The following is a 57671-nucleotide window of genomic DNA, read 5'->3' on the forward strand; positions in this document are numbered from 1 at the left end:
CGCTATTCTATCTGGTTACCTATGCTTAAAGCTTGTTTAACTAAAAAAGGGTAGCTTACAACGGCTTTAGTAAGCACGCTCTCCCTAGCGCGACTCTGGCAAATCTACTTTTTTAGTAAATACACGCTATGCTAAGAGTATTTCAATGCTAGTTTGAATCTAGTTAATTGAAGTTTGGGCGGTGATATAAAATTGCCATTAAGATACTAGAAGGCGCCAACTGGTTAAGTTCGTTGATGTGGAGTGATGATGTGGCTAAAATCAAAAGCAACATGGATAACAAGAAACTTATTTATCAAGATAGTAGGTTTAAGTGGTGATGTACTACCCCAAGAGATTACTAACGCATGTTAGACGAGCAGGGTCTCGCGCTTTTTAAGCTACTCTTGTGAGTATCTAGCAACCAGTGAAGGCGCGTTTTCTAAAGGCATTTAAGAGGGAGGTAGCCCCCACCAGCTTAGGGGGCACGAGTCTTAACCCTGTCGCAACACATGGTAGATACTATCGCACACCTTTATACCCGGTCTCTCTGTGCTGTAATTCTATAGTGGGTTTAATCCCTCTTGATTCTAAGCTATCTACTAGCTTGACTAACTCTGTATCTAACTGGGTTTTGTCTTTACTAATAATGGCCGCTCTTAGATAATCCCCTGTGGCACTTATATCCTCCTGCTTGCGCGCAATTTTACTTTCAATGCTAGATTCACTCTTAAGAATTTGGCCTAACTCTAAGGAATTATTAGCACTCTTAAGATTTTCTAAAAACTCTTTAAACTCCCCCTCTTGAGCTTTAGCGGTGTTGTAAAGTTCTGTGGCTGATCAGAAAGATGACTTAATAAGACAGGTGCAAGTTTTAGAACTTTATTGTTCTAAGCTAGGCTTTGACTACGAGGTCTTTGCTGACTTTAAAGCTGGAATGAATTACTAAGTCAAATATCTTTTTTTCATTATAAATTTGATCTAGAGAGGTCAGGTTAAACGCTTGGTGCTTACCCATAAGGATAGATTGTTGCGCTTTGGAGCTGAGTTGGGTTTTAGCATTTGTGAGGCTAAAGAAGTTGAAGTTATTCTGATTAATAAAGGCGACGAAAATGTGCGTTTTGAGGAGGAATTAGTTAAAGATGTCTTAGAGATTATTACGGTTTTCTCAGCGCGTCTATATGGCTCTAGGTCTAAAAAGAATAAAAAGCTATTAGAACAAATGCAAGCAGTGGTAGAGAACAATGTTTCAGATAACCCATAAAGTCCAACTGAGCCCTAATAATAAGGCTAAAACTTACTTTAAAAAAGCTTACGGGTGTGCACGACTTGCATACAATTGGGGGCTTGCTAGGTGGAAAGAAAACTATCAGAATGGAATTACAACTAACCATCTTGCTCTTAAAAAAGAGTTTAATGCTATCAAAAAAGAGCAGTTTCCTTTTGTTTATGAGGTTAGCAAATATGCCACACAACAGCCCTTTATGCATCTTGGTCTAGCTTTTACTAAATTCTTTAGAGACTTAAAACAAGGGAAACTAAGTTACCCGCGTTTCAAAAAGAAAAGAGAATTTCAGGGCAAGTTTTATATCGGAGGTGATCAGATTAAAATCATTCAGGGCTATAAGCGCGATTACCTAAAAATCCCCAATTTATCCAAGATTAAGATGTGTGAGAAATTACGCTTTAAGGGAAAAATTAGCGGGGTAACTATTTCAATAAAAGGCTCTAAATTCTTTGTTTCTATTGCAATGGAGATCACCAAAAACGAGTTTGTCCACACCCATAAGCCTTTAAAAAATTTTAAAACTATAGGCATAGATACCGGTATTAAATCTTTTGTGAGTTTATCTAATGGTTTGCAGATTAAAGCCCCCAAGCCCTTAACTAAGCTCACAAGGAGGCTAACAAGACTTCAACTTTCTAAGAAGCAACACCCGAAAGCCAAAGGTGATAAACTTAAGAAGTCTAGAAAATTTCTAAAAGCCTCTTTAAGGCTAAACAAACTACACCAGCGTATTTCTAATATTCGTTTAGATTTTCTACACAAATTGACCAGTGTCTTAGTGTCTCATTTTGATCCTTTTTGTCTTGAGAGTTTAAGAGTGAATAATATGCTTAAAAACCATAAATTAGCTAAGTCTTTAGCAGATGTGGGTATTTCTGCGTTTAACACCTTGCTAGAGTAAAGGGCTAAGTATTTTGGCAAAGAGATTAAAAGAGCTGATCCTTTCTATCCAAGCTCTAAGACTTGTTCTAATTGTGGGCATTTAAAAACAGATCTAAGCTTGAGTGATCGCATGTATTCTTGCTCTCATTGTGGCTTAGTTCTTGATAGAGATTACAATGCTAGTTTGAATCTAGTTAAACATTTAGTAGGTAAAGCTCTTACCGAATTTACGCCTGTGGACATGACGGCTCTATTAGCTGATTTGAAAACAAACCAGTTAGTAACTAGCATGGTAGAAACAGGAATACAACAAAAATCCCATGCTCTTAGTCTATAGATTTATAGAATTTTATGGGATTTTATAGGTTTGTAGGAGCGGTAAGTTCTGGTCTCCCTTTAAGTCTTCTAAAGACTTTCTGACTAATACGGATTTTTCAGAGTATGATTATCTTGGCTTTTTGCAACTAAAGCGTCTAACTCCTTATCTTTTAGCGTTTGCCTAACCCCCTGCTCCCTTAGCACATGGTAGATACTATCGCACACCTTTATACCCGGTCTCTCTGTGCTGTAATTCTATAGTGGGTTTAATCCCTCTTGATTCTAAGCTATCTACTAGCTTGACTAACTCTGTATCTAACTGGGTTTTGTCTTTACTAATAATGGCCGCTCTTAGATAATCCCCTGTGGCACTTATATCCTCCTGCTTGCGCGCAATTTTACTTTCAATGCTAGATTCACTCTTAAGAATTTGGCCTAACTCTAAGGAATTATTAGCACTCTTAAGATTTTCTAAAAACTCTTTAAACTCCCCCTCTTGAGCTTTAGCGGTGTTGTAAAGTTCTGTGGCTTTTGCTTTAAAATCTTGACTTTTAAGGGGGGGAGTGGTAATTTCTTTGGTGGCGGTAGGCAGTTTAGGACTGTAACCGCCTTTGTAGTCTATAAAGTTACGATCGCTGTAAAAGTCAAATATCTTTTTTTCATTATTCAACTCATCTACAACAACCCTTAGCGTTGTCCCGTTTTCTGCTTGTGATGTGTAAGCATATCTTTAAAAGTTCATCTGCACTTAGCCCACCCGTTTTCTCAGTGCCAAAGTGCTTAATAATGATTTTTCTAGCTCCTGTCTTTCTGCTACCTGTTTCTAATCTATAAAGGTCTTTTAAATCTTTGCCAACAATAGTTGTACTAGGAATTTCGCCTTTAAAAACTTTTAAGATTTCTTGTTGTTCTGGGTTTAGCTTTGTAGTATCAATTTTGGCTAATTCTTGATAGGCGTTGTCTGCTTTGGTCTGTACTTCATCTTGTACTTTTACAGGCACTTCACTTTGTAGAGCTCTCCCCTCCACACTCTGCCCCGCCTCTTGTGCTTCATTCCGTAAACCTTTAGTATTTACAGGTGTTTCAGCTACTCCCCCACTGCTAACACTCCCCCCACCCTCCACACTCTTAGGTAAATTCTGTTCAATCTCTCTAATTAGGGCTCTAGTAGCGTTGCTAAATTCAGCTCTACTTGCGATTTTGTTAAGATTTTGTTTAAAGGCCTCTATGCTGTGGCTCTTATTTAATGCGGCTTTAATGTGATATCTGAGTGCTGCACCACTTACTTTATCATTGAGTGCTTTAGCAAAGGGGATATAGGGCAGAGTTCTAACAATAAAGCCAAAGGCGGCTTTAGTAACTTGGAATTGTGCAGCCCCGCCTACACTAGTAGCAATACTACTTCCAATAGTTCCCCCCGTAGTGGGCTTAAGCGCTTTAGCAATAGCGCTATCTTGATTAAATAATCTATGAAAGCCCTTAGCAATTTCTATAAAGTCTTTAGCGCCTTGAGTTTTAAAACTACTCTCTTTAAGTTCCTCTAGCGCATTCATAAACTTAAAGCTATCTAGCACGCTAATATCTTGGGCATCAACAAGGGATTTTTTAAAAAGTCTATCAAGCATATTAAGTTCTAAGACTTCTCTATTAGAGTTACTTAAACCTTTGCTAATGGCACTGAGATTATCTAGCTTATCACCCTGCCCTTTAGTAAACTTAATAAGGCTATCAAGGGCTTTTTCTGTGCTATTGTGCGCATCTCTTAGCCCTAATTTCTTAACATCTTTTAGGGTCTGTTTCATAGTCGCATAATCATTTAGCGCGGTGTTGTAGAGTTCTTTGTATTGATCTACTTTATTTTTAGGGAGTTGTTCAAATAAGTTATCAATGCCTGCTTTAATGTCTCTTCTTAAAAACCCTTCTAAAGCTCTATTGATATAATCTTTAAAGTTAGGGTCTTTAGTATTCTTGTGATAAGCATTAAGGAGCTTAAGAGAGCTATTGAGTTGTCTAAAGTTCACCCCTGCAGGGTTATAAATGTTTTTCTCAATCACATTTAAAAAGCCTTTAGCCTCTTGATCTAAACCTTGATCTTTTAACTCGGCTTTAAACTGGTTAAAACTTAATCCATTGGCTTTATTCTCTGGGTTTAGTGTGGTCTTAATATCGTTTGTTAGCACCGCTGGGATTGTTTTGTCTATAGCGTCGTTATAACTTTCCTTAGTGCCTTTTTCTAGATCATCAAAGATTGCCTTTATATCGCCCTTATTTAGCTGGAGATTTTCAAGCTGTTCTTTTAGGTTTGCTGTAGTCTTGTTTAGAATACTTTTAAGGGTGTTATGGGCTTGTACACTGCTATTTGCCGCTTCCGTTAAGAAGGCTAAAAGGTTACCACTTTGATCGGCTCTAATGGCTCTAATGTTTGAAAAATTAATCAATTAATCAAGATAAATTAGGGAGTTTAAGGAAATAATAAGTCCTTCAAATAATGGCTTGATAGGGGCTTGTGGAGGAATAGGGGATGATAGTGGAGATTTCTTACTTTTACAATGCTACCACGAGAATGTATTTAGGTTTTTTATAGACTAGAGTGTTGAGCACCAACAGTGCTTTTTAACCAATTTGTAGCATTCCCCGCACTCTTACCCATTCACTCCTCATCTCCTGCATTTGTTTTATCTATTAATTTAGCCTTCATGCCAACTGCTGTTGATCCACGCGGTAAATCAAAGAGCACCACTGCATTAGCCCCAATCTTAACATCATCTCCAATCACCACTGCCCCCAAAACCTTAGCCCCTGCCCCCACCACCACACGATTACCTAAAGTTGGGTGGCGTTTACCCTTATGTTTACCTGTACCTCCCAAAGTTACGCCATGATAAATCGTAACATCATTGCCAATTTGTGTGGTTTCGCCAATCACCACACCCATGCCATGATCAATAAAAAGTCCGCGCCCAATTTGTGCTCCCGGGTGGATCTCTATCCCGGTTAAAAAGCGCGCTAACTGAGAAAGTGCACGGGCTAAAAAGTAAAATCGGCGTTTATGAAGGGCATGGGCTAGGCGATGGGCTAAAAGCGCATGCACGCCCGGATAAAGCAATAAAACCTCCCACTTATTCCGAGCGGCTGGGTCTTGTTGTAAAGCGCGCTCTAAACTATAGCGCAGATCCAGCATCATAAAGTCCAGTTGAAAGGTACTTCTCTCCTCCATCAGGTGCTAGGGCAAGTACAGATTTACCCTTGCCAAGTTGGCGCGCTACTTGCATCCCTGCAAAGATAGCCGCCCCTGAGGAGATTCCTACTAAAATCCCCTCTTTTTCTCCAAAAAGTCTAGCTGTATGTGCTGCATCGCGCTCATCTACAGCAATCACTCCGTCTACTACCGCTTTATCATAATTAGCCGGTACAAATCCCACACCAATCCCCTGTATTTTATGAGGACTATGTTTACCCCCACTTAAAATAGGCGATTGTGCGGGTTCTACTGCAATAATTTGGGCAGTGTGGTTTTTCTCTTTAAATTTACGCCCCACCCCTGCAATAGTGCCTCCTGTTCCTACACCAAAGACAACCGCATCTACTTTAGGCAAATCTTTTAAAATTTCTTCTGCGGTGGTGTTGTAGTGTTTTTGAGGGTTAGCCGGATTTTCAAATTGCTGCGGGATAAAATAGCCCTCTTGTTTTCCTATTTCTAAAGCCTTATCAATTGCCCCTTTAGTGCCTTGTGATCCGGGTGTTAAAATCAACTCAGCGCCATAAGCCCTAATGAGCTCACGGCGTTCTACACTCATGGTATCTGGCATCACAATCATCACTTTATAGCCCTTAAGTAAGCCCATTAAAGCCAGAGCAATGCCTGTATTACCACTGGTAGGTTCAATAATGCTCATTCCCTTTTTAAGCCGCCCATCTTTTTCTGCTTGCTCAATCATTCCCAAAGCCGCGCGATCTTTTACACTACCCCCCGGATTAAACTTTTCTAACTTAATAAAAAGATCAGCCGCGCCCGCTTCTAAGAGGTGGTTAGTTTTTAAAATGGGCGTATTACCGATAAGTTCTAAAGCGTTTTGATAAACCATAAAAAATCCTTAAATGGTGGGTAGCGTTTTTAAAAACTCTAGCGCACCCGGATCGCGGTGATCAAAAAAGGCGCTTTGTTGCTGATCGATCTGCGCGATGGTCTGCATATCCTCAGAGGGGAGGCTGAAATCAAAAATCTGGCTATTTTCCACCATGCGCACTTTTTTATCTGTTTTAAATAAAACCACAATTTCTCTTTGCACTAGCCAGCGCAAGATCACCTGAGCGATGCTTTTATTATGCTTGTTTGCGATCTCTTGTAAAGTAGAGTTGTTAAAAATGTTGTTGCGGCCTTCTGCAAAAGGTCCCCAAGCCTGTGGCTGGACTTTATATTTTTGCATGGTTTCTTGGGCCTTAATTTGCTGGTGGAAGGGGTTGATCTCAATTTGATTAATGGCAGGGACTACTTGGGTGAAACTAACTAAATCTGCAAGGCGATCGGGGTAAAAATTACTCACCCCAATGCATTTAAGTTTGCCCTCTTTATAAAGATCTTCTAAAGCGCGGTAAGTCCCATAATAGTCGTTAAAGGGTTGGTGAATCAACACTAAATCCAAATAATCTAATTGCATTCTTCTTAAAGAGCACTCTATAGATGCTTTAGCTTTTTTCTCCCCAGCATTGTTAAACCAAACTTTAGTCGTGATAAAAAGCTCTTCACGGGGCACACTGGTTTTTTTAATCGCAGAGCCAACCCCACCCTCGTTTTGATACATCTGTGCGGTGTCAATTAAGCGATACCCGCATTCAATGGCTTCTAAAACCGCCTTTTCACAGGCATCATCTGGGATTTGAAACACCCCAAAACCTAAAATAGGGATTTTCACTCCATTATTTAAAGTTACAAACTCCACTTAATCTCCTTGCTTAAAGAATAAAAGGCGCTTACCTAATAGCACAAAAAAGTTAACTCCGTTCCAAAAATAAATCTTTCTCACTAATACTCTCCCCCTCGCTTAAAATAGCTGCCCTCTCTACTACTGAGAGCAACTCGCGGATATTGCCATGCCAAGTGTAATTAAGCAAACACTCTTGCGCGCTTTTAGAAAAATGTTTTTGCCCTAAATTATAAACCTGTAATACTTCTTTAAGTTTCCACTCGGCTAGGGGTAAAATCTCCTCTTTGCGCTCTTTAAGTGGGGGGATATTTAGCGGAATGGTTTGTAAGCGGAAAAATAAATCCTCGCGAAATTCTTTAGCCGCGATCTTTTCTTGGATATTGGTATTCGTGGCTGCAATAAAGCGCAAATCAACCTTAATAGTTTTATTACTCCCAAGCCGCATCAGCTCTTTTTCTTGAATCACCCGTAAAAGTTTGCTCTGTAGTTTTAAAGGCATTTCGCTAATTTCATCTAAAAACACACTCCCCTTATGTGCCATTTCAAATAAACCGGGCTTTGTCGCTGTGGCATCTGTAAATGCCCCCTTTTCATAGCCAAAAAGCTCGGATTCTAAGAGGTGTTCAGGGATAGCAGCCATATTAATAGCCATAAAAGGCTCTTTAGCGCGTTTAGAATGGGTGTGGATAAAGCGGGCAAAAACTTCCTTACCCACCCCGCTAGGGCCTTGTAAAAACACGCTGGCATCTGTAACTGCTGCTTTTAAAGCCTGTTTTTGCACGGCCTCTAGGGCTTGAGAGGAAGCGATGAAAAATTCTTTAGAAGGCTTTTGTTTGGGTTTATTTTTATGAAACTCTAGTACTCTTTTACTGCGATAAATAGATTCTAAGAGTAGTTCTGGTTTAAAAGGCTTTTGGAAAAAATCTTTCACCCCCAAACGGATAGACTCAATGGCTTTATTAAGGGTAGCATTGCCTGTAATCACAATGGCCTCATAACGCCCCTCTAAATGGCGCAAAAATTCTAATCCGTCCATTTGGGGCATGTTAATATCTGTAATGATGAGCTCAAAACTCTCATCTAAAGCCTTCAGCGCCTCCTTAGGTCCTTTAAAAGCCACCACCTCCAAATCCTCTTGATCGCTAAAAAAGAGCTCTAAACTCTTGCGCATGTTAATATCATCCTCTACGATGGCAATTTTCATGCTATCTCCTTAAATAAACTTCAAGTACCAACAAAGCCCCTTCTAAATGCATATTAACAGGCGCTATAATGCGCAAAGTGGTGTTATTTTGGTTTTGAAAATGGATGTTAAATCCGCTACTTTGTACTTGTACCTCTCCTTTATACAGACAATCCACCACCTGATCTTGGTAAGTTTGTAGCAAAATATCTAGTAAAAAGGGCTTTTGTTTGGAGGAGAGTGTAGGCTCTTTAATAGGAATTTCACAGTTAAAACTCTTTTTACTTGCATGTTCTTTTAAAGCCCGGCTAAAACCAAAGCTTGCACGGGTAGCAATTCCATTTTGCACCTGCATGGCATAAGAAATCATAAATTCCTCGGCTTGCAAAAGCCCTACCAAGGCCAATAAAAAAGCCTTATGTGGGCGACACAAAAAACACCCTTAGTCTTTCCATATCCTACAAACTCCAAGTGGCTAGCACAAAACCCACAATTTTATGGTGGCGTTTTCCAATGGCTGGTTTATCCCATTTCTTCTCTGCCTCTACAAAGTTTTTTATTTCTTGTTGCTGGGATAGTGAAGAATTTTGATAACTCTCCAGTTTTTCAGAAAAAGCCTTATTGCCAATAGAAGCATTGTGCGATCCACCAATGAGTAAGAGATTGCCAATGCAGTTAAGATAACACCTTTGATAAAAATCATCATCGTAAGCACAATACCCGCTTTTAAGCCGTTCGTCATTTTCCTTTTGGGGAGTGATATGCTCAATTTGGAGGTTTTTTAAATCCTTAAGTTCAGAGGCATAGCCTTTAAACCGGGTGTGTTGCCCTTGCAAGTGGTTTTCATAGCGCGCCAAAATCATGGTTACAACCTTGCGATAACGATCCTCCCAGCGTTCAGGGGTAAGCGCATTTTCCATATTCGCATCTCTCCAATAATCGTTTTTGCAGATATATTCAACTTCCTGTGTTAAAAAATCTGCACTGGTGAAGTTTTGCAAGATCCATTGTAGTCTAGTGCGCAAATCCGCGCGGGTGTTAATTAGCTTATGCCTAAAGGCGATGACCTCCAAAGCTTTAAAGACTTGCTCTAAAAGAGTTTGTTTTTCTGGGGCATTTCTAAAAATGCGGTAAGCCTTAAAGATAAAGGGATACACATGGACTACATCTAGCTCCAAGAGAGAATCTTTATAAGGACTCTCTATTTGGCAAAACTCTTTAGAATCTGCAAAAGCGTTTTTAAGCTCTTGGGTATAGTTTTCAATCCAAGTTAGTTTATCTTCTTGGGTTGGATTTGGGTTATTGGGTGGGTTGTGTAGCTCGCGTTTGTAGTTAGCATTATCGTCATTTTCATTGTAGTTATAGCCTAGTTTGAAATACGAGATATTAAAGAATCGCAAAATAGTATCTTCATCCCAAACCTTAATGTCATTGATCATGCTGTAGATGCTTTCAAAAATGCTAGCAAGCTCTTTTAGTCGCTTTTCTGCGCTCTGTTGATCTTGACTATAGGTGTAGATTTGGTAGGCCAAATAGCTTTTGAGCCGCTCCATGTGTGTTAAAGTCTTGCCCCGGTTGTTTTGTAACTCAAATATCAAGACAGAATCTTTTTTGTTTTTAAATTCCGTGCGCAATACAATGGCGTTTTTGACTTTGTTGAGCAGATTCAAAATATGCTGGGTCTCATGTCTTTTGAGGCGGCCAGTAAAGAATTTTTTAGCTTCCTTGATACGCTCTTGCGAAGGGGTGCTAGGGTTTTCATCCTTTAACTTGTCATCTGTAATGATCATCTCTTTGAAATAGGAATTATCATACTCCACTACTTGGAGTTTAGGATCACGGCGATCAATGAGAAAATCTTCTACCAAATATCTCAAAAAATCTTCGTCACTTTCATCTTGGTCTAATTTTTCCCCTTTTTTGACTTTCTCTGCCAAGACATTGTGCAGGGCACGGATAAAAATAAGAATCGTAGTGATGCATTGTTGTCCATCAATGATATCAATGTGTTTTTGATCTTCTAGCGATTCTAAAAGTACATTTCCAAAGTAGTATTTATTACCCCCACGAGTTACCTCCTCTAAGTCTGCCAAGAATTGATCCCACTGCTCTTTTTCCCACGAATAGGCGCGTTGGTAAAGGGGAATGGTGTAGCAGTGTTTAAAAAATTGCTCTACAGACTGGGTTTGGGATTGCATCAACACTCCTTGTATTAGGATCAGAAAAGAAATACTAACATGATTTCCTAGCCTTTACTCCACTTCATTCTCTTTAGGGCAGGTATTAGCATACACCACCCCATCGCCCTCCACGCTTACAAGCTTAACCCCGCTTGCATGGCGTCCTGTTTCGCGGATACTCTCCATTGGCATGCGAATCATCTTTCCATTTTTAGTCAAAAGCATTAAATCCTGCCCCTCATCTACATGCACAATGGCTACTAAATTCCCCGTTTTAGGCGTGAGTTTAGCCCCAATCACCCCTAAACCTCCCCTATTTTGCAAGCGATAAGCCCCTATTAAAGTTTGTTTGCCCATGCCCTTAGAGCTAATGGTTAAAAGTTTATGCTGATCGCTAAGTGCTATGCTAGCCCCAATGACAAAATCCCCCTCTTTTAAGCGCATACCAATCACCCCCATAGCTGTCCGCCCCATATCTCTCACTCCACTAGCCTTAAAGCGAATACACATCCCCTTAGCTGTGGCCATGAATAATTCTTGATTTTCATGTTCAAGTATCTGTGCGGTTACAAGTGCATCGCCTTCTTTTAGCTCAATAGATCGCACCCCTATGCGTACCCGTCCAAAGGCGCTAAGCTGTGTGCGCTTGATCATGCCCTTTTTAGTAAAGAAAACTAAAAATTTATCCGGGCTAAAATCCGGGGTGGAGAGAATCGCACAGATTTTTTCTCCCGGCTCTATATCAATGAGATTAACTAAGGCCTTACCTATAGCATTACGCCCCATTTCAGGGATTTTATAGACTTTAAGCCAATAGAGTTGCCCTTTATCTGTGATAAAAAGAATGATGTCATGGGTGTTGGCGCTAAAGAAAAACTCTATAAAATCATCTTCATGGGTGTTTCCTGAGATTTTGCCCTTGCCCCCGCGTTTTTGTTGTTCATAGATTTTTAAGGGCATGCGTTTAGCATAGCCTCTATGGCTTAGTGTAACCACCATATCCTCACGGGCGATTAAATCCTCATCGCTTAGCGCTTCATAATCCTCTTCAATCTGGGTTTTACGCGCTGTACTAAATTTTTCTTTGATCTCTAATAATTCCTCTTTGATGAGGTGATTGAGTTTGTCGGCATGCTCTAAAATGGCCTGTAATTCTTGAATGATCGCCTGAAGTTCAGCATGCTCTTTAGAGATTTTTTCTTGCTCTAATCCGGTTAATCTTTGCAAGCGCATTTCTAAAATGGCCTTGCTTTGTTCTTGACTTAGTTGGTGGGCTTGAATTAATGCCTCTTGAGCGCTATGTGTATCGCTACTTTTTTTAATCAGATCAATCACCGCTTCGCTATTTTTCAGCGCAACTAATAACCCCTCTAAAATGTGGATACGGGCTTTGGCTTTTTCTAGTTCGTAAATTGTGCGGCGAATCACAATAGTTTTACGGTGCATTAAAAAGAGTTTAAGCAACTCAAGCAAATTAAAGATACGGGGCTCTTTGTTGTGGATAGCCAGTAAAATAATGCTAAAAGTGCTTTCCATGCCACTAGACTTATACAACTGGTTAAGTACAATCTGGGCGTTGGCTTCTCTTTTTAGATCAATAACAACTCTAATCCCTTCTCGATCGGATTCATCGCGTACTTCAGAAATCCCCTCTACAATTTTATCGCGCGCTAGTTCGCTAATCTGTTCTACAAGTTTAGCTTTATTAGTCTGGTAGGGGACTTCCTCAATGATAATACTCTCCCGCCCCTCTATTCTTTCCAAACGGGTTTTAGCCCGCACGCGGATACGCCCCCGCCCACTGCTATAAGCCTCCAAAATGCCCTGTTTGCCATGAATAATGCCACCTGTTGGAAAATCTGGACCGGGTACTAAATCTAAAATATCGCTCAAGCTAGCTTGCGGGTTTTCTAGCACAAAAATAAGAGCCTCTATAATTTCATCTAGGCGATGAGGGGGGATAGAGGTAGCCATGCCCACAGCAATTCCGCTTGAGCCATTGATGAGCAAATTAGGCAAACGGCTAGGCAGGACATCGGGTTCTTTTAGGGTGTTGTCATAATTGTCGTTAAAATCTACTGTATCTTTATCAATGTCTCTTAAAAGTTCCTCACTTGGAGTTGCCATGCGTGCCTCTGTATAGCGCATCGCCGCGGCATTATCCCCATCAATAGAGCCAAAATTACCTTGCCCATCTACTAAAGGCAGACGCATAGAAAAATCTTGTGCCATGCGCACTAAGGCCTCATAGACTGCACTATCGCCATGGGGGTGGTATTTACCAATGACATCGCCTACAATGCGCGCACTTTTTTTATAAGGCACGCGTGCCCCCAAGCCTAACTCGTGCATAGCATAAAGGATACGCCGGTGTACTGGTTTTAACCCATCGCGTGCATCTGGCAGAGCACGCCCTACAATGACGCTCATGGAGTAATCTAAATAGCTGGCTTTTAACGATTCTTCAATGACAATTTCTTTAACTTCCATAGCAACCTCTCTAAAAAATAAAATACCCCACCCAAACCCCCACCAAAAATAGCAAACACACAAATTGCGCTGCTGAACCCATGTCTTTAGCCTTTTTGGCTAGTGGGTGTTTTTGCGTACCTGTAAAATCCACCGCGTTTTCAATCGCGCTATTAAGAAGTTCTACAATTACAGAGAGTACTCCGGGCAAAATTAAGAGTACAAACTGGATAAAAGAATGCGCGCAAAAAAAAGCCCCTACTAGGCTAATTGCACATAAAAACACCACTTGCCTAAAAGCAGGCTCTTCGCTAAAGGCAGCCTTTAATCCATCTTTGGAGTATAGCCATGCCAGCAATAGGCGCTTCATGGCAACACTTTAATAGAAAAATGCGGGAGATAATCTAATAAATTTTTGCCATGGATAAAATCTAGCAAAGGTATAAAAGGAGCGTTTTTATTCACTAATTCAAAGCTTACATGATCGCGTTTGTTTTGTGCAAAGGCTAATAGCTGATTAGAAAGTTCTTGTGCTGCTTGTGCTTCACCTTGTAGGCCTGCTACTAATAGCCCTACTAGCACAGTGCCTTTAAAAGAGCGCACAATTTCCTCTAGGGCTTTATTGTAGACTTGTGCGTCAAAATGAGAGGCGTGTATATCCCCTGTTTTTTGTAAAAGAGGGTAGAGAATGGAGCGAAAATCTTTAGAATAGGTTTTAACCCCTAATTTTTCAATGAGGATTTTTACATTTTGTGTTTGGGCTTGAGAACCTAAAAGATTTTTAAGATTTAAGGGTTTATCCCCGTCCTTTAAACGGGCATCTAGCAGTAGATGATAAGAAATTTGTTGCCCTTTTAAATGGCAGGTGTTGTGTTCTACAAGCGTGTCTTGTAGGCTTAAATCTAATAAACAACCCGCACTTGTTGGCATCCATGTTTTAGTAGCATAGAGTTTGGGAATATCTAATTTAAATTGCAAGGCATTTGTTTTAACCTCAGCTAGGGTTAGAGAAATTGCCCCTGTTTGGCCATGAATACCCGCACTCTCACAGACAATATTTTTAAAACCCTTGCAAGTAAAGGGCATCGCGTGTATATGCTTGGCTAGATTGTTTAAACTTTCCTCTAATTTATGTTTAATATCACTGCTTAATTTTAAACCCACTCCAAATAGCAAAACCGCTAACAACCCCCCCACCCCTAATAAAATAACGACGATCTTTTTAGACATTTAAAAAGCAATATCCAATTCAATACTACCGATGTTGTGGTTTCTGCTCTGATCTCTAAAAGTTTTACTTAGATCGATCGCACTAAAGCAAAAACGCATGCCTTTATACAGCAAAGCCACTCCCACTTGGGCGTTATAGAGAAAATAGGGTAACTGTGTGATGCCTCTGGTTTGTGCATCATTACCTTGTACAAACACATCTAAGGGCTGGAATTGTCCCATAGCCCCCACAAAGACATAAAAAGCCAAGCGGTTACTATAAGGCTCGCCTCCGGGAAAACCGCTATGGATTTCATTAGGGCCAAAATCAGCCTCTAAGTTATAGCCCATGCGCAAAGTAGCCCCTAAGTTAAAATTAGTCAAGGCATTACCCAAACTAAAACTAGCTGCGGGTAACATATCAATGCTAAAATAACGGCTTTTATAAAAATCAAGTTTTTGAATCCAAGTGTAGTTAAACTCAAAGATAAATTCGTTTTTAATTTGGGTATTCCAGCCCAAAAACTTAGGATCATGCCCCCAAGTGTGGATAAGATTTTGCGTAGGTCCAGCTAAAGAGGCAGGACCAACCATGCCAATAGAAAAACTGGTGTGTTCTAAAGCATGCGCACTTCTTTGGAAAATACCAAAATTGAGCCGTAACCAGCCCCCATAGAGGTGATCGCCCTTGACTATATTTGTTAATAGGCGGTGGGCGAGAGTGGGGGTGTACATGTCTTGGGTGAGGTAAATATTAAAGCGAGTCATGCGATTTTTTTTGCCCTGCAGACTTACAAAGCGCGCCCAAGACATGGCAGATTTGCGCTTAAAATAGCTATATTCTTTACTCACCCAGCCAATACGCGTACCTGCTGTGTAATAACGATCAATGTAGGGGTTGATATAACCATCATCTTCAGTTACTAACTGGATATATTGCTTATGATAGGGGGTTAGATCTATAGCCCTAAGAGAGCAAAGCAACATACAAAAAAGAGGGGCGTGTGATTTCATCGCTGGCATTATAGCCAAAAAATCAAAGCACGGGCTTAGATAGGGGATTTGATTTAGATAAAAACCCCTATTAAGTTAGCAAATTTGCGTTCTAATCAAAAAAGTAGGCTAAAAAAATGGCTACAAGAGAGTTTTTTAGGCAAAAGCCTTAAAATTGCAACTCCGCGTTAAAATAATCTTTTTCTTTAGAAAAAATGTACAAACCCTAGCACAAAATCTTTAAAATTGCTACAATTGTCGGTTTCAATCTTTAAAAGGTTTTAAATGTTTCAACCTCTCTTAGATGCCTACCTTGATTCAATGTGGCTACCACAAACAGAATCAACCCCCCCCCCCCCCTTAATTTGGCTATCTGCTATCCTTGGAGTGAGAATCAACTTACAGGGTTTAAAGAAAGTTTTTTTTATTATATTTTAAACTCTGCCTACGATATTAATCTTTCTAGGACTCCGCCTTGTGATATTGTTTTTGAGACTATCTTGCACAAGCAAGAGTCTTTAAATTTCCCTCAAAAGCGTATCGGCTTTACAGGGGAAAACATGCGGATTAACTTTGATATTTATGATTTTGGCATGGGTTTTGATGATCTAACCTTTGGTGAGAGGTATTTGCGTGTACCTTTGTATTATTTGCAATTGTACTCCCTTGCTCACATTGCAATAAATTTTGATTCTCCTTTTGATTCTCCTTTTGTACGACTACCCCATGAAGAGAATATCCCCTCTAGCTGTTCTTTTAAAGACTTATACCCCACCCTAGATGCACTTATTAGAGAGCAAACAGATCCGCTTAAAAGAGCATTTGCTAGTTTTGTGGCTTCTAACCCTAATGCACCTATGCGCAATGCTTGTTATCAGGAGCTTAATACCTATGCTCCTGTTGCTTCTGGAGGAAGGGTTTTTAATACTTTAGATAAGCCAATAAGTAATAAGGCAGAGTTTTTAAGCCAATATAAATTCAATCTTTGTTTTGAAAACTCTAAAGGTTTTGGCTACACCACAGAAAAAATTATAGACGCTTATTTTGCCCATACTATTCCTATTTATTGGGGCAATCCTGCAGTTGCCAAAGATTTTAACCCCAAAAGTTTTATCAATGTGCATGATTTTAAAGATTTTACAGAAGCTTTAGATTTTATCCGCTATCTTGACACCCACGACAACGCCTATTTAGACATGCTACATGCCCACCCGCTTAATAGTGTAAATGGTAAGCCCCAATTCTACCAAGATTTAAGCTTTGCTAAAATTCTAGCTTTTTTACAAAGGGCAATAGATTGTAAGGAGGTTTATCACACACAACCGCCTCCTCTTCCTTTTCACTGGAAAGTTAAAGTTATTAATAAATTAAAACGCATGCTAGCTCTTTTTTTAAAAGGTTAGAGGCTAAATAGTGGCTATTTTACACCTACCACTACAAGAGAGCAAAGCGATGGGCATTCTAAAATATCCACCTTAAAAACGCTAGGATTTTGCCGATAAATTATAGGGTGATATAGTCCATCTCCATAGGCCGTTGGTGCTGTAAAATAAAGGTTTTAGATTTTTCTACCCCCTCAGAAGTACCAATCATCAAAAGCTTAGATTCACTAGCAATAATAACCTCGCCATCAGGCATTGGGATATAGCGCCCATCTTTTTGGATAATCCCGATGATAAAAACCTTTGTGATCTCTCTAAAATGTGCTTCTTTGAGTTTGCGCTGTACTAACCAGCTTTCTTTAGGCACAATCACCTCTTCTAAATCTAAAAGTGTGTCTTTTTTATAAATGAATTTTTCTAAGATATTTTCCATATCAGGGCGGATTGCCATTGCGCTTACCCTTTGTGCCATTAACTTTGTCGGCGAGACCACACTATCAGCCCCTAATTTTTTTAGCTTTTCTAAACCTTCATCGCTATGTGCGCTGGCAATGATGTAGTAAGGCTTGCGCTTTAATTCTTCTTCAAAGAGTCTGACACTCACAATTAAGGCAATATTAACAGGTAAAATATCTGAGAAAGCCACAACCCCTTTAGCGCTACTTAAATGGGTTTTAAGCATGGCTAAATTAGTGTGCGGGTCGCCAGCAATGTAGTATGGATATTTATACTTAATGGCCTCTTCTTCAAAATTAGGTTTGTTATCCACCACCACAAAGGGAACTTGTGCGCTTCTAAATTGCTTGCTTAGTTCAATTGTGTATTCGTTGTGATAGCAAATAACATAGTGGTTTTTTAATCGTGCAATTTTATAAATCATTCTTTTTTCCCTAATAAGTCGGGCTAATACGCCCTTATTGATTACATTAATGAGCACCGCTACACTAAAGGTTACCACCCCCGTCCCACAAAACATAATAATTGAGGTAAAAAAGACGCTAACAGTGCCAAAATGGCTTTCATTAAGCGCCCCAAACCCTGTAGAGGTAAAAGTATAGGTGGTCTGGAAAAAGGCCTGAATGAGGCTGTAATCCTCTAGGGCTAAATAACCTAAAGTTCCCACCAGTATAAAGCACTGGATGAGTACTAAAGGGAGGCGGAAAACCTCAAATTGTTCGTAAATCTCAGCGTTAAGATTGTAATCGGCCTTAACTTTCTTCTTTTTAACAGAGGAGAGAAATGCCTTAAGCTTTTGTAGCACCCTCTACTCTAGCGACTCTTGCGCATAGTCCTTAAAGTAGAAGTTGCAACCTTAATCCTTTGCTTAGTACCATCTTCTAGGGTAATATGAATGGTGTGCAAATTAGGTAATAAGCGCCTTTTTGTCTTGTTATTCGCATGGCTTACGCGGTTACCCACCATAGGACCTTTATGGCTTAAATCACATCTTCTTGCCATTTATTCTCCTTAATCTGAAAATAAACGGCGATTATACCCTTTTTGTCTTAAACTAGTGCGTGGGTGCTTTTTTAGACGCCATATCCCCTTCTGGAACACCTTTGGGTTTGGGCGTATTTGTACTCATAACCGGTAGGTTAGGATAGATAATAGTGGGTTTTTTACCGGTAAGTGATCCAAAGAAAGTGGCGATCTTTTCTGCTTCTACATCACTAATTGTAACGCCAAGTTGAATCTTACCCATAGCTTTAATCGCGTCTTTAATATCCCAGTATCGCCCATTGTGAAAATAAGGCATGGTTTCTAAGATATTGCGCAAAGTAGGGACTTTTACCATGCCATTTTTATCGCCTTTAAAATCTCCAATATTAGCAAACTTATAAGGCGCAACCACTTGGAAGGGTTGCATCGTGCCCCCTAAATTAATCCCATTATGACACCCTATACAACCCTTATCTATAAAGATTTTCAAGCCCTCTTTTTCTTGATGGCTTAAGGCTTTAACATTGCCCCGTAAAAAGTCATCATAACGGCTAGGGGTGTTTAAAGTCGCTTCAAACATGGCAATTGTGCGTACAATCAAATTAAGATCAATTTTGACATGGTTGCCATAGGCGCGTCTAAAGGCCTTGACATAACCGGGTATAGAATTAATCTTAGCTTCTACAACTTTAGGATCAGCATTCATTTCTACTGGGTTAGCAATAGGGCCTTTAGCTTGTTGATCTAAATGAGCAACACGCCCATCCCAAAACTGCACGGAGTTAAAAACAGAGTTATACACGGTGGGCGAGTTTAAAAAATGAGGGTTAGGTCTCCAGCCCTCACCTACAGCTCTTGAGACATTATCCACGCCTGCTAAACCTAAATTATGACAAGTGTTACAAGAAACAAGATAAGAGGTGGAGATTCTAGGGTCTAAGTAAAGCTTTTTGCCTAGTTCAATTTGTCCCTTAGTCAAAACAGGCCCTTTATAGCTTGGATCTAATTCTCTTACTTTTTGTGTCAAATATTTATTGAGATCTTTACCCATTGGCATAGGTACTAAATTAGCTTCTAGGGCTTTTTTAATCAAATCTAGATCATTATTCTTTTGGGCATGGGCATGCACCACACCGCTTAAAGCCAAAGCAACACACACAGAACGCAGACCAAAAAAGTTTTTCATAACAATCCTTGAGTTTTTGATAAGAAGTATTCTAGTTTAAGCCGTGTTAATCTAGCTTTAATGATCTATAAAAGCTTACATTGTTTTGGTAAGATTAACAAGATACAGGATAGGAGTTAAAGGACTACAATGAGAAAGTGGATACTTTTAGGTTTATGTTTTCTAAGCTGTTTTTTAAGCACGCTACAGGCCACACAATATTTTTTTAGAGATTTTCATGCGAAGAATTTGGAGTATGCAATCCATCTGAAAAGAAAACTTAAAAAAGAAATCCAAGCTTGCGCGCAACTGAATACCTTGCCGCACCTCGAAACGGAGTTAGATCAGCAAATTAAAAGTTTCTTTAGAGACATTGAACGGGCTTCTGAGAGCTCACAGGGCTCTAGGACAGCATATAGAGAGGGGCATATGAGAGCAACAGAGGTTGAGGCATTACATGAAAGTGGAGGAGGTGACTATGAAAGTAACTAAGAAACATATACCCAAGAGCAACGAGGAGCTTAAGGCGTTACTTGAGGATACAAGCATGCATTTAGGAGGGATTGATATTAGCGCCATTACAGATTTAAGCCAAGTGTTTGCAGGAAGCACGCGCGAAAACTTTGAGGGGCTAGAGACTTGGGATGTATCGCATGTAATAAACATGTATGGTATATTTGCAAACGCCACTTGTTTAAATCATGACATTTCTAATTGGAATGTGTCTAGGGTGGAGGATATGAGTGATATGTTTGCTGGTTGTGATAATCTCACCGCCTACCCTAGGTGGTACCGGGCGTGGGGGTGATAAGATTTCAAGCAAGCGATAAAAATCTCAAAGAAGCCGTAAAAAAAAGGGCAGCTCTGGCTTGTTTTCTCTTAGGTTTTCTTTATGAAAGTGGTAGGGGTGTTGTACAAGACTACAAAAAGGCAAAGGAATGCTACCAAAAAGCTATTAAAACGGGAAATGAAGAGGTAAAAAATCTTGCTTAGGATCGTCTTGACAGATTATAAAAGCATATCTACAGGGGGCGGAATAATCCGCCACCATATAGCCTAGTCTTGGTTATTGTTGCGGCTATTGTTATTTTGGTTATTGCTATTGTTGTTGCGGTTGCTATTTCGTTGGTTATTATTTTGGCTGTTGCAACAACCGCCATTGTTTTGATTCATATTCATAGCATTCTCCTTCCATAAATTTAGAAATCCTTAGGATTTCCGGGCGCATAGTAGCATAAATTGCTATGCCTAGAGTAAATGAATTTGTACCCACTCTTGTAAGCGGGTTTTAGCTTGGCTATGGTTTTTTAAAAACTCTTGGTGCGCGTCTTTTTGTGTGTAGTTTGTGGTACAAAAAATACCTAAGCTAGGGATAGCATAAGATCGCGCAACACTTAAAACGCTAAAAAATTCCATGTTTTCTAGGGCAATACCGGCAGCATGCATGTGCTTTGAAAAAATAGGATTAGTGTGGATATAATTGCTTGAATTAACCACCACGCTAGGCAAATCCCATGTATCAAACTCCCATTCTTGGACTTCTAGGTAATTTTCTAGCGGGGTGTAGCTATCTTGGAGGGTAAAACTTTGCTCAATCTGAGTAGAGCGCGTGCTTTTATACAAACTAAGTAAAGGAATATTTAAATCATAAGATCCGGCTGTACCAATAAAAATTAAAAGATTAGGTTTTTCAAGCAAGCAAAGACGACTTAAATTTAAAGCACTCTCTATCAAACCAATCCCAATACTTTTTGCAAAATCAAAACTCTCATCTCTACCGGCACACACAAACAAAACATCTCCTTTATACAAAACTCCATGCTAGCACTTTTAAGTTAGCCTATGTTACAATGGGGCAGAAATTTTAGAGCGAAAGAATGGCGATCTTAGGCCAGCATTTTTTACACGATGCCCATTATCTGGGGCAGATCTTACAATCCATCCCCTATGAGCATTTTAAGGATTGGATACAGCTAGTAGAAATAGGGGTTGGCTTGGGAGATCTGACGACCCGGCTATTAAATAAGTTAGAGTCGCCTAAAAGCTTGTTAGCCTACGAAGTGGATCCCGGTTTGGCCCAAAGGTTATACCATAAACTAGGGCCTTTGTCTGAGCGTTTGGAGCTAGTTGTTGGGGATGTGATGCAGTATAAGGGGATTAATGGAGCAGATAGGCAAGTGTGCATACAAACAGCAGATAGAGACATTAGGCTTAGCGTCTCTGAAACCGGTTTTTTATGCCAAAAGCCTTATTTTCTGGTCTCTAATTTACCCTATTACATTGCCACACCCATTATTACAAGAGCCCTTAGAGATGCCTTATGTATCGGTATGGCAGTTATGGTGCAATTAGAAGTAGCGGATAAATTTTGTGCTCCTGTGCATAGTAGCAATTATGGGGCTTTAAGCGTGCTAGCAGATAGTCTATGTTGGCAACGCCATTTACTCTTTAAAGTTAACAAAGAGGCTTTTAATCCCCCGCCTAAGGTTCAATCAGCTTTCATGCGTTTACTTAAAAAACCCTTAGTAGAAAGAGAAACAAAGGGGTGGGATTTAAAAAGTTTGGAGCATTTGCTTAAAATCTGTTTTAAAGCTAACCGCAAAACTTTATACAACAATCAAAGGGGAGCTATCCAATAGAGCGTATCCAAGCTTTCTACACAGCACACAATTTAGAATCTGCATTGCGCCCTCACCAGCTAGATCCAGCCCACTACGCTAGTCTACTTGCTTTTCTCCACAATCCAACACAATAGGAAATGATATGGACAATCCGTTTAACGATTCAAACAATCCGCCTCAAGATACAGGCTCAGAAAACACTTCTCAACCCAAAAAAACAAATCCTCCAAAGCCTGCGCGCTTTAATCGTATCAGACAAGGCAGAGGTGAGTTTCACAATAAAAATTTACAAGCACACCTGCATTCAGAACAGGTTGGGGTAAAGAATATCACAAAAGCCAATGAGCGGGGTAATTTGGGCTTTCATAAAGAACTCAAACAAGGCGTAGAGACTAACCATAAAATCCACATTAACCATCTCAACCCGCATTATAAACTAGATTTAAGTGTTAAAGCACGGGTAAAAATCACCCCCTTAGGAGGGCTAGGCGAAATTGGTGGGAATATGATGGTGATTGAAACCCTTAATCAAGCCATTATCATAGATGTGGGTATGAGTTTTCCAAGCGAGGACATGCATGGAGTGGATATTTTAATCCCTGATTTTAGCTATCTACACAGCATTAAAGAAAAGATCGTAGGTGTGATCATCACCCACGCCCATGAAGATCATATTGGGGCTGTACCTTATTTGTTTAAAGAATTACAATTCCCTCTCTATGGTACACCGCTTAGTTTGGGCATGATTGGTAATAAATTTGATGAACATGGCCTTAAAAAGTTTAAAAACTATTTTAAAATTGTGCAAAAACGCCAACCTATCCAAATTGGCGAATTTACCATTGAATGGATTCACATCACCCACTCCATTATTGATGCAAGTGCACTAGCTATTCAAACCAAAGTAGGCACAATTATTCACACAGGCGATTTTAAAATTGATCACACACCCGTTGATAATATCCCAACCGATCTTTACCGCCTAGCCTATTATGGTGAACAGGGGGTTATGTTGCTTTTAAGTGATAGTACTAATTCTTATAAAACAGGAATCACCCCTCAGAAAGTAGCATTGGTCCGGTATTTGATAATCTTTTTAAAAACGCAACTGGAAGAGTGATCATGAGTACCTTTTCCTCTAATATCCACCGGGTTTATCAAGCGATTCAATATGCGATTAACTACGGGCGCAAGGTAGCCGTGATTGGGCGCTCTATGGAGAAAAACTTAGATATTGCCCGCGAACTAGGCTATATCCACCTGCCCTCTAAAGCTTTTATAGAAGCCCATGAAGTTGAAAAACACCCCGATCATGAAGTCTTTATTGTTACCACCGGCTCACAGGGTGAAACCATGAGCGCGCTTTATCGCATGGCTACTGATGAGCACCGCCACATTAGCATTAAACCTAGCGATCTTATTATTCTTTCAGCTAAAGCCATTCCGGGCAATGAAGCTAGTGTTTCTAGTATTTTAAATTTACTCATGAAAAAAGAAGCCCAAGTGGTTTATCAATCTTTTGATATTCATGTTAGCGGGCATGCCGCCCAAGAGGAGCAAAAACTCATGCTAAGACTTATTAAACCTAAATTTTTCTTGCCTATCCATGGGGAATATAACCATGTAGCCCGCCATAAAGAAACAGCTATTGCCTGTGGCATTCCTGAGAAAAATATCTATCTTATGGAAGATGGCGATCAAGTGGAGGTTAACCCTAACTTTATGCGCAAAACTAAAAGTGTGAAGAGTGGAAAAAGTTATGTGGATAACACGAATAATATTAGCATTGAGGAAAGAATTGTACAAGATCGCCAAGAAATTGCCAGTGCAGGGCTTTTAAGCGCGGTGTTATTTATCTCTAAAGCAGGAGAGCTTATGCCCACCTCTCAGATCACCACTTTAGGGATTGTCAATTTTAAAGAGGAGCGCTCTTTATTAGAGGAATTGCAAGGTTCTTTGAGTTTGCACATTAAAGCTTTGCGTTTTGATGTGATTTCTAATACTAAGCATTTAGAGGATAATGTACGCAATTTTCTAAGAAAAGCTCTTTTTAAGCACACTAAAAAATATCCGGCCATTGTCAGCCATGTGTTTTTAAACCCATGAGAGTTTGGATACTAGGGCTATTAATAGCGATGTTACAAGGGAGTGCTCAGGAGAAAGGCATGGACCATACAATTTATTTAGCCGGGGGGTGTTTTTGGGGATTAGAGGCTTATATGGAGCGCATTTATGGAGTCAAAAAAGCCATAGTGGGTTATGCCAATGGTAAAAGCGATCAAACAAACTACCATGAATTACACAACACAGATCACGCTGAAACCGTGAAAGTAGAATTTGATCCACACCAAATTAGCCTAGATAAACTCTTGCTTTATTATTTTAAAGTCATTGATCCAACCAGTTTAAACCAACAGGGCAACGATCGTGGCCGCCAATACCGCACGGGTATTTACTATGTAGACTCCAAAGATGAGCCCATTATTGCTAAAGCCTTAGCACGCTTACAGACTCATTACAAACAAAAAGTACAGGTTGAACTTGAGCCTTTAAAAAATTTTGTTGTCGCTGAGGAGTACCATCAAGATTATCTTAAGAAAAATCCGGGAGGGTATTGCCATATTGATTTAAAAAAGGCCGATGAGGTGATCATTGATGCTAAAGATTATCACAAACTTAGCGATGCAGAACTCAAGGCAAAACTAACTGATTTACAATACCAAGTTACCCAAAAAGGACAAACTGAAGCCGCCTTTCACAATGCCTATTTTGATCAGAATAAGCCGGGTATTTATGTAGACATCACCACAGGTGAACCCCTCTTTTTATCCGCTGATAAATTTAAGTCAGGTTGTGGGTGGCCTAGTTTTAGTAAACCCATTGATCAAAAGGTGGTGAATTATTTTAAAGATACCAGCCATAACATGATTCGCACAGAAGTTAAAAGCCGTGTAGGGCATGCACACTTAGGGCATGTTTTTGAAGATGGGCCTAAAAAATTGGGAGGGTTGCGTTATTGTATTAATAGCGCCGCGCTTAAATTCATTCCTTTAGAGGACATGGAAAAAGAAGGTTATGGCGCTTTAATCCCTCTGCTAAAAAAAGCCATGCTAGAGATTAAAAAATGAAATCTGATTTTGGCAAGTTAGCAAAGCAAATTTTAAATACAGAGGCAGAGGCGCTTTTAAGAGTCAGTTTAGATCACACAACCCTAGAACCCATTATCACATGCCTAGCGCACGCCCCTTTGGTGGTGATCATGGGAGTAGGAAAAAGCGCACACATTGGGCGTAAAATTGCGGCTACTTTGACAAGTACCGGCACTAAGGCGATCTTTTTACACCCCACCGAGAGTTTACATGGCGACATGGGCATTGTAGGGCCTAGAGATGTGATCTTAGCTATTAGCTATGGGGGGGAGAGCATGGAGCTTTTAGAGGCTTTAGGGTCTTTAAAACCTAAAAAATAAATTAGATACAAAAGTATACTACATAGCGAAATGCAAGCTTTAAAAACGAGCATGCAAGCCATTACAGACACTCAAGAGGCTATCTCTTTTGGTGTTCCTAGCACTTCAACTACTTTAAGCCTCGCATTAGGTGATGTGCTAGCAGCATGCTTAATGGAGGTTAAAAATTTTAGTAGAGAGGATTTTGCTAAATTACACCCGATTGCCTATGTGTATGCGCAAGGTTATGCGAGTGCAGAAATGAAACACGGACCCATTGCTCTAGCTGATTGCAATTTATAGGCTTGTTCCCTTTTTGCTTTAGTTGAGGCTAATGATAAATGCTTAGGCAATGCTTTATTAGTTGATGATCAACAAAGACTAATAGGGATTTTAAGCGATGGGGATATTAGACGTGCTTATTTTCAGATCAATACCCCCACTACCCCCACTACATGCCCGAATTTTTTAGCATGCTTGTTGTTTTACAACTCTTTGCCCTTGAAATGGCACAATTAAAAGGCTTAAATGTAGATAAGCCCCGTAATCTAGCTAAAAGTGTAACTGACCAAAAGAAAGTTTTAGGCGTTTTACACTTGCATACTTTATTTTATCCACCTTCAGGGAATAACTAACAGAGAGACATCACTCCCTTACTTTGGCATTTAAACTATCTTTTAAAGCGTTTTGATCAAAGAGATATTTTTTCTATAGCTACTCTTAAAAATAGCGCATTTAAGTTTGAGTGATTTTATTTTGATGAAACGGGGGAGTATGGATATTCCAGAAACTCTAAACATGGCCTTTTACACACAAATAGGAGAACGAGTAGAGGAACTAAAAGAACATATCAATGCTTTAAATAAATACAAGCGAGAGATGTTAGTTTTTTAGAAAGGATTTTTATGTGCGGGATTATGGGCTATATTGGAATAGCAGATAAAAAAACTCTCTTGCTTGAAGGGTTAAAGGAATTAGATTATCGGGGGTATGATAGCGCAGGGCTAGCAACAATTAGAGTTGCTGATTTTAAATTAGAAGTCTTTAAAACAAGTGGCAAAATTACAGCCCTAGAGGCATTAACGCAAAATTTTAGTGCACCCGGGCTTGGAGTAGGCATTGCCCACACCCGCTGGGCTACACATGGCAAACCCACTACCGCCAACGCCCACCCCCATGTTTATCAAAATAGCGCTCTTGTGCACAATGGAATCATTGAAAATTATGCCATGCTTAAAGCGGATTTAAAAACAAAAGGGCATGTTTTTAGTAGCCAAACAGATAGCGAGGTAGTCGTCCATATCTTTGAAGAGGAATTAGCAAATCTATCTAACTCTAATAGTATTTCTCAAGATTTAGCTTTGCAGGCTTTTAAAAACACCATTGCTAAATTAGAGGGGGCGTATGCGATTTTGCTTATCCATGCCAAATTACCCACTTGTATTTTTTATGCTAAAAACCGCTCGCCCTTGCTTCTTGCTAAGACTCAAGATAGTGTTTATTTTGCTAGTGCTGAAAGCGGGCTTATTGGTAGAGCGGAGCAAATGGTGCGTTTAGAAGAGGGGGCACTTGGGTGCATGGATTATAACACTCCTCTGCATTTTAAAACCACTCCCATTTCAAAAGATATACAAGAGAGCAATAAAGAAGGTTTTGCTACTTTTATGGAAAAAGAAATCTATGAGCAAGATAAAATTTTAACTCTATTAGATAGATGGACACCCACCCATGCGCATTTAGAACTCCCTAAAGGTTTTTTAGATCAGATTTCTACTGTAACAATTAGTGCTTGTGGATCAAGTTATCACGCCGCTTTAGTGGCAAAATATCTCATAGAAAGCCTAGCCCATGTTAAAGTACAAGTTGAGCTAGCTAGTGAATACCGCTATGGGCATTTTGCAACTAGACAAGATGAGCTTTTTATCGCGATTTCTCAAAGTGGCGAGAGTGCAGATACTTTAGAGGCTTTAAAATTAGCTAAGAATTTAGGGCTAAAAACTTTAGGGGTTTGTAATACGCAAAACTCTACAATGGGCGCGCTAGCAGACGCCACTCTTTTAACCCGCGCTGGATTAGAAAAAAGTGTGGCTTCTACTAAAGCTTTTTCTAGTCAAGTTTTACTTCTATGGCTTTTAGCGCTTGTGCTGGCTAAACAAAATAAATTAGATACAAAAGTACTACATAGCGAAATGCAAGCTTTAAAAACGAGCATGCAAGCCATTACAGACACACTCAAACTACATGAAAAAGTTAAAGAAATTAGCAAACACATTTTAGATCAAAACCCACAGGGTTATTTTTTCATGGGGCGGGGTGTGTTTTATCCTTTGGCTTTAGAAGGGGCGCTTAAATTAAAAGAAATTGCCTATGTGTATGCGCAAGGTTATGCGAGTGCAGAAATGAAACACGGACCCATTGCTCTAGCTGATTGCAATTTATTATGCACCGCCCTTTTACCCGCTAATTTACTTTTTGCTAAAAATTGTAGCAGTGTTGAGGAATTACAAGCCCGTGATGCGCGTATCTTTGCCCTAAGCCCTGAAAATATTACTAATGCCCATTTTCAGATCAATACCCCCCACTACCCCCACTACATGCCCGAATTTTTTAGCATGCTTGTTGTTTTACAACTCTTTGCCCTTGAAATGGCACAATTAAAAGGCTTAAATGTAGATAAGCCCCGTAATCTAGCTAAAAGTGTAACTGTTGAGTAATTTATCTTCTGAATCTTTACCCATTCCCATTTGCATTATCCACCTTCTTAAAACCCCCCAAGAGAGAGACATCACTCCCTTACTTTGGCATTTAAACTATCTTTTAAAGCGTTTTGATCAAAGAGATATTTTTTCTATTGCCATTTTTAAGGCTATCCATGGACACCAAGATTTTTTACAACAAGGAATCACCTTTGAACACACCCACCCGGTTTTAAACGATTTTAGCCCCCATTTGCCCAGCTTTAAAGAGTGTTTACAATTAGCCTCTTTAGCGCTTAAAACGCCTTTGGATTTTTTAAGTTTTAAACAACTGGGGCGTTTTGCAAGCCATTATTTGCTGTGGCAAGAATGTGTGCGGCTCAAACGCCCTATGATTATTTTAGAAGACGATGTATTGCCCACAAATGATTTTTTTGGAAAGTGCCATTTGAGTTTAGAAGCCTTGCATGCGGATAAAGCCCAGATAATACGCCTCCTTGTCCATTCTAAAAGGCGTTGTGCAAAAACCTCTATCAACTATAACTTTGATCACCTTTTTAGCCCGCAAGGACTAGGTGCACATGGCTACATGTTAAACCCTAATGGAGCGCATAAGCTCTTAAAAGCCTGCCCTCCTCTTTGGACATTAAAAGTAGACACCTATATAGATTCTTATTACAACCACCACGCACTCACCTTTACCCTTAAGTCTGCTATTCTGCTTATTAACCCATTAGATTCAGAAAGCCCCCCCACTAGTACGGATTATTTCAAGGGTAAATTAAAATGGTTGTTATATCTTCTGCGTACTTGTAACTGCATTCTTAAGATTAAGTTATTTGCCAAGCACTATCTATCCTTATTTTTAAGACCCTCTTAAATAGCAAAAATCCTAGCCAAAAAGTACGCAACACACGCGCAATTTGCGGTTAAGATGAACGCGCATAAAAATTACTTTCATGAATGGGCACATTTGGGAGGGGTTAAGCTTATGGGTGTGATTATGCATAATCAAGTTAAGATTATTTTTACAAACGGCGAAATTTAGCTGAGCCATAATCCCGTTTCATCAACACCCAAATCTAACGCGAAAAACTCCTCCGTATTAGCTTTTTTTAATCGTATTTGACTCAATTAAAGCGCCATTTAACCCCGGTTAAACCCGGGTAAAGGCACATCAAAAGCTTTTTGCAAAGTCCCTAAACCCACAAACAAGCCCAAATGTTTTTAGCATTTAGGCGTTTTATTAATAAAGCTCCGATCTTATCATTTACCCACCAATTTATTTAGTTTCTCTGGATAGCGTGATCCTTCTATTTTAATCCGGCGCTTTGGCCTTATTTCTACCGATCATTTAGGTTTTATACAGGCTATGGGTAATTCTATGGAGCCTCGTATCAAAGAAAATGATTTATTGTTATTCCAAAGCGATGGTACCCGTTATGAGGGGGCGATTTATGTGGTGAATTTAGGGGGCGAGTATTATATCCGCCGTCTTAGCAAACGCCCTAAAATATCTCTAATTAGTGATAATCCTGTTTACCAACCCATTACAGTACACAATTTGGACGAATTAGCTATTTTAGGTAGAGTAGTGGGGGTTTTACACAGCTTTAGTTTATAAAAGAAGCGGGAGCGAAGGCCGTCGCATGCGACAAGGGGGTATCATGATGGCTCCAGACTATTCTCACTGGCATGGGGTCTTTGAGGTGCAGCAAGATATTAGAAAGCTTAGAAAAATCTACGCTAAACGCATCAAAACTAATCAAATTGAGGATTAGTGTTGCTGCAGGGATAACCCCTGCAGGTATGCCCTTTAAATTGCATAAATGAGGGCACTTTTAAAGCACTTTTAGTTATAATCGGGCAAAAAGGCCAAATCAATGTTACGCTTTGCCCCCTCTCCAAGACTCCTGAGGTAGATGCTTACCATTTGGATAAACATGGCGGTAAAAATGGCGTGGGTTTTAAGGCCACTTGTGTGGATTGTCATTTACCCCATGACAACATTATCAATTACTTTGTAACAAAAACATCAAGAAATCTTAGAGATGTATATGGTAACACTTTTAAAAACCCGTATAAATTTGACTGGGAGGAAAATAGACGGCGCGCAAAAGAATATGTTTTTGATTCTGGTTGTTTGCGCTGCCATGAAGATCTTAAAAGTGAAACCACTTCTAACATGAAAGCCTTTTTGCCTCACCGCGACTACTTTACCGGGCTTTCACACAAAAAATGCGTAGAATGCCATTTAGATCAAGTAGGCCATAAAAATTTAGGCCTCCATTTCAAAGCCTTTTTGAAAAAAGATTACAAACCCTATCCTAGAGCTTTCTTGGTACAGGGTAGTAAGCAAACGCTAGAAGAGTTAAGTGAAATTAAACCCGCCTCAGATTCTGCGATGGCTGATCGTAAAATCCAAACAAAGACCCAGACAAAGGAGTAAAAATGTGCTTTAACCCGACTAAAGGAGAGAACCATGCGTGCTTCTAGCAAAATGCATTTGCTAGCCTTGATGTTTATGTGTCTTGTAGGGGTGGCTTCTGCTCGCTCTCACACGAGTAACGCCCATACGAGTAGCGCTCACACAAATAGCGCCAACACAGGGGGGGGTACGAGTATTGATAATGGTATGGATACGCAACTACCCCTTAAAACTTTTAGGGGCATGACCGGGGAAGCTAAGGGTTGTATTGAATGCCATGCTAAGAAAAATCCGGGCATTGTGGCTGATTGGAAGATGAGTCGCCACGCCCACGCAGGGGTGAGTTGTATTGATTGCCATGGAATCACTAAAGATAGCCCCATGCTCACTATGGACGGGCATGAAGGTTCTAAAGTACCTATCTCCGTGCTTGTTTCTACTAACACCTGTGCTAAATGCCATGAAAAAGAGGTTACAGAGTTTAGACACAGCGGGCACTCCAGAGGTGCGGTACAAACTTGGGCTAAGACTAGTATGCGTACTCTCATGATTGAGGTAGAGGGGCGTGGGCATCCAGATTTAGGGCGTGCACCCTCTATTACAGGCTGTTCACAATGCCATGGCACGATCATCAAATTGAACAAAAACAGACGCCCAACTCCAGAAACTTGGCCTACCTATGGTATTGGTACGGCATTCCCAGATGGTTCTTTGGGTAACTGTGCAAGTTGCCACAGCGCACATAAATTTAGCTTGGTTGAGGCTAGAAAACCAGCGGCATGTGCGAGTTGTCACTTAGGTCCTGATCACCCCGATATTGAAATTTATAATAACTCTATGCACGGGCATATCTACAATACTGAGGGTGAACAATGGAATTTTGATGCCGCACCCGGTACTTGGAAAGTGCCAGACTTTAGAGCCCCTACCTGTGCAACTTGCCATATGAGTGGTAACTCTAAAAGCGCGGTTACCCACAATGTGAGCCGCCGCTTAAAATGGAATTTGTTCATGCCATTAAGTCAATTACGCACAGGGGGATATGAAACCGCTAGCGATGCCTTTAAGTATGATAATAAAATCACTGTGGGTAATCCTTTAGCAGGTAATATTAAAGGACCTGAGGCCGCACGCGAGGAAATGAAAGCAGGTTGTATGGACTGCCACAATAGTACCCATGTTGATAATTTCTTCCTCATGGCAGATAAAAATATCATGCTCTATAATGAGTATTACCAAGAGGCGGTTAAAATGCGCGATGCTTTGGCTAAAAAACACTTGTTAGGCAAAGACATGTGGAGCGATGATTTCCAAAACACCATGTATCACATGTGGCACCACGAAGGCCGTCGCATGCGACAAGGGGGTATCATGATGGCTCCAGACTATTCTCACTGGCATGGGGTCTTTGAGGTGCAGCAAGATATTAGAAAGCTTAGAAAAATCTACGCTAAACGCATCAAAACTAATCAAATTGAGGATTAGTGTTGCTGCAGGGATAACCCCTGCAGGTACGCCCTTTAAATTGCATAAATGAGGGCACTTTTAAAGCACTTTTAGTTATAATCGGGCAAAAAGGCCAAATCAATGTTACGCTTTGCCCCCTCTCCAACGGGAAGTATGCATATTGGAAATTTGCGCGTGGCTTTGCTTAATTTTCTAGTAGCTAAGCGCCTTAAACTCCCTCTGATGGTGCGCATTGAAGACACCGATTTAGAACGCAATATTCCGGGTAAAGATCAAGAAATCTTAGAGATTTTAGAAAAAGTAGGCATTACTTGGAATGAATTGATCTATCAAAGCGCAAATTTACCCACCCATTTATCCTATGCAGAAAAACTTTTGCAAAATCAAGAAGCCTTTTATTGCTATTGTACCCCTGCCTTTTTAGAGGCCAAAAAAGCAGAAGCTCTAAAGGCTAAAAAACCCTTTCGCTATGAAGATCACTGGGCACTCTTAGAAAAAGAGAGTAACCCTAATCCTGTTGTGCGTTTAAAAGGAAGCACGCAAGAAATGCAGTTTACAGACACAATCAAGGGTAGCATTCGTTTTAACGCCCATGAACTGGATAGTTTTGTGATTTTGCGCTCTAATCAAACCCCTACTTATAACTTTGCCTGTGCCTGCGATGATTTTACCTATGGCATTAGTTATATTATCCGCGGCGAAGATCATGTAAGCAACACCCCTAAACAAATGCTTATCCAACAAGCTCTTTCCCGCGTACTTAATTTGCCCTATAAACCCACCACCTACGCACACCTACCCATTATCTTAAATGAAGAAGATGGAAAAAAGATGAGTAAGCGAGTTGAGTCTTCTAGTGTGCAGTGGTTACTCAAACAAGGGTTTTTACCCGCTAGCATTGCTAATTATTTGATCTCTTTAGGGTATAAGCCTCCAAAAGAGGTTTTTGATTTATCTGAGGCAACTACTTGGTTTGTCTTAGAAAATGTGAGTGCCTCAAGCGCTAAATTTAGCCTCCCTTATTTGCGCCATCTCAACCATAAACGCCTCCAAAACCTTAGCCTAGAGCAGTTGGCTAAAGTTTTACAAATAGAACCCTTTAAAGCCCCATTAGCCCAGCTTTTCTTAGAAGAATCTAGCACCCTAGTAGAGCTACATAGCAAGTTACAAGCAATGTTTGCGCCTAAAGATATTTCTAAAGATTATGAGGGCCAAAATTTTTACGATCAATGTTTATTACTCTATAACACTTTAAAAACCATGCCAGTTTGTACAGATTTTAGCAATTTTAAACAGATAGCGATGCAAAAAAGCCAGCTTAGGGGGAAGGATTTTTTTAAACCCCTACGGATTTTACTCACCGGACAATCCCACGGCCTAGAGTTAGCCACACTTTATCCCCATGTATATCCTTTTTTAGATCAAATCCTCACTTTGGCTACAGATCATGGTTGTTAACACTTTTTTAAATGCTATTGCCACTATTTTACATGCCTTGCTTAATCTTTATCTTTGGATTATTATTATTGCCTCTTTGATTAGTTTTTTAAGACCCGATCCATCTAATGTTTTGGTACAAATCCTTTATCGTCTCACAGAGCCTGTTTTATTGAAGATGCGCCAGATGATGCCCTTCTTGCTTTTTAATGGAATCGATCTCTCCCCTCTAGCCGTGATCATCATCTTGGAGTTTTTAGACATGACATTAGTACGGCTTTTGTTTATGTACGCTCAAGGTTAAATTTGCGTACTTGGATTTTGGGATTTTTGATTCTACTAAATGCTTTAAGTGCCCAAGACCTTACTTTGAATTTTTTAAAGAGTAAACCCAAAGGCATTGCGCGCGATTTTTTTATCTGGGTTTTTTTACAAGACCCCACCACCACAGCCGAAGAAGCCCAAGAGGCTTACGCACTTGTGGCTTATAAAAACGCCAAAATTCAGAGTTTGATGTATCAAAAAAAGGCATTAGAACCTGCTAGTAAAAACCCATGCCAAAACCTTACTCTAGCCGATTTAATCTCTAAAGATAGTTCTTGTATTGTTGCTGGCTTGTCTCTTTCTAAAATATTTAGTGATGCCAAACAAGAGGCTAATCTCCCACTCCTTAAAGCTTTGCAACGCAAACTAAGTGCTTATCCTAAATACTACATGGCATTAGAAATTTTATGCAACCCCTCCAATACGCAAACTCTTCTTAAAGCCGGAGCGGCCAATGTGGCTATTTTATATAACGCTCTTTCCTACGATCAAAGACAAGAATTTTTAGATAAGCCCATTAATCCAAATATCTTAACTTTTCTAGCTAATCAAAATAACGCCACCTTTAATGATATTTTACAGCGCATTATTTTAGATGCCCGGTTCTTACGCTTTAAACAAGTTTTAAGCCAAGCCTCTATCACCCATTCAGATTCTAAAACCTTTTTTCTTTTAGGAATCAACGCCCTTTTATACCACCAAGAACAAAAAGCCCTCAGTTATTTTAAATTCTCAGAAAAAAGCGCTAACTCTGATTTTTTACACGACAGGGCGCTATTTTGGCAGTATCTTATTAGTAAAGATCGTACCTATTTAAAAACCCTAAGCCATAGTTTAAACCCCAATCTTTTTAGTCTTTATGCTAATTTAATCCTTAAAACCCCCCCTAAATACCATTTGGTTACCTCTTTAGATTGGCTAAGCCATAAACAACCTTATTTTGACATACAAGACCCCTTTGCATGGCAAATTTTAAAAGAAAAGATTCTGGCTATTAGTGATAAAAATACTTTTTTAAGAGCGCTTAAACCTTTACGGACACAAAAAAGTCAAGCCCATCTAGCCTATTTTTTAAGCCACTACTATAACCAGCAACGGCATTACTTTTTAACCCCCTATGAACATGGTATCCGCTGGAAAAGTTTGCAAGAAAAGGCTATGGCTTATGCTATTGCTAGACAAGAAAGTTTGCTTCTACCTGCTTTAATTTCTCGCTCCTATGCTTTAGGCTTAATGCAAATCATGCCTTTTAATGTCGCTCCCTTTGCGCGCCAATTAGGGTTTAACTCTATCAGCCTTACTGACATGTTTAACCCCAATGTTTCTTTACTCTTTGGTAATTACTACATCAACACACTTAAAGAGGAATTTAAACACCCTCTCTTTGTGGCTTATTGCTATAACGGAGGGCCTAATTTTTTTAGAAAACTCCTTAAAGAGCGACATTTTTTTAGCCAAAGGCGTAGATTTGATCCATGGCTTAGCATGGAACTTATTCCTTATGAAGAAACCCGTCTTTATGGCCAAAAGGTCATGGCCAATTACATTATCTATCAGAATATTTTTAAACATCGCGCCCACCACCCCCATTTTGATATAGAGGGTTTTTTTAACGCGACTTTACAAAAGGAGAAACCATGATTAAAAAGTGCCTTTTTCCGGCAGCAGGCTATGGCACGCGTTTTTTACCTGCGACAAAAGCCATGCCTAAAGAAATGCTACCCATTGTCAATAAACCACTGATTCAATACGGTGTAGAGGAGGCTGTAGAAGCCGGGTGTTCTAGCATAGCCATTGTTACAGGGCGCGGTAAACGGGCTATTGAAGATCATTTTGATATTAGCTATGAATTAGAACACCAAATTAATGGTACGAAAAAGGAGCAATATTTACAGAGTATCCGCACACTAATGCAAGAATGCAAGTTTTCCTACACCCGCCAATACGAAATGAAAGGATTAGGGCATGCTATTTACACCGCCCAAACCCTTATTGGTAATGAACCTTTTGGGGTGGTGCTAGCCGATGATTTATGCATTAACTCTCAGGGTAAGGGAGTGCTAGCCCAAATGGTGGAGTTGTATCATAAATACCAATGTTGCATTGTGGCTATTGAGGAGGTGAGCATAGAAGAGGTGCATAAATACGGGGTGATCTTAGGGCGCGAAATAGCAGAGGGGGTTTATCAAGTACAAGACATGGTAGAAAAACCTAAAGCAGAGGAAGCCCCTAGCAATTTAGCCGTCATTGGCCGTTATATCCTAACCCCGGATATTTTTGCAATACTCAAACACACGAAGCCGGGCAAGAATCAAGAAATCCAGATCACCGATGCTCTTTTAGAACAAGCCCAAAATAAATTAGTACTAGCCTACAAATTTAAGGGTAAGCGTTATGATTGTGGGAATGTAGAGGGGTTTGTAAAAGCTACAAATGATTTTTATCATTTATACGCGCGTGATTTGAATGTATGATCTGTGGTTTTATGGCTTTTACTGGGCAATTAGTTTGTTATTTGCCTTCCCTATCTTTCTTATTGGTTTTGTCTACACTTATCTAAAACCCCCACCCCCGCCAAGTAAGATTCCTACAGTTAAAGAACTTCTATCAGAGTTTGATAAGATCAAAGATACAGCGGGTTATCATGCTTTATTAGAAAATTTTAACCGCTATTACCAAGTTTTACCCAAGAACACTAAAGAAGGGGATTGGCTTGAATTAATCCAAAAGCTAGCCGCGTCTGAATTTTTAGATTTAGATTCAAGCATTAAATTTGGACAAGATATAGAAGATGCTAACCCTAAAATGCAAAAAACCATCGCTAACACCGTAGGTTTAGCGCTCAAACATAAAAAGAAGGATTAGCGTGGATTATTTAGAAATTAAGGGTAGAGAAATTCTAAGCGGGAGCATTGCTATCTCGGGTGCTAAAAATGCCGCTTTACCTATTTTGGCTAGTACTCTTCTAGGTAAGGCTAGCGTGTGCATTAGTGGTTTGCCCCAAGTAAGCGATGTGCGGGCTTTAGTTGATCTTTTAGTGTACTTAGGCGCGCAGGTGGAGTGGCAAAATACGCATGATCTTAAGATCAATACAGAGAAAATCACGCGCTTTAGAGCCCCTTATGATATGGTGCGTAAAATGCGCGCCTCTATTCTAGTTTTAGGGCCCCTACTTGCGCGTTTTAGAACATGTGAGGTGAGTTTACCGGGTGGTTGTGCGATCGGGGCTAGACCTGTGGATTTGCATTTAAAAGCTTTAGCAAAAATGGGGGCTGATATTCATATTGATGGGGGTTATATTATCGCTAAGGCCAAACACGGGCTACAAGGCTGTGATATTATTTTTGATAAGATCACCGTAACGGGTACAGAAAATGTAGTCATGGCTGCTAGTTTAGCGCGCGCAGAGAGTCGAATCATCAATGCGGCCAAAGAGCCGGAAGTGGTGCAATTATGCGAATTTTTACAAGCTGGGGGTGTAGAAATTGAGGGGATTGGTAGTAGCGAATTATATATCCGTGGCAGCAATCAAGAGGCGCTAAATTTAGATCCCATTCATATCATGCCAGATCGCATTGAATGCGGGACTTATTTATGCGCAGCAGCTATTACTAACTCCACTCTTTCTTTGACAAACACCAATGCTTCCCATTTAGAGACAATTTTAAGTAAACTCAATGAAATTGGTTTTCGTATTGATATTAAAGAAAATGCACAGAACCATATGCTTACGATCCACAAAGCAGATCAAAGACGCGCCTTTAATCTCACCACAACCGAATACCCGGGTTTTCCTACCGATTTACAAGCCCAGTTTATGGCTTTGGCTACCCAGTGTGAGGGCAGTAGTCTGATTGAGGAAAGATTATTTGAAAACCGCTTCATGCATGTGAGTGAATTACAGCGCATGGGTGCACAAATTAGTTTAAAGGGTTGTTTAGCCCAAATCAAGGGAAGTTGTGCTTTGGTGGGTGCAGATGTAATGGCTACAGATTTGCGGGCTTCCTCAGCTTTAGTTTTAGCTGCTTTGGTTGCTACTGGTAAAAGTAGAGTACACCGTATTTATCACTTAGATCGTGGCTATGAGTGTTTGGAAGTTAAGATGAATGCACTAGGGGCTAAGATTAAACGGCTCAAAGAATCCATGTAATCATCACACCCCGCTCTTACAAACCAAGAGTGCGGGATTTTAGTTAATTCAGTGTTAGCATTAACATCGCATTTACTAGTATCTGTGTAATTTTTCTTTATTGCCAAGTGGGCTTAAAGAAATTAAATAATCTATACATGGGGAGGCTGTGCGCGCAAGTCTTTTACACATTCTGTAATTTTCTCAAGCATGTCTAATAAAAGAAAAGTATCCTTTTGATTTTTTAAGAAAATTTCACTAGTCTTAGTACTACTCATTAAAGGATTCTCAATGGATACATTGTTCCCCTTATCCCCTGAAAGTGCTACATTTCTTTTTAATGATGAATCTGGGCGATTGTATGCGTTTGATAGCACATCTGAAAATGATCTCTTTTCTATAGCGCTAGCATTGGCATCTGCTAATAATTGTTTTGAGTTTGACTTTTCTAAGGGCTCTTGGGTCTTTAAGTCAAAAAAAGATTTTCTAACTAAAACAGATGTTTCAGAATATGAGGATATATCAAAACTCACCGCTGATGAGGCTAAATCTTTATTATCTCTTAGTGCTGACGCGGTTAAATCTTTAGTGTCTAAATCTAAAGCTTCAAGATGTTTTACTGACATAAACGAGGTTAGGGCTTTAATATCAAAATCTAACTTTTGAAATAGCCTTTTGTTTTCTGCTTTGAGTGCCTCTATTGCCTCATTTGTGGGTGTCTGCTTGACTTTTTGCTCCCTTAGCACACGGTAGATACTATCCGCTTCTAATACACTACTATCTAGCAATGGCTTTTGCATGGGTTTCTCTAACCACATGTACAACTACTTCCCCGGGGTATTGTAAATTAGCTTGGATTTCCTTAGCAATATCGCGGGCTAAAAGCGTGATTTTGGCATCATTAATTTTATCCGGACAAACAATTACGCGTACCTCTCTACCCGCATCCATCGCAAAGACTTTTTCTACACCGCTTTTTTGGCTAGCGATGCGCTCTAAATCATGCATGCGGGCTAAAAAGTTCTCTGCCTCTTTACGCCTTGCTCCGGGGCGCGCGGCTGAAAGCGCATCGGCTGCACACACCGCCGCACATTCAATACTTTTAATTTCTTGGCGATCGTGGTGGGCATAAATTGCATTGATCACAACGGGGTGTTCGCCATGTCTTAAACACACCTCCGCGCCTAGTTCTACATGATCGCCTCCATGTTCTTGGGTTAGAGCCTTGCCAATGTCATGTAAAATACCTGCGCGTCTAGCTAGTTTGGCATCGCCTCCTAATTGTGCGGCAATGGTATCGGCTAAAATGGCCACTTCAATAGAGTGGGTTAATGCATTTTGTCCATAACTGGTGCGGTAGCGCATACGCCCTAAAAGCGTTTTGAGTTCTTGATCCATAGAATCTAATTGTAAATCTAAAATGATCTCTTCGGCTTGCTTTAAAATATTTTCTTCCATGTTAGCCTCTACCCGTTTATAGACGGTTTCAATACGAGCCGGTTGGATACGCCCATCTTCAATTAAAAGTTTTAAAGTTTGGGTGGCAATTTCGCGCCGGTAAAGATTAAAACAGCTTAAAGTAATGGTTTTAGATTCCTCATCAATGATGATTTCTACCCCACTAATACGCTTGAGAGCTTCAATATTCTTCCCATCTTTACCAATGATGCGGCCGATGAATTCAACGCTAGGCAAGGAAACCACACTGGTTAAATTTTCCACCGCAAAATCACTGGCAAATCTGGAAGTGGCCTCCGCTAAAATAAAATTAGCCCTCTCTTTAGCCTCTTTCTTGGCTTGTTTTTCATAACGGCGTACTAAAGCCCCTTTTTGTAAAATTAACTCCTCTTCTAACAGACGCAAAACCATGTTTTGGGCTTCTTCTTGGGTATAACCCGATCGTTCCATTAAAGTATCTAGGGCTTGTTGTTTGAGTTTGTTATATTCTTGGCATGTCTGCTCTTGGAGTCGTTTTTCCTCCTGTAATTGTGTTTTGAGATCATCTAGCGCCATTTTGTCTTGATCTAGCTTTTTATGTTTGCTATTCCAGTGTTGTTGCTGTTGTTGTTCATAAGATTTTAGATCATTGAGTCTTGTTTGGTAGGAAGTGTTATGGGTTTGAATTTGTTCTTCATACTGTTGTTTTAATTGGTGGGCTAGTGTTTCTGATTCTACTTCCTTTGTTTTATAAAGTACTTGAGCTTGATAAAGCAGCATATCTGCTTTAGCCTTAGCCTGCTTGATTAGAGATCGATGCTTGGAAGTCAGCGATTTTTTTGTGATCCAAAAAACACTAATGCCGGTGAGTAAGCAGGGTAGCAAGCTGTTTATAAAAATTCTTTCCATTTAATTTCCTTTTAAAGGTGTGGTGATAGATCCCCTCATAGTCCATGCAATAATCCCCTTTTATATCATGGGATTCTCCTAAAGCTAGGGTAGATACAAGAATTTCTTTAGCGATAAAAACACTTAAGGGTGGCTTTTTAAACCGCGCAAAAAAGCAATCATACATTCCTTTACCAAAACCTACCCGTTTAAAATGCTGATCTATACCTAAAACGGGGATAATAGCTAAATCTAAGTTTGTTTTATAAAATAGGCTAAATTTGGATTCATAAATCCCATAGGCATTTTTAATAAGAGGCAAACGGTAAGGAACAACTAAACAAGATTGGTTACGCACAAAAGGTATAAAGAGGTTGATCTTTTGCCGCCTTGCCCATTTGATAAAGGGCATTAAATTGACTTCATGGGGCATTGCACAATAAATGAGCACATTAAGTCTGGCATAGGGTTTTATTGCCTTGATTAAATGGGTGATGATTTTATGATCCTTAATATCGCTGTGCTTTGCATATAAAATACCCTTACATGTAGTGCGAAACTGCGCCTTAGTGTTTATCTCTAAAATCTTAATGTGATGCCTTTATAACTTAAATCTAAAAATCAAACTTTGTGGGGCTATTATTCGTATCTTTGGCTTAGAATAGGATTAATGCAGGCAAATACCTAGTTTATGCGTTTTAATAGCCCTTTAACCATGCTTTTTATATAATGCCCTCCTTATTACAAGGAGCGAAAAATGAAAGAACCTATGAGCGCATATGGTTATGAAAAGATATGCGCTGAATTAAAACGGCTCAAAGAAATAGAAAGACCTGAGATTGTTAAAGAAATTGATCGAGCTAGAGAACATGGCGATTTAAAAGAAAATGCTGAATACCACGCGGCTAAGGAAAAACAGGTTTTCATTGAAGCGCGAATCAATGATTTAAGCCGTATTTTAGCCAATGCTCAGGTGATTGACCCTTCAACTTTAAGCCATCAAAAAGTGAGTTTTGGGAGCACGGTTAGGATTTTGGATTTAAATAACGATAAAGAGTTTAGCTACACCATTGTAGGCAGTATGGAGAGCGATCCAAGCCGGGGGCTTATTTCCTTTGGATCGCCGGTTGCTAAAAGTTTAATGGGTAAGTCTAAGGGCGATGAGGTAACGGTACTTTTGCCCTCTGGTGAAAGCGAGTTTGAAATTCTAGATATTTGTTATAAAGATATTGTTTATGGTTAAGCTTTTGCTAAAAAAGCTACACCCACAGGCTAATTTACCGGCTTATCAAAGTTTAGGGGCTAGCGGTTTTGATTTGCACGCTTTAGAAGATTTAATGATTGCACCTAAAAGCGTGGGATTAGTTAAAACCGGTCTAGCCGTTGGCTTAGAAGAGGGTTATGAAGTGCAGGTGCGATCGCGCAGTGGTTTAGCCCTTAAGCATCAAATTATTGTACTTAATTCCCCGGGCACAATTGATAGCGATTACCGGGGCGAATTGCAGATTATTTTAATGAATTTATCCAATACACCTTTTTATATCCATCAAGGCGATCGCATCGCGCAGGGCGTACTTTGTCAAGTCATGCGCGCAGATTTTAAAGAGGTAGAAGAATTAGATCAGACAAAGCGGGGTTCTCAAGGCTTTGGGAGTAGCGGGGTTTAATGGCAATCAAAGAGGATTTAAAACAGATTCAAGAGGAATTTAAGAGTGATGAAAGACTCTTAGAGGGCGCTTTTAAACTGGAGCGATCTTATAAGCAGTATAAGTATGTGTTATGGGCTATTTTAGCTTTTTTACTTTTATGGTTTGGGTATACAAAGTTTTTAGACATGCAAAGAGAAAGTCGGATCAAAAAAATCACCGCTGTTTACAATGAGGTTTTACAAAACCCCCAAAATATAGCGGTGTTAGCGCGCTTAAAAACCATAGCACCCAAGCTCCACGATCTCTATCTCTACGCTAAAGCATTAAAAAACCAAGATAAAAAAACCCTAGAAAGTTTGAAACAATCTACTAGCCCTCTAGTCCAAACTCTGGCTAGCTATTATTATGCCTCTTATACGCAGGATTTAAAAACATTACAAACACTTAACCTGCCCGGTTTAGGCGACTTTATCGCAATCCAAAAAGCCTATTTGCTCCAAAATAAACCCAATGCAACCAAACAAATCCAGCAAATTTTAACCACAATCCCCCCCACATCTAGCTTATACCAAATGGCTATTTTAATGAGACATTACCCCGCTACCGGTAAACAACCCATTAAAGGCCATCCATGAGGACTTTACGGCTACTCATTGTGGTAGTTTTGGCCTTGCTCTGTTTAGGATGCCATGATCGCAAAAACTTCCAGCCGCCTAAATCTAAGATCAAGGGCGATATTAGTTTTAAATACCAACTCAAAGATCCCATTATTTTTACTAACCGCTATGGGGCTATCTTGAATAATGGGGGTGTGATTGATTTACAGGGTCTAACCCAGCTAAAGTTAAGTAAACACACAGATAAAGAAATCTCTTTTCTCAACCAAAGCCAAGATTATTATATCCTCGCTCAGGATTGTTGGCGTAGCCATAAACAAAATGGTAAAAAGATCAAAAAGCGCAAGAAAAACGCTACGCTTACAGATAAACAAGCAGAGGCAGAGATCATGGGCAATCTTGAAGGGAGTGATCAAAATGTGGTTTTAAACGATCACTGCCACCATATTGAATTAGTCAGTACCGCTATTAATGCTAAACCCTCTATCATTATCCCTTTAGACACTTATCCATTAAGTGCGAGTATCAAAGGCAATAGCTTAGCTGTGGTGATGGCGGATAATTCGGCTAATATTTTTGACATCACCACCAAAAAGTTAATTTTTAATGAAAAGGGTACTTCTAGTCCGGCGATTAATTCTTTAGTGGCTGCTCCGGTGTTTTTAGATACGGTGGTGGTCTTTCCGATGTTAGATGGCCGTTTACTTGTCGTAGATGTGAGTCAAAAAGAACCAACCATTGTGCGCAATATTGTGCTAAATAGTGAGAAATTCTTTAACAATGTTACTTATTTAAGGGTAGATGGAGAAAACATGTTTGCTGCTACAGGCAAGCGTTTAGTTTCTGTGATCTCAGGACAAGAATTTAATTTTGATACAGATATTGTGGATGTACTTTATAAAAACCACCACCTTTATGTACTCACTCTTGATGGGCGGATATTAGAAATGGATCAAACCCTTAACGATCAAAGCATGGGGGTTGTTAAATTGCCCTTTGCTATGTTTGCTACTTTAGTTGTTACAGATAAAAGGCTTTATACCTTAGAAAAGCGGGGTTATTTAGTAGAGGTGGATTTGGATCATTTTGATGATTACCGCGTTTATAGACTCAAAGGCGCTTCTAAGGATTGGGGGGGGAAATTAAATAAGATGAGTTTTTATAGTACCGATAAAATCTATTACGATCGCTACTACCTTGATTTAAGCCATGATCGCCCATGATTTTATGCGATATTGGCAACACCTACTTACATTTTTACAATGGTTCTAAGGTGTGGAAAAGCCGGGTAGAGCAACTACAAACTATTTTTACAGATACGCTTTACTACATTAGTGTCAACACAGCACACACACAAGCCCTTTTAAAAGTTTGCCCCCATGCTCAAGATTTAGCCCCCTTTCTTATTTTAAAAAGTAAATATGAGGGTTTGGGGGTGGATAGAAAAGCGGCATGTTTAGGGTTACAAACTAAAAGCGCTGTAGTAATAGATGCTGGAAGTGCCATTAGTGTAGATGTGATGGATTCTGGCATGCACTTAGGCGGTGTTTTATTACCCGGATTAAAGGCCTATCATAAAGCTTATAGCCAGATTTCTAAGGCCCTTAATTATCCAATCAATGCGCGCGTCAATTTAGAGACTCTGCCTCAAAGCACCCAAGAAGCTTTAAGCTATGGCGCGCTTAAATCTGTGTTGTTATTGCTTAAAGATCTCATTGGGGATCAAAAAGCCTATTTTACCGGCGGTGATGGGAAGTTTTTAGCCACTTTTTTCAAACAAGGTATTTACCACGAATTGCTAGTTTTTGAGGGCATGCAAAGTGTTATCTCTAGGATTTAAAGTTAAATGGAATTTTTCTACCTTTTTTTAAACGCCTCTTTAATGTCTCTTGGCCATTGTGTGGGCATGTGCGGAGGGATTGTGTTAGCTTACTGCCAAACTAAGTTTACACAAAATACCCCTTTAAAATCACAAATTCTAGGGCATGGACTTTATAGTCTAGGGCGTATCAGTACTTATATTTGTGTGGGGTTATTGGCTTTTATAGGTTTTAGAGGGCTTTTAGAGTTGGCTAGCCGTATTTGGCATCTTAACCGTATGCACTTACAAGCCCTTGTTTTTATTGTAGTGGGTGTGCTTTTAATGATTCTTGCATTCGGGTATGTGTTTAAATTTAAAATAGCAAAAGGGTTGATTTTTACGCGTTATTTTAAAAATCTTTTAACCACCCCCCAGCTTTCTAGCTTTTATATACTAGGTCTTTTAAATGGCTTATTGCCCTGTTCTATGGTTTATTATTTTGCACTCAACGCTCTAGCCCAGCCTAGCATAGAGCGCGCATTCTTTGTACTCTTGCTTTTAGGTTTGGCTACCTTTGCTCCTATGTTTATCTTTGGGCTAGTTTTTGGTAAATTCTTAAGTTCTGAGCTTAGGGCGTTATTTCTTAAAATTGCTTTTGTGATGATGCTAGGGTTTGGGGGTTATAATATTTATATGGGTGTGCAAATGCTAACAACTACACATATGGAGCATAGATGAAAGCCTTGTTTTTAGATCGCGACGGGGTGATCAATGTTGATCATGGTTATGTCCATACCCCTAATCAATTTGAATTCATGCCCGGAATTTTTGATCTTTTAAAACATGCCAAACAGAAGGGTTATTTACTCTTGCTAGTTACTAACCAATCAGGGATTGGGCGCGGGTATTATAGTGAGCAGGATTTTTATCATTTAAGTAGCTATATGCAAACTAAGTTACAAGAAGTTTTAGGCTTTAACTTAGATCGCATCTATTTTTGCCCCCACGCCCCAGAAGAACAATGCTTATGCCGCAAACCAAAACTAGGCATGTTAGAACAAGCCCTTAAAGATTTTAGGCTAGATTTAAAACAAAGTATCATGTTAGGGGATAAATATAGCGATATGCAATTTTCAATTAGCGCAGGCATAGGCACTAATTTATGGCTACAAGCCTCTAAAGAATTTGAGTACACAGGATTTTTTAGCATAGAGACTTTAAAAGAAGCACAAGATTTTTTAACCCCATTTAATAAGGATTAACATGCCCTACATTCCAGATACTTTAGAAAATACAACCATTGTTATTACAGGGGGAGCGGGTTTTATTGGGAGTAATTTAGCCCTGTATTTCCAAAAACACCACCCTAAAGCCCGCGTTATTGTAGTAGATAAATTTAGAGACCCTAGTTTGAGCAGTTTGGGGCATTTTAAAAACCTGATTGGATTTAAAGGGGAGATTATCACCGCAGACATCACGCAAGATTTAAGTACATTAGAAGAAATAGATTTTAATTATCTTTTCCACCTAGCCGCTATTTCAGATACTACCTGCCTTAACCAAGAATTAGTCATGCAAACTAACCACCAAGCCTTTTTAAAACTCCTTAAAATTGCACAGAATAAAGGGGCACGCGTAATTTATGCCTCCTCAGCTGCTGTTTATGGCAATACAAATGCACCCAACCGCGTAGGTTTAAACGAAGTACCTGAAAATGTTTATGGTTTTTCTAAATTGTGCATGGATAGAAGTACTCTAGCGTTTGAAACTTCAACGCCCATTGTGGGTTTGCGCTATTTTAATGTCTATGGTCCGGGGGAATTTTATAAAGGTAAAACTGCCTCTATGATTTTACAACTAGGTTTACAGGCCTTGCAAAATAAAGAAGTTAAGCTTTTTGAGTTTGGAGAACAACAACGCGATTTTGTCTATATTGAAGATGTGATTCAGGCTAGTGTAAAAGCTATGGTAGCAAACCAAGTTGGAGTTTATAATGTAGGCTATGGCAAAAGTCATAGCTATAACACGATCGTAGAAATTTTACAGCAAGAATTAGGCGATTTTAAAACCACCTATATCAAAAATCCTTATCCTTTTTTCCAAAACCACACCTGTGCAGATATTCAAAGCACGCATTTAGATTTAGATTACACCCCAAATTATAATCTAGCAAGCGGCATTAAAGCCTATTTACCAACCATTAAAAAACTGGCTAAAACCAATGCTTAGCGCATTTTTAAACCACTCTAAAAAATCTGTACGCGTGTTGGTGGTGGGTGATATTATAGTTGATCATTATATTTGGGGGAATAGCGAGCGGCTCTCGCCTGAAGCCCCCGTGCAAGTAGTGGAGGTGATAGAGGAGACTTATCGCTTAGGCGGGGCGGCTAATGTGGTTAATAATTTAGTGGCTTTAGGAGCACAAGTAGATTTATGCGGGGTGGCAGGCGCTGATGGAGCTAAAGATCGTTTATTTAGTATCTTGCAAGATTTAGGTGTTGGAGTAGATGGGATTTTAATAGATTCTACACGCCCCACTTGCTTAAAAAGCCGTGTGATGGTTGGTAAACAACAAGTTTTGCGCATTGATCATGAAAAAAATACACCCATTAGTTCTAACTTACGCGCCTCTTTATTAGAAATAGCTAACACCTTCTTACAAAATATGGCGGTACTTGTTCTTTCAGATTATTTAAAGGGCGTATTAGATCAAAGTTTATGCCAAGCACTCATCACGCGTGCCAAAGAGCAGGGCAAGATCATTCTTTGCGATCCTAAAGGCAAGGATTATTCTAAATACGCCCACGCTCACTCACTAACCCCCAATAAAAAAGAAGCCCAAATCGCTACGGGGTTAGATATTACAGATGATGCTAGTTTACTTAAAGCCCTAACTATTCTTAAAGACGGCTACCACATTGTTACTCCGCTTATTACTTTAAGTGAGCAGGGCATGGCATTTTTAGATCAAGATAATCTAGTTAAAATCCCCACTATTGCCAAAGAAGTTTATGATGTAAGCGGGGCTGGAGATAGTGTGATTGCTGCGCTTGCTTTTTGCTTAGGTTTGGGCTTAGATTTTGGACAAGCTTGTACTTTTGCTAATGCTGTTGCTGCGGTGGTGGTGAGTAAGGTTGGGAGTGCGTGTTCTAGTTATGGCGAGGCGCTAGAGTTTTTGCGACAACATTATCAAGGGCAAAAAATTTTAGATAAACACACGCTCCAAGCAATCTTAAGTTCTAGCACTAAACGGGTTGTTTTCACAAATGGTTGTTTTGATGTGTTGCACAGAGGGCATGTATATTATTTGCAAGAGGCTAAAAAGCTAGGCGATATTTTAGTTGTTGGGCTTAATAGCGATTCTTCTGTAACGGCTTTAAAGGGCAATAAACGCCCCATTTATCACCAAGAAGATCGCGCTTTTATTTTAGCCAGCTTAGAATGTGTGGATTTTGTGGTGATCTTTGAAGAGCAAACACCCTTAGAGCTGATTAAAACGCTCAAACCTCAAATTTTAGTCAAGGGTGCGGATTATCAAGATAAAGAGATTGTGGGTAGTCATTTAGTAGAACAAGTGGTTTTAATAGATTTTGTAAAGGGGTGTTCTACAACAAATACCATCCAAAAGATACAAGGGCTTTTATAAACATTGCCCCATTAACGCATAATAAAAGCGATTAGAGCTTGATACACTCCCCGCTCAATGTTTAATCTAACTTAGTTAAGCTTATAGGTTTGCGGTGCAACTGGGTTTGGGTTTAACACACCCAAAGGTTAAAACCATTTAGGTTTGCTTGGCCGTTGTAAGTTTGGCTCATAGCAGACTTACAGAGTTTTAATTAAAGCAAATCCAATACCTTTTGGGCATGCCCTTTGGCTTTCACATTATAAAGCGCGTGTTTAATTATTCCCTCTGGATCAATTACAAAAGTGGAGCGAATCACGCCCTCCACCTCTTTACCATACATATTTTTAACACCATAAGCCCCATAAGCCTTTAACACTTCTAAACTAGGGTCGCTTAAAAGTTCAATGCTTAGTTTTTCTGATTCTATAAAGTGGCAATGGCTTTGTACCTCATCTGGGCTTATCCCTAAAATGACCGCCCCTTTAGCCTCAAATTCTGTTTTGAGTCTACTAAAATCCTGCGCTTCTATCGTACAACCGGGGGTGTTATCTTTGGGGTAAAAATAAAGCACCACCCACTTGCCTAAAAAGTCTTTTAAATTCACATTTTCATGGCGGGCGCTATACAAACTAAAAGAAGGGGCGGGGGTATTTATTTGTAATGGCATGTTTTTCCTTAGTATAAGATCACATGCACTTCCATAGGTCCATGCACACCAAAGACGGTTTTAAGTTCAATATCAGCTGTACGGCTAGGCCCGCCGATAAAAAGCATATTAGTAGGTAACCGCCCCTCTTTTTGAGCCTTTAAAACCCCTATCCCCTGATCTAAATCCTTAACAATCTGGCTTTTTTCTAGCAAGATGATACATTTAAGGGTGATCAAAGAAATAAGACGAGGAGAAGCAACAGAGGAGACCACCCCCACCATTCCCAAATTAGCAACCCCACAGCTAGCTTTTAAAATAGCCGTGTCTATGCTAAAAATTTCCTCTCTAAACTCCTCTACTGGCTTATTGTAAGGAATTTTTTCATAGAGATTTTCCGGATCAATTTGTTCTAAAGTGCAAGGCAAATCCAGTGCGCATAAAACCTTTTGGCTTGCAAAATCTTTTAAGGCCTCCTTTATGGCGGTGGCTAAATTCTCAGGGTTAGAATCTGTAAGTTTAGCGCGGTTAAGCTCTTGGAAGTATTTATACTCCTCTAAAATATCCCCTTTGGCATCAAGAAGAATATTTTCAAAGGGCATGTCTGTGTGTGTTATGCTGTGTCTTTTTAATGCCCCAGTTATGCGCTCAAAAACCACCTGTTTACTACTCATAAATCACCCCTTCTAAAGCTTTAACTTGTGCGTGTAAATCTGCATGCACAATAGGCATTTCGCGGTGTTTGAGCCAGTTTTTAAGCACGGGCGTATAGTGGCCAAACCATTTTCCAAGCGGGGCAAACCACCCGGCCATTTTTAAAGAGATCCGCCATAAATCCCCACTACAAGCCATTTTTGCAAAGAATTTCATGCCCAATTCTTCAAGTTTACTATGTTTGGTGCTTTGATAACCAAGCACCACACCCCGCCCCTCATGGCTTTTTTCAGCCCGCAAATCTCTAATAAGCTCAGGCAAAGGGATTTTCACCGGGCACACCTCCCCACAGCGCCCGCACAAACTACAAAGATTAGCAATATGGCCATAAGTGTCTAAACCAAAAAGTTGGGGGGTGATGACTACGCCAATGGGTCCGGGATAGGTGGCTAAATACGCATGCCCGCCGATTTTATCATAAACCGGGCAGTGATTTAAACATGTCCCGCAACGGATACAACTTAACGCTTTGTAATACTTTTCATCGGCTAGAATATTAGAGCGGTTATGATCAAGTAAAATAATATGTGCCTCTTTTGGGCCATCTAATTCGCCCTCTTGTCTGGGGCCTGTGATGATATTTTGATAGCAGGTTACAGAAACCCCCACCGCACTAGGACAAAGCAAGTTATCAAGAGTTACGGCATCTTCAAAGCTCTCTACCATTTTTTCAATCCCACAAATAGCCACATGAATATCACAGGCTGTGGTACACATGCGCCCATTGCCCTCGTTTTCAACCAGCCAAATAGCCCCCTCATTAGCGATTGCAAAATTCACGCCAGAAATCCCCATTTTAAAACCCTCAAATTCCTCGCGCATGTGCTCTCTGGCAATCCCGTTTAGCTTTTCTGGTTCACTCTCTAAAGGCGCGCCTAATTTTTCTTGAAAAATCTGCCCCACTTGGTAGCGGTTTTTATGAATAGCTGGGGCTACGATGTGTACCGGGTGCTCATCAATAAGCTGGATAATAAGCTCGCCTAAATCAGTTTCTTTAGACACAATGCCTCTTTCATGCATATACCGATTAAGCTCGATCTCCTCGCTAGCCATTGACTTGCCCTTTAAAATCTTGCTAACCCCTTTTTGTTTAGCAAGGTTATAAATAATCTCATTGGCATCTTTGGCTGTGCTAGCATAGTGTACAATAAAGCCATTTTGAGTGGCTTTTTCCTCAAAGGTTTGTACATAGTGATCCAACTTAGCTAGTACTTTAAGCTTAGCATTTTGCCCAATTTGGCGCAGGTGTTCCCATTGTGGATAACGATCTGCTAACAAATTCTTGCGGTTATGAATAAGAGTATCCATAGCCGATCGTAAATTGGTGCGCAGTTGCGTATCAGCTAGATTTTCAGAAATGATTTTTTCATAGGCTTGATCGTTATGTGCTTCTGTCATGTTAAATCTCCAATCCCCACTCTTTGGGCTAAAAAGTCATAAAAGTGCATGGTTTTTGTACGGGCCTGCATTTTAGCCATCGCCCCGCTAATATTAAGCAAACAACCCGCATCGGCTGAGAGAATATAATCTACCTGACGGCTTTCAATGTCCTTAATTTTCTCCTGCACCATCGCATAAGAAATTTCAGGTTCTTTTACCGCAAAAGTCCCCCCAAACCCACAACATTCCTCCTCGCGCTCTAATTCTACTAACTCTACATTTTCTAGCTGGGAGATGATTTTTTTAGCACTCCCAATTACTTTAGAAACCCGCAGGGCATGGCAATTTGAGTGCCAAGTAACTTTAATGGGCGCGCCCACATCTTTATAGTGAATATCTAGCTTTTTATCTAAAAATTCTGAAAGCTCAAAGACCCTAGAGGAAAAGTTTTTAACCGCCTCATAATCCTTATGCCCTTCAAAGAGTTCAAGATAGTCATGGGCCATCATGCCCACACATGACCCACTAGGCACGATAACCGGATAATCCTCTTTAAACAGCCCTACATTGTGCAAGACGATCTCACGGCTTTGATCGTAGTAGCCTGAGTTATAGCTAGGTTGCCCACAACAGGTTTGATCCTTTTTAAAGATCACCTCCACCCCTTCTTTTTGCAAAAGTTTAATGCAATTAATCGCTGTTTTACTAAAAACAGCTCCCCCTAAACAGGTTGCAAAAAAATACACTTTCATAAGTTTCCTTTGCGCTCTCTATAAAAAACATCAGCCAATCATTATAGCTTAACTAAGGCAACGAATGGGTAAAAAACTGCGCTAATATCTCGCCCTCTTTAGGCACAGGAAAAAAAATATCTAAATTAGGCGCGATAAAAACTCTACTCCCCTCTCTAATGATAATAATAGGCTTGAGATTGCTTTTATCTCTTAGAATCTGGGCTACAATTTGGTTTAATCCCATGCCCGTTTGGCGCGTCATTTGCATTAAAAGATAATCGCCAAAGAAATTATTTTTACCTGTTTTATTGGCAATGGCTGAGGTAAGCGCAATGAGTAGGCCATTAGAAATGGTAGAGACTAAAAGAGGCATGCCATAGCGCTGGAAATTATGCGTGATCATCTCACCTACTAGTCCACTATAGCCTTTAACATCTGCGCCTTTGGCGTTTGTGAGCATGATATTAACCCCTTGTGGCGTGAGGATACGAGTCCACACAATATCAAGGCGGTACTCGCCTATTTTGTTGTTATTATTGTAATAACCTATAACTTTAGAGCCCTTGGGGATTAAAATAGCCCGTCCCATGTTAGCAAATACATCGCTTTCTACCTGTGCAATAACCTTACCGCCTAACTGGGAGCTAATAGGTGTGATCAAAAAAGCGGGGATCATTTTATCAGCGGTGATAGTGCGCAAAAGCCTATTTTCATGGGTGGCCACATCTTTAGCTTTGAGATTATCAAAATGATCAACTCCATAGTCTAGTACTGAAATTGGTTCTTGCTCTTTAGGCTCATCTTGAGAAATTTCAAAGGCTTTAATACGAGAGGCTAGTATATCTTGTTGCGTGCTATCTATCTCTTGTGGGGGCGGGGGGGTTATTTGAGGCGGTGGCTTTTGTGATGCTTGTTTAAGCTGTGCCTTTAGAGCTGTAATTTGCTTGGCATTTTCTTCTAATATTTGCTCTAGGCGTTTGTAATCCTCTGAATCCTTAGGATCTTCTTTTTGTTGTTGTTTTGGTACAAATAAATAATCAGAAAGCGGATAGTTAGATTCTTCTACTTCTAAAACGGCCTCCGGTTGTTCGTTTCTTTTATGCCACCAAAGAGAAGAGGCCATGATCACCACACCCATACCCAATCCAATAATCAACTTTTTAACAAGAGAATTCATGGGCGGGTACGGCGGATACAGGCATGGAGTTTGCCCTCTCTAAGAGTCCATTTATTGGCAATATCCTCAGCGATGAGATAATCCCCTACAATGCGGGTATTAATGGGGTTATCATACCCATCTACAACTTTATAGGCTACAGGAAATTTAACTTGAGAGGCTTTGCGATCAAATTTAAAGTAGGTAAAGTGAGCGTCGTTAAAAATGTCTAGGGGTTTGATTAGTTTAGCCGTATCAATTCTACACAGCCACAGACAAAACCAAGCCCTTTTTCTACTCCCTAAAACTTTATAGTTTCTCTTAATTTGGGTTTTATCAATCCACATGGCATTACTGGCATCTCCGATTTTAAGATAACGCGTAGAATCGGGTGTGTCCTTTTTACTCTCTAAAACATTGCTCTTTAAAATCTCTTTTTCTTCAAATTTAGCTAGGGGTTGATCTGGGCTAGATTGGAAAAAATGCTTATTGGAAACATAGACATTTAAAACAGGGTGTTTAGGGCTTGTAAAGGTGGTTGAAAAGATATAGAAAGTATAAATCTTACCACTCTTACCCACCACATTTAAATTAGAATCAATACCAATTTGTAGGGGTTTAATGAGTAAGACATTGCTATTTTGGTGGCGCTCATGGCCTAGCATTTTAGTGCTAAAACCTACACTATCGCCCAAAATCACCTCTCTAATAGGTTCACTAAAAACTAAAGTAGTGATCATCGCATAACGCAGGCGTAATTTAGGGGTTTGGCCTAAGCGATAATCCATAAATAATGTGTTGTCTAGATCCCCTCGCTCTCTTTTAAAAAAACTACTTTGAATGGCATGCAGATCTTGCATGGAGTAAATGGGAGGTTCTTCTTCCTCCTCTTCTGGCTGAGCAGTAGAATCAGCCACTAATAAACACCCTAAAAAAAGCAAAAGCCAAATCCTTAAACACATCTAACACCAACTTCTTTAAATCCATTATAACAAACTTTCTATGGTAAAGACTTGTGATATTTTTAAGATATTTGGGTAGAATCTAGGCATGCGAGTGTGCAAACTTAGCTTTTTATTTTTATCTCTCTTGTGGGTTTTACATGCAGAGAAAATTGAAGATGTGGCCAATATCGTAGGGGTGCGCGATAACCAGTTAGTAGGCTATGGGCTTGTGATTGGGTTAAATGGCACGGGGGATAAATCTGGCTCTAAATTTACCATGCAATCTATTGCAAACATGCTTGAAAGTGTCAATGTTAAGGTCTCTCCTGATGATATTAAATCTAAAAATGTAGCCGCTGTGATGATCACGGCTACCTTGCCCTCTTTTGCTAGACAGGGGGATAAAATTGATGTACAAATTTCTTCTATTGGCGATGCAAAGTCTATTGATCACGGGGTTTTAGTGATGACGCCACTAAGTGCCATTGATGGCAATATTTATGCGATCGCGCAGGGTAGTGTGAGTTTGGGTAATTCCTCTAATTTGCTTTCAGGAACGATTGTTAATGGCGCGACAATTGAGCGCGAGGTGGTTTATGATTTGACACGCCAAAACAACATGACTTTAAGCCTTAAAGAGCCTAATTTTAAAAATGCGGTGAAAATCCAAGAGACTCTAAATCAAGTTTTTAAAGAACCCGTAGCCCTAGCTATCGATCCTAAGACGATTAAATTAAAAAAGCCTGCTAAGCTTACAATGGTGGAGTTTTTAGCCTTGATTCAAGAAATCAACATTGATTACACCCAGCAAAATAAAATCATCATTGATGAAAAATCTGGCACGGTGGTAGCGGGGGTGGATATTGTGGTACACCCGGTAGTGGTTACAAGCGGAGATGTTACGATTAAAATTACAAAAGAACCTTTAGAACCTAAAAAAGGCAAGGCCAAAAAGGATATTGAAAAGTTTGATGCCACAACTTCTTTTGATACAAAAGAAAATGTCTTAAGCGCACCTAAGGCCACAGTAGCAAGTGTGGTTAAGGCTTTACAAAAAATCGGGGTGAATGCTAAGGGCATTGTTTCTATTTTAGAGGCGATGAAAAAAAGTGGGGCAATTAGCGCTCAAATGGAGCCCGCAAGGTAGATTTAGCTATTGATTCTATGGCGCGCATTTTAAGCGGGCATGTAGATGCTAAGAAGTTAAAAAGCACAAAGAACGACGATCAACAACTTAAAGTACAAACGGATGCTTTTGAATCCTTGCTTTTAAAGTTTATGTTAGATACCGCACTTAAATTAGATAATCCACTCTATCCTAAACAACCCGGAAGCGAGATTTATCAATCCATGTATAAAGAATCGCTCTCTAACCAACTCAGCGGGCATTTTGGCTATAGCGAGTTACTCTTTAACTTTCTTAAGGATCAAGAGGCACAGAGAAAAGGGTGAGTAAAAAAAACACTTTACAATTTGAATCAGGGGAGGGGTTAGATCAAAAAATCCTAGATGGGATTGAAATGCAGGATCGCCAAGAGCTTTTACGCCTGCTTAATGAATTTATTTTGCAAATTAATTCCGGCTATTCAAGCTAGAATACAAAGCTTTTTAGAGGAGGTTGGGTGATCACAGGTTTTAAAGATGGTGCAAAGGTACTTAATGAAAATAAAAGCTTTTTTTATAAGAATAGCAAGGCTATAGAAAGCCAAGAAGTGTTTGAAAAAGCAAGATCTGTAGGGTTTAATAGCGAGATTGAACATGGGGGCAAAAACTACCTTTTTCAGAATAATAAAATTCAGGGCAAAGAAATCATCACCGCTACAGACATCACCAAACAAAAACGCCAAGAACGGCTAATCTCTATGGGCAAAATTTCAGCCCATTTAGCCCATGAAATCCGAAATCCCGTAGGCTCTATTTCTCTACTCACCTCTGTTTTACTCAAAAAAGTAGAGGAAAAAACTAAGCCTATTGTTTTTGAATTACAACGATCGCTGTGGCGGGTTGAGCGTATTATCAAGGCAACTTTGCTTTTTTCTAAAGGTGTACAGGCTAATAAAATCCCTCAGAGCCTCTCTTTATTAGAAGATGAAATCAAAGAGGCGCTTAACCAGTATAGCTACACTAAAGACATCACCCTTAAAACCCAGATCACACCTCTTACTGTCTCTTATGATCTAAGTTTACTCAGTATTGCCCTGCAAAATTTCCTTTATAACGCTATAGATGCCATTGAGGAGGGCAGCGCCGAAGAAGGGCATGTAGAAGTGGTGGCATTTGAGGAGGGGGAATGGGTGATTTTTCATATTAAAGATGATGGTAAGGAAGTTGTGGATAAAGAACTGCTCTTTGAACCCTTTGAAACCACTAAATTAAAGGGCAATGGGCTAGGTTTAGCGCTTTCTTTGCAGGTGGTAGAAGCGCACGGGGGGCAAATCACGCTTTTAGACACGCCTACAAAAACCTTTGAAATCCGCATTCTCAAGGATGCTTAAAAGTTTGTATTAATCATTTTAGGCTAGAATTCCCCAGCTGGCTAGATCAGTGAAATTAAAAAAAGGGAATAGATGAAAGCAAAAACAGTTGATGTACTCAAACAACTTCAGGCCGATAGCATTGTTTTATTCGTAAAACTCCACAACTTCCATTGGAATGTAAAGGGCTCTGATTTTTTCCCCGTGCATAAATTCACCCAAGAAGTGTATGAGGGATTTGCAGATATGTTTGATGATTTAGCCGAAAGGATAGCTCAACTAGGCCATGTACCTGTGGTTACTTTATCAGAAGCCCTAGAGCTAGCCCATGTCAAGGAGGAAAGTAAACACCACTTCCACTCCAAAGAAATTTTTGAAGCTCTTTTGCAAGATTATGAACATTTAGAGGAACATTTTAAAGAACTCTCTGAGGTAGCAGGCCATGCAAAAGATGTTGTAACTACAGCCTATGCTGATGAACAGCTGGCTAAATTACAAAAATCTATTTGGATGCTTAAGGCAAGTTTGGCTTAATGGATGATTTAGAAGTCTTTGAGGGCGATCCATTAGAAAAATGGGCGGAAGTGATCGTGCATGCGAGTTTTAAGCGCTCTTTTGAGGAATTAGACAAACTTTTAGAGACGCGCGCGCTGTGCGAACTTTTGCTTGAAGAAGAGGGGCTTTTAGAGAAATTTAACGCCCTTTCTCAGCAAAACCGCCTTGATTCTGCTTTGCAAGATCGCATACACGCCCGCAAGGTAGATTTAGCTATTGATTCTATGGCGCGCATTTTAAGCGGGCATGAGTAGGCTTTTGCTCGTGTTGTGTTGTGCTTCCTTGCTCTTTTGCAAATCTCTTAACCAGCGCATCACCCTTAAAAAAGATCAAACTTTTAGCGGGACTTTGCAGCTACAAAAATTTAAAAAACCTTTATCTGTGCGTTGGACACTCTACAAAGATAAGGGGTTAGTGGTGCATTTGCATTTTAACCAATTCCCCTACCAGTTTATTTTGTATAAAGATTTCCAGCGCAACAGCTTTAGAAAAGAGATTTTTAAAGAGGAGCAAATAAGCACAGATAAAACGCCGCTTTTTTTTCTCATCACCTTTAAAAATTTTGATAACAAAGAGGAAAGCGCTACTTTGTATTTGCGCGCCTCTGAAAAGCTCCAATGGTTGCAGAATTAATTCCGGCTATTCAAGCTAGAATACAAAGCTTTTTAGAGGAGGTTAAAAGCCCACAGGTTTTAAAGATGGTGCAAAATCTAGGGCAGGGCAAGATGTTAAGAAGCCAACTCATTTTAGCTATCTGTTCTAATCATCCCCAAATTGTAGACTTTTGTGCCATTATAGAGATGATTCAAAGCGCCTCTTTACTCCATGATGATGTGATCGATCACGCCCAAACTAGGCGGGGTAATCCTTCGCTTAATGCTACTTTTGGAAACACCAATGCGATCATGTTAGGCGATGTGTTTTACTCTAAGGCTTTTTGCGAATTGGCTAATTTTAGTAAAGAAATAGTACAACTCATAGCCCAAAGTGTGGTGGAGCTCTCACGCGGAGAAATTAAAGATGTACAGGGTTGTTTAGCCTTTAATCCTAATAAAGCGATCTATTTAGACACCATAGAGGATAAA

The 57671-nt window shown here is 39.8% G+C and carries 59 protein-coding genes and 6 pseudogenes (1 of these 65 running past the window's edge); 39 read left to right on the top strand and 26 right to left on the bottom strand.

Translation table 11 applies throughout. The features are described 5' to 3' along the window. Window positions 1-817 precede the first annotated feature (817 nt). Together OO773_RS05920 and OO773_RS05925 are read left to right on the top strand one after the other, a co-directional pair. Window positions 818-1243, top strand: a pseudogene (locus OO773_RS05920) (IS607 family transposase); the annotation flags it as partial. Further along, window positions 1224-2486, top strand: a pseudogene (locus OO773_RS05925) (RNA-guided endonuclease InsQ/TnpB family protein). The pseudogenes OO773_RS05920 and OO773_RS05925, both read left to right, overlap by 20 nt. 195 nt (window positions 2487-2681) lie before the next feature. Here the strand turns inward: OO773_RS05925 and OO773_RS05930 are convergent. The 12 genes from OO773_RS05930 to OO773_RS05985 form a co-directional block, all read right to left on the bottom strand. After that, window positions 2682-3137: a hypothetical protein gene (locus tag OO773_RS05930; RefSeq protein ID WP_050780239.1), complete on the bottom strand. Its 456-nt coding sequence runs from the start codon at window positions 3135-3137 to the stop codon at window positions 2682-2684. A gap of 1 nt (window position 3138) precedes the next feature. Further along, window positions 3139-4905, bottom strand: coding sequence for a hypothetical protein (locus OO773_RS05935; RefSeq protein ID WP_264828473.1), 1767 nt, complete (start codon window positions 4903-4905; stop codon window positions 3139-3141). Between the two features lie 212 nt (window positions 4906-5117). Beyond that, window positions 5118-5648 (bottom strand): serine O-acetyltransferase EpsC, encoded by a 531-nt coding sequence (gene epsC, locus OO773_RS05940; RefSeq protein WP_034377017.1) that lies wholly within the window; start codon window positions 5646-5648, stop codon window positions 5118-5120. Then, window positions 5629-6552, bottom strand: a complete 924-nt coding sequence (gene cysK / locus OO773_RS05945) for a cysteine synthase A (RefSeq protein ID WP_034377015.1) — start codon at window positions 6550-6552, stop codon at window positions 5629-5631. The genes epsC and cysK overlap by 20 nt, the downstream gene beginning before the upstream one ends. Window positions 6553-6561: 9 nt before the next feature. Beyond that, window positions 6562-7407, bottom strand: coding sequence for an aldo/keto reductase (locus tag OO773_RS05950; protein WP_040499363.1), 846 nt, complete (start codon window positions 7405-7407; stop codon window positions 6562-6564). Window positions 7408-7459: 52 nt separating this feature from the next. After that, entirely contained in the window at window positions 7460-8596 is a 1137-nt protein-coding gene (locus OO773_RS05955; RefSeq protein WP_006564962.1) for a sigma-54-dependent transcriptional regulator, read from the bottom strand. 1 nt (window position 8597) lies between these two features. Further along, window positions 8598-9008 (bottom strand): hypothetical protein, encoded by a 411-nt coding sequence (locus OO773_RS05960; RefSeq protein ID WP_006564961.1) that lies wholly within the window; start codon window positions 9006-9008, stop codon window positions 8598-8600. Window positions 9009-9033: 25 nt separating this feature from the next. Further along, window positions 9034-10773, bottom strand: a complete 1740-nt coding sequence (locus OO773_RS05965; RefSeq protein ID WP_040499361.1) for a DUF262 domain-containing protein — start codon at window positions 10771-10773, stop codon at window positions 9034-9036. A 54-nt stretch (window positions 10774-10827) separates the two neighbouring features. Then, window positions 10828-13245: a DNA gyrase subunit A gene (gyrA, locus tag OO773_RS05970; protein WP_176486494.1), complete on the bottom strand. Its 2418-nt coding sequence runs from the start codon at window positions 13243-13245 to the stop codon at window positions 10828-10830. A gap of 10 nt (window positions 13246-13255) precedes the next feature. Then, window positions 13256-13594 carry a diacylglycerol kinase gene (locus OO773_RS05975; protein ID WP_006564958.1) on the bottom strand — a complete coding sequence of 113 codons (339 nt, stop codon included), beginning with the start codon at window positions 13592-13594 and terminating at the stop codon, window positions 13256-13258. Beyond that, on the bottom strand, window positions 13591-14454 hold the full coding sequence (locus OO773_RS05980; RefSeq protein ID WP_040499360.1) for a hypothetical protein: 864 nt from the start codon (window positions 14452-14454) through the stop codon (window positions 13591-13593). Before OO773_RS05980 ends, OO773_RS05975 begins: the two co-directional genes overlap by 4 nt. Continuing rightward, complete coding sequence (locus OO773_RS05985) at window positions 14455-15456, bottom strand: lipid A deacylase LpxR family protein (protein WP_232087182.1); 1002 nt, start codon at window positions 15454-15456, stop codon at window positions 14455-14457. It lies immediately after the preceding gene. Between the two features lie 293 nt (window positions 15457-15749). Between OO773_RS05985 and OO773_RS05990 the strand changes: the two genes are divergently transcribed. After that, on the top strand, window positions 15750-16829 hold the full coding sequence (locus OO773_RS05990; RefSeq protein WP_143159242.1) for a glycosyltransferase family 10 domain-containing protein: 1080 nt from the start codon (window positions 15750-15752) through the stop codon (window positions 16827-16829). 100 nt (window positions 16830-16929) lie between these two features. Here OO773_RS05990 and OO773_RS05995 read toward each other — a convergent pair whose 3' ends face one another. From OO773_RS05995 to OO773_RS06005, 3 genes are read right to left on the bottom strand one after another with little or no spacing between them, the layout of a single operon-like run. Continuing rightward, entirely contained in the window at window positions 16930-18069 is a 1140-nt protein-coding gene (locus OO773_RS05995) for a potassium channel family protein (RefSeq protein ID WP_006564955.1), read from the bottom strand. An 8-nt stretch (window positions 18070-18077) separates the two neighbouring features. After that, window positions 18078-18266: a 50S ribosomal protein L28 gene (gene rpmB, locus OO773_RS06000; RefSeq protein ID WP_006564954.1), complete on the bottom strand. Its 189-nt coding sequence runs from the start codon at window positions 18264-18266 to the stop codon at window positions 18078-18080. Between the two features lie 52 nt (window positions 18267-18318). After that, on the bottom strand, window positions 18319-19434 hold the full coding sequence (locus tag OO773_RS06005) for a cytochrome-c peroxidase (protein WP_006564953.1): 1116 nt from the start codon (window positions 19432-19434) through the stop codon (window positions 18319-18321). Between the two features lie 129 nt (window positions 19435-19563). On the opposite strand from OO773_RS06005, the gene OO773_RS06010 reads away from it, so the two are divergent. From OO773_RS06010 to OO773_RS10015, 3 genes are read left to right on the top strand one after another with little or no spacing between them, the layout of a single operon-like run. Further along, a complete protein-coding gene (locus OO773_RS06010; protein WP_034375907.1) occupies window positions 19564-19905 on the top strand; it encodes a hypothetical protein in 342 nt (113 codons plus the stop codon). Further along, window positions 19892-20221 (top strand): BspA family leucine-rich repeat surface protein, encoded by a 330-nt coding sequence (locus OO773_RS06015; RefSeq protein WP_050780244.1) that lies wholly within the window; start codon window positions 19892-19894, stop codon window positions 20219-20221. The genes OO773_RS06010 and OO773_RS06015 overlap by 14 nt, the downstream gene beginning before the upstream one ends. Then, window positions 20218-20406, top strand: a complete 189-nt coding sequence (locus OO773_RS10015) for an SEL1-like repeat protein (RefSeq protein ID WP_324736588.1) — start codon at window positions 20218-20220, stop codon at window positions 20404-20406. The genes OO773_RS06015 and OO773_RS10015 overlap by 4 nt, the downstream gene beginning before the upstream one ends. A 63-nt stretch (window positions 20407-20469) precedes the next feature. Here the strand turns inward: OO773_RS10015 and OO773_RS06025 are convergent, their stop codons facing one another. Further along, window positions 20470-20592 carry a hypothetical protein gene (locus tag OO773_RS06025; RefSeq protein WP_255298852.1) on the bottom strand — a complete coding sequence of 41 codons (123 nt, stop codon included), beginning with the start codon at window positions 20590-20592 and terminating at the stop codon, window positions 20470-20472. A gap of 69 nt (window positions 20593-20661) precedes the next feature. Continuing rightward, the gene (locus OO773_RS06030; RefSeq protein WP_176485300.1) at window positions 20662-21207 is read right to left on the bottom strand and encodes a nucleoside phosphorylase-I family protein; all 546 of its coding nucleotides are present in this window, start codon (window positions 21205-21207) and stop codon (window positions 20662-20664) included. 83 nt (window positions 21208-21290) lie between these two features. Here OO773_RS06030 and OO773_RS06035 point away from each other — a divergent pair, with 83 nt between their 5' ends. The 17 genes and pseudogenes from OO773_RS06035 to murA all read left to right on the top strand — a co-directional run bounded on the left by OO773_RS06035 (window position 21291) and on the right by murA (window position 37984). Further along, entirely contained in the window at window positions 21291-22052 is a 762-nt protein-coding gene (locus OO773_RS06035) for a ribosomal RNA small subunit methyltransferase A (RefSeq protein WP_264828474.1), read from the top strand. A 124-nt stretch (window positions 22053-22176) separates the two neighbouring features. Next, a pseudogene (locus OO773_RS06040) lies at window positions 22177-24140 on the top strand (ribonuclease J). A gap of 29 nt (window positions 24141-24169) precedes the next feature. Then, window positions 24170-25162, top strand: coding sequence for a peptide-methionine (R)-S-oxide reductase MsrB (msrB, locus tag OO773_RS06045; RefSeq protein ID WP_006564949.1), 993 nt, complete (start codon window positions 24170-24172; stop codon window positions 25160-25162). Further along, a pseudogene (locus OO773_RS10020) lies at window positions 25159-26117 on the top strand (SIS domain-containing protein). The gene msrB and the pseudogene OO773_RS10020 overlap by 4 nt, the downstream one beginning before the upstream one ends. A gap of 106 nt (window positions 26118-26223) precedes the next feature. Further along, window positions 26224-26376 (top strand): DUF2443 family protein, encoded by a 153-nt coding sequence (locus tag OO773_RS06060; RefSeq protein ID WP_406600072.1) that lies wholly within the window; start codon window positions 26224-26226, stop codon window positions 26374-26376. Between the two features lie 11 nt (window positions 26377-26387). Further along, on the top strand, window positions 26388-28196 hold the full coding sequence (gene glmS / locus OO773_RS06065) for a glutamine--fructose-6-phosphate transaminase (isomerizing) (protein WP_006564946.1): 1809 nt from the start codon (window positions 26388-26390) through the stop codon (window positions 28194-28196). Next, on the top strand, window positions 28189-29058 hold the full coding sequence (locus tag OO773_RS06070) for a glycosyltransferase family 25 protein (protein ID WP_006565134.1): 870 nt from the start codon (window positions 28189-28191) through the stop codon (window positions 29056-29058). Before glmS ends, OO773_RS06070 begins: the two co-directional genes overlap by 8 nt. A 492-nt stretch (window positions 29059-29550) precedes the next feature. Further along, window positions 29551-29802 carry a S24 family peptidase gene (locus OO773_RS06075; RefSeq protein ID WP_231102829.1) on the top strand — a complete coding sequence of 84 codons (252 nt, stop codon included), beginning with the start codon at window positions 29551-29553 and terminating at the stop codon, window positions 29800-29802. A gap of 13 nt (window positions 29803-29815) precedes the next feature. Continuing rightward, window positions 29816-29959, top strand: a pseudogene (locus tag OO773_RS06080) (multiheme c-type cytochrome); the annotation flags it as partial. A 152-nt stretch (window positions 29960-30111) separates the two neighbouring features. Continuing rightward, entirely contained in the window at window positions 30112-30627 is a 516-nt protein-coding gene (locus OO773_RS06085) for a cytochrome c3 family protein (RefSeq protein ID WP_264828477.1), read from the top strand. A 33-nt stretch (window positions 30628-30660) separates the two neighbouring features. Next, entirely contained in the window at window positions 30661-32091 is a 1431-nt protein-coding gene (locus tag OO773_RS06090) for a multiheme c-type cytochrome (RefSeq protein ID WP_006564945.1), read from the top strand. Window positions 32092-32193: 102 nt separating this feature from the next. Next, window positions 32194-33531 (top strand): glutamate--tRNA ligase, encoded by a 1338-nt coding sequence (gene gltX / locus OO773_RS06095; RefSeq protein ID WP_006564944.1) that lies wholly within the window; start codon window positions 32194-32196, stop codon window positions 33529-33531. Further along, window positions 33521-33814 (top strand): YggT family protein, encoded by a 294-nt coding sequence (locus OO773_RS06100; RefSeq protein WP_034375919.1) that lies wholly within the window; start codon window positions 33521-33523, stop codon window positions 33812-33814. The genes gltX and OO773_RS06100 overlap by 11 nt, the downstream gene beginning before the upstream one ends. Window positions 33815-33816: 2 nt before the next feature. Beyond that, window positions 33817-35475, top strand: coding sequence for a lytic transglycosylase domain-containing protein (locus OO773_RS06105; protein ID WP_006564942.1), 1659 nt, complete (start codon window positions 33817-33819; stop codon window positions 35473-35475). Continuing rightward, window positions 35472-36308: a UTP--glucose-1-phosphate uridylyltransferase GalU gene (galU, locus tag OO773_RS06110; protein WP_006564941.1), complete on the top strand. Its 837-nt coding sequence runs from the start codon at window positions 35472-35474 to the stop codon at window positions 36306-36308. The genes OO773_RS06105 and galU overlap by 4 nt, the downstream gene beginning before the upstream one ends. Continuing rightward, complete coding sequence (locus tag OO773_RS06115; protein WP_006564940.1) at window positions 36301-36699, top strand: hypothetical protein; 399 nt, start codon at window positions 36301-36303, stop codon at window positions 36697-36699. Before galU ends, OO773_RS06115 begins: the two co-directional genes overlap by 8 nt. 1 nt (window position 36700) lies before the next feature. Further along, window positions 36701-37984 carry a UDP-N-acetylglucosamine 1-carboxyvinyltransferase gene (gene murA / locus OO773_RS06120; RefSeq protein WP_006564939.1) on the top strand — a complete coding sequence of 428 codons (1284 nt, stop codon included), beginning with the start codon at window positions 36701-36703 and terminating at the stop codon, window positions 37982-37984. Window positions 37985-38115: 131 nt separating this feature from the next. Here the strand turns inward: murA and OO773_RS06125 are convergent, their stop codons facing one another. From OO773_RS06125 to OO773_RS06135, 3 genes are read right to left on the bottom strand one after another with little or no spacing between them, the layout of a single operon-like run. Further along, window positions 38116-38781, bottom strand: a complete 666-nt coding sequence (locus OO773_RS06125) for a hypothetical protein (protein ID WP_264828478.1) — start codon at window positions 38779-38781, stop codon at window positions 38116-38118. Then, window positions 38741-40309 (bottom strand): ribonuclease Y, encoded by a 1569-nt coding sequence (rny, locus tag OO773_RS06130; RefSeq protein ID WP_006564938.1) that lies wholly within the window; start codon window positions 40307-40309, stop codon window positions 38741-38743. Before rny ends, OO773_RS06125 begins: the two co-directional genes overlap by 41 nt. Beyond that, entirely contained in the window at window positions 40257-40880 is a 624-nt protein-coding gene (locus OO773_RS06135; RefSeq protein ID WP_006564937.1) for a 5-formyltetrahydrofolate cyclo-ligase, read from the bottom strand. The genes rny and OO773_RS06135 overlap by 53 nt, the downstream gene beginning before the upstream one ends. Before the next feature lie 165 nt (window positions 40881-41045). Between OO773_RS06135 and greA the strand changes: the two genes are divergently transcribed. From greA to rfaE1, 9 genes are read left to right on the top strand one after another with little or no spacing between them, the layout of a single operon-like run. Further along, window positions 41046-41531, top strand: coding sequence for a transcription elongation factor GreA (gene greA, locus OO773_RS06140; RefSeq protein ID WP_006564936.1), 486 nt, complete (start codon window positions 41046-41048; stop codon window positions 41529-41531). Further along, on the top strand, window positions 41524-41955 hold the full coding sequence (dut, locus tag OO773_RS06145; RefSeq protein ID WP_034375911.1) for a dUTP diphosphatase: 432 nt from the start codon (window positions 41524-41526) through the stop codon (window positions 41953-41955). The genes greA and dut overlap by 8 nt, the downstream gene beginning before the upstream one ends. Continuing rightward, complete coding sequence (locus OO773_RS06150; RefSeq protein WP_006564934.1) at window positions 41955-42572, top strand: hypothetical protein; 618 nt, start codon at window positions 41955-41957, stop codon at window positions 42570-42572. The genes dut and OO773_RS06150 overlap by 1 nt, the downstream gene beginning before the upstream one ends. Then, a complete protein-coding gene (locus OO773_RS06155; protein WP_006564933.1) occupies window positions 42569-43777 on the top strand; it encodes a hypothetical protein in 1209 nt (402 codons plus the stop codon). The genes OO773_RS06150 and OO773_RS06155 overlap by 4 nt, the downstream gene beginning before the upstream one ends. Next, on the top strand, window positions 43774-44394 hold the full coding sequence (locus tag OO773_RS06160; RefSeq protein ID WP_006564932.1) for a type III pantothenate kinase: 621 nt from the start codon (window positions 43774-43776) through the stop codon (window positions 44392-44394). The genes OO773_RS06155 and OO773_RS06160 overlap by 4 nt, the downstream gene beginning before the upstream one ends. A 6-nt stretch (window positions 44395-44400) precedes the next feature. Continuing rightward, window positions 44401-45093 (top strand): sulfite exporter TauE/SafE family protein, encoded by a 693-nt coding sequence (locus OO773_RS06165; RefSeq protein WP_006564931.1) that lies wholly within the window; start codon window positions 44401-44403, stop codon window positions 45091-45093. After that, entirely contained in the window at window positions 45090-45617 is a 528-nt protein-coding gene (gene gmhB, locus OO773_RS06170) for a D-glycero-beta-D-manno-heptose 1,7-bisphosphate 7-phosphatase (protein ID WP_006564930.1), read from the top strand. Before OO773_RS06165 ends, gmhB begins: the two co-directional genes overlap by 4 nt. 1 nt (window position 45618) lies before the next feature. Continuing rightward, window positions 45619-46584, top strand: a complete 966-nt coding sequence (gene rfaD, locus OO773_RS06175) for an ADP-glyceromanno-heptose 6-epimerase (protein ID WP_006564929.1) — start codon at window positions 45619-45621, stop codon at window positions 46582-46584. Continuing rightward, window positions 46577-48001, top strand: a complete 1425-nt coding sequence (gene rfaE1, locus OO773_RS06180; RefSeq protein ID WP_264828479.1) for a D-glycero-beta-D-manno-heptose-7-phosphate kinase — start codon at window positions 46577-46579, stop codon at window positions 47999-48001. The genes rfaD and rfaE1 overlap by 8 nt, the downstream gene beginning before the upstream one ends. A gap of 193 nt (window positions 48002-48194) precedes the next feature. On the opposite strand, the gene OO773_RS06185 is transcribed toward rfaE1, so the two are convergent. Genes OO773_RS06185 through OO773_RS06210 form a run of 6 tightly spaced genes read right to left on the bottom strand, consistent with a single transcriptional unit; the run spans window position 48195 to window position 53575 of the window. Further along, the gene (locus tag OO773_RS06185) at window positions 48195-48650 is read right to left on the bottom strand and encodes a peroxiredoxin (protein WP_040499356.1); all 456 of its coding nucleotides are present in this window, start codon (window positions 48648-48650) and stop codon (window positions 48195-48197) included. A gap of 8 nt (window positions 48651-48658) precedes the next feature. Next, complete coding sequence (locus tag OO773_RS06190; protein ID WP_006564926.1) at window positions 48659-49303, bottom strand: LutC/YkgG family protein; 645 nt, start codon at window positions 49301-49303, stop codon at window positions 48659-48661. Then, entirely contained in the window at window positions 49296-50741 is a 1446-nt protein-coding gene (locus OO773_RS06195) for a LutB/LldF family L-lactate oxidation iron-sulfur protein (protein WP_006564925.1), read from the bottom strand. Before OO773_RS06195 ends, OO773_RS06190 begins: the two co-directional genes overlap by 8 nt. Further along, window positions 50738-51475: a (Fe-S)-binding protein gene (locus OO773_RS06200; RefSeq protein WP_006564924.1), complete on the bottom strand. Its 738-nt coding sequence runs from the start codon at window positions 51473-51475 to the stop codon at window positions 50738-50740. Before OO773_RS06200 ends, OO773_RS06195 begins: the two co-directional genes overlap by 4 nt. Before the next feature lie 52 nt (window positions 51476-51527). Beyond that, entirely contained in the window at window positions 51528-52634 is a 1107-nt protein-coding gene (locus OO773_RS06205; protein ID WP_176485116.1) for a DNA type IV secretion system protein ComB10, read from the bottom strand. Beyond that, window positions 52631-53575, bottom strand: coding sequence for a TrbG/VirB9 family P-type conjugative transfer protein (locus OO773_RS06210; protein ID WP_006564922.1), 945 nt, complete (start codon window positions 53573-53575; stop codon window positions 52631-52633). Before OO773_RS06210 ends, OO773_RS06205 begins: the two co-directional genes overlap by 4 nt. Before the next feature lie 94 nt (window positions 53576-53669). Between OO773_RS06210 and OO773_RS06215 the strand changes: the two genes are divergently transcribed. The 7 genes and pseudogenes from OO773_RS06215 to OO773_RS06245 form a co-directional block, all read left to right on the top strand. After that, entirely contained in the window at window positions 53670-54704 is a 1035-nt protein-coding gene (locus OO773_RS06215) for a flagellar basal body P-ring protein FlgI (RefSeq protein ID WP_264828480.1), read from the top strand. Between the two features lie 17 nt (window positions 54705-54721). Beyond that, window positions 54722-55009, top strand: coding sequence for a hypothetical protein (locus OO773_RS06220; RefSeq protein WP_264828481.1), 288 nt, complete (start codon window positions 54722-54724; stop codon window positions 55007-55009). A 68-nt stretch (window positions 55010-55077) separates the two neighbouring features. Then, window positions 55078-56052 (top strand): annotated as a pseudogene (locus OO773_RS06225) (sensor histidine kinase). A 72-nt stretch (window positions 56053-56124) separates the two neighbouring features. Further along, window positions 56125-56565 (top strand): Dps family protein, encoded by a 441-nt coding sequence (locus OO773_RS06230; RefSeq protein WP_006564918.1) that lies wholly within the window; start codon window positions 56125-56127, stop codon window positions 56563-56565. Then, entirely contained in the window at window positions 56565-56840 is a 276-nt protein-coding gene (locus OO773_RS06235; RefSeq protein WP_034375042.1) for a DUF2018 family protein, read from the top strand. Before OO773_RS06230 ends, OO773_RS06235 begins: the two co-directional genes overlap by 1 nt. Further along, the gene (locus OO773_RS06240; RefSeq protein WP_034375045.1) at window positions 56833-57219 is read left to right on the top strand and encodes a hypothetical protein; all 387 of its coding nucleotides are present in this window, start codon (window positions 56833-56835) and stop codon (window positions 57217-57219) included. The genes OO773_RS06235 and OO773_RS06240 overlap by 8 nt, the downstream gene beginning before the upstream one ends. Further along, window positions 57204-57671, top strand: partial view of a polyprenyl synthetase family protein gene (locus OO773_RS06245; protein ID WP_006564917.1) — the 5' portion only. It continues 438 nt past the right edge of the window; 468 of the gene's 906 nt are visible here — the first part of the coding sequence; the start codon lies at window positions 57204-57206; its stop codon lies off the right edge, out of view. Before OO773_RS06240 ends, OO773_RS06245 begins: the two co-directional genes overlap by 16 nt.

The sequence above is a fragment of the Helicobacter suis HS1 genome (assembly GCF_026000295.1).
Taxonomy (GTDB): Bacteria; Campylobacterota; Campylobacteria; order Campylobacterales; family Helicobacteraceae; genus Helicobacter; species Helicobacter suis.

Bases quoted from the DNA above. Each gene is read 5' to 3' on its own strand.
- epsC (WP_034377017.1), bottom strand. From the start codon at position 5,648: ATGCTGGATCTGCGCTATAGTTTAGAGCGCGCTTTACAACAAGACCCA.
- cysK (WP_034377015.1), bottom strand. From the start codon at position 6,552: ATGGTTTATCAAAACGCTTTAGAACTTATCGGTAATACGCCCATTTTA.
- OO773_RS05955 (WP_006564962.1), bottom strand. From the start codon at position 8,596: ATGAAAATTGCCATCGTAGAGGATGATATTAACATGCGCAAGAGTTTA.
- OO773_RS05965 (WP_040499361.1), bottom strand. From the start codon at position 10,773: ATGCAATCCCAAACCCAGTCTGTAGAGCAATTTTTTAAACACTGCTAC.
- gyrA (WP_176486494.1), bottom strand. From the start codon at position 13,245: ATGGAAGTTAAAGAAATTGTCATTGAAGAATCGTTAAAAGCCAGCTAT.
- OO773_RS05975 (WP_006564958.1), bottom strand. From the start codon at position 13,594: ATGAAGCGCCTATTGCTGGCATGGCTATACTCCAAAGATGGATTAAAG.
- OO773_RS05980 (WP_040499360.1), bottom strand. From the start codon at position 14,454: ATGTCTAAAAAGATCGTCGTTATTTTATTAGGGGTGGGGGGGTTGTTA.
- OO773_RS05985 (WP_232087182.1), bottom strand. From the start codon at position 15,456: ATGCCAGCGATGAAATCACACGCCCCTCTTTTTTGTATGTTGCTTTGC.
- rpmB (WP_006564954.1), bottom strand. From the start codon at position 18,266: ATGGCAAGAAGATGTGATTTAAGCCATAAAGGTCCTATGGTGGGTAAC.
- OO773_RS06005 (WP_006564953.1), bottom strand. From the start codon at position 19,434: ATGAAAAACTTTTTTGGTCTGCGTTCTGTGTGTGTTGCTTTGGCTTTA.
- OO773_RS06010 (WP_034375907.1), top strand. From the start codon at position 19,564: ATGAGAAAGTGGATACTTTTAGGTTTATGTTTTCTAAGCTGTTTTTTA.
- OO773_RS06015 (WP_050780244.1), top strand. From the start codon at position 19,892: ATGAAAGTAACTAAGAAACATATACCCAAGAGCAACGAGGAGCTTAAG.
- OO773_RS06025 (WP_255298852.1), bottom strand. From the start codon at position 20,592: ATGAATATGAATCAAAACAATGGCGGTTGTTGCAACAGCCAAAATAAT.
- OO773_RS06035 (WP_264828474.1), top strand. From the start codon at position 21,291: ATGGCGATCTTAGGCCAGCATTTTTTACACGATGCCCATTATCTGGGG.
- msrB (WP_006564949.1), top strand. From the start codon at position 24,170: ATGTTACAAGGGAGTGCTCAGGAGAAAGGCATGGACCATACAATTTAT.
- glmS (WP_006564946.1), top strand. From the start codon at position 26,388: ATGTGCGGGATTATGGGCTATATTGGAATAGCAGATAAAAAAACTCTC.
- OO773_RS06075 (WP_231102829.1), top strand. From the start codon at position 29,551: ATGGGTAATTCTATGGAGCCTCGTATCAAAGAAAATGATTTATTGTTA.
- OO773_RS06090 (WP_006564945.1), top strand. From the start codon at position 30,661: ATGCGTGCTTCTAGCAAAATGCATTTGCTAGCCTTGATGTTTATGTGT.
- gltX (WP_006564944.1), top strand. From the start codon at position 32,194: ATGTTACGCTTTGCCCCCTCTCCAACGGGAAGTATGCATATTGGAAAT.
- OO773_RS06100 (WP_034375919.1), top strand. From the start codon at position 33,521: ATGGTTGTTAACACTTTTTTAAATGCTATTGCCACTATTTTACATGCC.
- galU (WP_006564941.1), top strand. From the start codon at position 35,472: ATGATTAAAAAGTGCCTTTTTCCGGCAGCAGGCTATGGCACGCGTTTT.
- OO773_RS06115 (WP_006564940.1), top strand. From the start codon at position 36,301: ATGTATGATCTGTGGTTTTATGGCTTTTACTGGGCAATTAGTTTGTTA.
- OO773_RS06125 (WP_264828478.1), bottom strand. From the start codon at position 38,781: ATGTGGTTAGAGAAACCCATGCAAAAGCCATTGCTAGATAGTAGTGTA.
- rny (WP_006564938.1), bottom strand. From the start codon at position 40,309: ATGGAAAGAATTTTTATAAACAGCTTGCTACCCTGCTTACTCACCGGC.
- greA (WP_006564936.1), top strand. From the start codon at position 41,046: ATGAAAGAACCTATGAGCGCATATGGTTATGAAAAGATATGCGCTGAA.
- dut (WP_034375911.1), top strand. From the start codon at position 41,524: ATGGTTAAGCTTTTGCTAAAAAAGCTACACCCACAGGCTAATTTACCG.
- OO773_RS06150 (WP_006564934.1), top strand. From the start codon at position 41,955: ATGGCAATCAAAGAGGATTTAAAACAGATTCAAGAGGAATTTAAGAGT.
- OO773_RS06155 (WP_006564933.1), top strand. From the start codon at position 42,569: ATGAGGACTTTACGGCTACTCATTGTGGTAGTTTTGGCCTTGCTCTGT.
- OO773_RS06160 (WP_006564932.1), top strand. From the start codon at position 43,774: ATGATTTTATGCGATATTGGCAACACCTACTTACATTTTTACAATGGT.
- OO773_RS06165 (WP_006564931.1), top strand. From the start codon at position 44,401: ATGGAATTTTTCTACCTTTTTTTAAACGCCTCTTTAATGTCTCTTGGC.
- gmhB (WP_006564930.1), top strand. From the start codon at position 45,090: ATGAAAGCCTTGTTTTTAGATCGCGACGGGGTGATCAATGTTGATCAT.
- rfaD (WP_006564929.1), top strand. From the start codon at position 45,619: ATGCCCTACATTCCAGATACTTTAGAAAATACAACCATTGTTATTACA.
- rfaE1 (WP_264828479.1), top strand. From the start codon at position 46,577: ATGCTTAGCGCATTTTTAAACCACTCTAAAAAATCTGTACGCGTGTTG.
- OO773_RS06185 (WP_040499356.1), bottom strand. From the start codon at position 48,650: ATGCCATTACAAATAAATACCCCCGCCCCTTCTTTTAGTTTGTATAGC.
- OO773_RS06190 (WP_006564926.1), bottom strand. From the start codon at position 49,303: ATGAGTAGTAAACAGGTGGTTTTTGAGCGCATAACTGGGGCATTAAAA.
- OO773_RS06195 (WP_006564925.1), bottom strand. From the start codon at position 50,741: ATGACAGAAGCACATAACGATCAAGCCTATGAAAAAATCATTTCTGAA.
- OO773_RS06200 (WP_006564924.1), bottom strand. From the start codon at position 51,475: ATGAAAGTGTATTTTTTTGCAACCTGTTTAGGGGGAGCTGTTTTTAGT.
- OO773_RS06205 (WP_176485116.1), bottom strand. From the start codon at position 52,634: ATGAATTCTCTTGTTAAAAAGTTGATTATTGGATTGGGTATGGGTGTG.
- OO773_RS06210 (WP_006564922.1), bottom strand. From the start codon at position 53,575: ATGTGTTTAAGGATTTGGCTTTTGCTTTTTTTAGGGTGTTTATTAGTG.
- OO773_RS06220 (WP_264828481.1), top strand. From the start codon at position 54,722: ATGGCGCGCATTTTAAGCGGGCATGTAGATGCTAAGAAGTTAAAAAGC.
- OO773_RS06230 (WP_006564918.1), top strand. From the start codon at position 56,125: ATGAAAGCAAAAACAGTTGATGTACTCAAACAACTTCAGGCCGATAGC.
- OO773_RS06235 (WP_034375042.1), top strand. From the start codon at position 56,565: ATGGATGATTTAGAAGTCTTTGAGGGCGATCCATTAGAAAAATGGGCG.
- OO773_RS06240 (WP_034375045.1), top strand. From the start codon at position 56,833: ATGAGTAGGCTTTTGCTCGTGTTGTGTTGTGCTTCCTTGCTCTTTTGC.